This is a genomic window from Rhizobium sp. 3T7, assembly GCF_020166565.1.
Taxonomy (GTDB): Bacteria; Pseudomonadota; Alphaproteobacteria; order Rhizobiales; family Rhizobiaceae; genus Rhizobium.
On sequence record NZ_JAIQXS010000027.1, the window covers coordinates 1 to 57,199 of the forward strand.

Sequence of the window (57,199 nt, forward strand, 5' to 3'; positions counted from 1 at the left end):
CGATGGCCCTTCAAGTCGCTTCAATGAAAGCTCCTCCGCATAAGCGTCGAGGAGCTTTTTGCGTTTAGCTCCGTGTCCAACTCGCCGTAACCGGCCGATTGCTACCGCGGAGATTTTGCCTTGACTCGAGCGATGAGCTCTTCGTCGTCGACAAAGCTGTCGAGGAATTCGTTCCAGGCTTCGGGCGAACGGCGCGCAGCTGAGAGCATCTGGTTAAGCTCATCGATGCGATCGTCGGTCAGTGCGGTAATTGCCTCATCGTCACCGGTTACGACGCTGACGATATTTCCATAGGTCAGATTGTCGGAGTTTCTGACGATCACCTGAAGGAGTTCCAGGTCTTCGCCAAGCATTTCGGCGACATGGTTGATTGTGAAGACGTAGGTGATCGTTGCCATCAGGCAGCCTCGGCGCAGACGGTGACGACCGGTGTCCAGTTCCAGGGAAGCAGTTCATCGAGCCGATTGATCTTGTGATCGTGGATGCGGTCGAGGAGATCGGCCAGATAGGCCTGCGGATCTAGGCCATTCATCTTGGCCGTTTCGATGATCGTCATGGCACGCGCCAGGGTCTCTGCTCCCGTGTCAGCTCCTGCGAAGAGCCAATTGCGTCTTCCAACTCCTATCGGACGCAGGGCTCGCTCAGCGGCATTGTTGTCGATGGCGACACGACCGTCGTCCAAGAATAGGCAGAACGAGGACCACCTGCTCAGGCCATATCGGAAAGCTTGAGCCAAATCGCTCTTGCCCGGAATACGGGACAATTGCGCCTCGGCCCAGACACGCAATGCTTCGACCTTTGGCTTGCTAAGCTTCTGACGCGCGGCAAGGCGGACATCGGCCGGCTGACCGGCAATGTCGTGTTCGATGTCGTAAAGCGCGCCGATACGGTCGAGAGCCTCGCGCGTGATCTCGGATTTGTTCGAGGTCCAGATATCATGAAGGTCACGTCGCCAATGCGCCCAGCAGGCCGCCTCACGGAAGCGCCGTTTTCCGTCCGTATTGGGTTCGTATAGTTTTCCGTAGCCTTTGTAGCCGTCTGCCTGAAGGATGCCACTTGCCTGCTTGAGGTGACGGTGGACGTGCTCTTCCTTCCAGTCGGGAGCAAAATAGTAGACCGCACCAGGCGGGGCTGCGCCCGCCCATGGACGCTGATCTCGAACATACGTCCAGATCCTGCCCTTCTTCACGCCTTTGCCTAACCCCTTGTCTCGTAGCGAGCGATCCAGCACCCGGACCGGGGTATCGTCGGCATGGAGGAGATCACTACCCATGATCGCGGCCTCAATCCGCTCGATCAGCGGCTGAAGCACTTGCATGGCACGACCACACCAATCGACCAGTGTGCTATCGGGGATATCGGCGCCCATGCGGGCGAAGATCTCGTTCAGACGATACAATGGTAGATGGTCGTCGAACTTCGAGACCAGGATGTAAGCCAAAAGGCCAGCACCTGCCATGCTGCCCGGTATCGGGCGGCTGGGTGCCGGCAACTGCACCATCTTCTCGCAGCAACGGCAGGACAAATCGAGCGACCTCGATGACCTTCATCTGCGCGGCGATCATGTCGAGGATTTCGCTTACGTCTTCGCCAACGAGGCGCAGTTCACCACCGCAATCGGGGCAGCAGGTGCCAGGATCGAGTTCTCTACGCTCGCGATCCGCCGTTTCCGATACCCGCGGACGACGGCACATAACTCCTTTCGGGCGTGCTTGCCACAGGTGCGGCAGGCACGGCCTCATCTCCCTCAGCGAGCGGCTTGGTGCTGCTCTCGGCCGCGGCGATTAAAAGATCTTCCAGCGCCAATTCCAGCTGCTGGATTTCCCGTTCGATCTTTTCCGAGGACTTGCCGAAGACCTGTTTCTTCAGCTTGGCGATGCGCAGTCGCAATGACTGGATCAACTGGTCATGCACCTGCAACGTCGCCGACATCTTCGCATTTTCCGCCAGCAAGGCGGCGATCATTGCCTTCAGGAAGGCCGGATCATCGGGAAGATTTTGGGTCGCGCTCGACATGAACCTGACTACCATAGGTCAGGGCGAGTATCCATAAAAACAAGCAGATTCAGTGAGATAAATTCAACCGACACGCGCCGGCGGGGCGCCCCAGTTCGGACGTCGCCAATCGATCCCTTCCCAAAGCATGGCCATTTGCGCCGCTGTCAGCCGGGCTGTTCCATCTGCTGCTGAAGGCCATGGAAACCGCCCCTTCTGCAAGATTTTGTAGTACAGGCAGAAGCCCTGGCCATCAAAATAAAGAAGCTTCAAACGATCGCCACGTCTGCCTCGAAAGGCGAAGACCGCTCCGCCTGTCGGCTTCTGGCGCAAGACATCCTGCGCAAGCGCAGCCAGGCCCTCTATTCCTTTGCGCATGTCCGTGATCCCGCAGGCCAGGTACACCCGCACGCCGGTCCCTGGTCCGATCATGCCGCCTCCACCGCCCGGATAAGCCGCATCAGGGTGGCGCTGTCCACAGCACCGTCGAACCGAAGGCTGCGACCGCAGATCAATCGCAACTCGATCATCCCAGACGGGTCCTGGCGGTCTCCGCAGACCTCGGTCTGCACAGCGTTCATGTCCACCGGAACAAACACCGCATTCGCAGAAGACGGCAAGAGTCCCTGCTTCTTCAGCCCACTACGCCAGGTGTAAATCTGCTGCCGCGTCACATCGTGTCGCTGCGCAACCTCAGTAACCGTTGCCCCGTCGATCCCAACCGACATGACAATCTCGAGCTTCTGTTCGTCGCGCCACCGCCGCCGACGTTCCTGCCCAAGAATCTCGACACGCATCACATACCTCACCCAAGACACGTCGCTAACGACGTCGTTAAACACGTGTCTTAGGCCATTGCGGCCCTATCCGGCAGGCGGTGCCAATCGGGTGCTTACAACTCGCCGGCACGAAGCTTCTCAAGATAATCGTGACGCGCCAGGGCCTCGAATGGCGAAGGCAGTCTTATTGGTGCAGAACCGGCTGATGATAGAAGACTTTTCCGACCGGACACTTTCTGAGCGGCCAAGGATCGACATCAAGCGTTCCCCACACTCTTCAACCACTCCGCGCCTCAACTGCGCAGAAGCGGCAGCAACTGGTTTCCCTGTCGCCTGATTTCCGGCAGGTAAGGCGTGTCGGAAAGCACGAAATGCGTGATGCCCAGATCCTGATACTTGCGCAGGGAGCGGGCGACGTCTGTTGCCGTGCCGACCAGCCAGGTCGTGCCGGCGCCACCGCCACCGAATTTGCCGGGCGCGGTATAGAGGTTGTCGTCAAGGACATCGCCGGCCTGATGCAGATCGAGTAGTCTCTGCTGACCGACCGCGACTGCCCTGTGGTGATCGCTCCAGCCAGCGCCGCTGCTCTTGGCCATTTGCGCAACCTTGGCCTCGGCATCGGCCCAGGCCTGCTCGGTGGTATCGCGCACCAGCGTGGTGATCCGCAGGCCGAACTCCAGGGGAGGAAGGTCGCGGTCCAGTTCCCGGCTTAACACCTTCAGACGCTCGATCCGCTCGCGGACGCCGTCCAACGGCTCTCCCCAGAAAAGCTGAACATCGGCCTCGGTCGCCGACACTCTTTCGGCCGCTTACGAGGCGCCGCCGAAATACATCTTCGGATGACGGCGATCTCCGCGGATCTCGATGCGTGGCACAACGGTCGCCTCGCCAACGCGAAAGTGCTCGCCATCAAAGGTGACATTCTCTTCGGTCCACGGTGGCCCGCCCTGACGTCATTTGGTATGTACCAGAGAAATTCGCTGTCTTTGCTCATGTTCTGCCTGCACTTGTGAAAGTGAAACGAAAGGCCGTGGCCGTGATGCCGGCCGCTGATCGGCTTTCTATGGCGACGCAACTCGGCTGAGCGCATTGCGGGCGGCAATCGTTCTGATCATATGGGTTTGCGGCGCGTGCGAACGGGCGGTGATGGCGTCGCGATGATGGCGCTCGAGTTGAAAATCGCGATTCAGGCCGGGGTTTCCAGCGAGTTCCAGGGCGAGGCTGGTAATTGCCACGGCGTTGTCGATGGACAACATGGCGGACATTCATGCCATCAATGCCCACCGATTTGCCGGCATCGACGTCTTCACCGAGGGAGCGCAGTAACCTGGCATTGGTTGCAAGTCGGACTTCGATCTCTCCCAGGCCGTCTTGAATCCGAGGCACGGTCGCGATCGGTGAACCGAGGCTGGCCGGCGTATGGTGGGCGGCGAAGGCGAGGACGCGGTCGCGGGCAGAAAGCGCCACGCCGTGGTATACGGCGCCGATCAGCGAGAAGAAGAAGGCTGTCGCGTGCTCTTCGCGGCGCAGCGGCTCGGATGCGGGTTGCGATTCAATCATGTCGTCCAGCGGAACAACGGAACAACGACGTCATCGAGAACCACATCGTCGCTGGCCGTTGCATGCATACCTGCGGCATTCCACGTCTTTTCAACGCGCAGGCCTGGACTGTCCGCGGGGACGAGGAAGGAAGCCAGGCGTGGCTCCTTCTCATCGGTGAGTGCCAGTAGCGACACCCATTTGAGGACCGGTATGCCGGTGACGTAGCTCTTGTGGCCGGTAATGCGCCAGGTGTCACCGTCACGGCGCGCGATCGTCTCGGGCAGTGACCCGTGTGCGGGCGAGCCGATGCGCGACTCGGCCTGGGCGGCGTTGATCAGCGCCGGGCCAAGTTGGTTTGCGGTCAGCACTCGTTCGGCAAGATGGGGCGGCCATTTGCCGTAGCGGCGAAGGCTGTAGTGGTTGTTGTAATGCATCGCGAGAACTAGCGCGGTCGAGGGTTCGCCGCGCGCGATTTCGCTCACCACTGCCTGTGCCTCGGTAAGTCCGCCGCCGTAGCCGCCATGTTCGCGTGCGGTCACAAGTCCGAGCAAACCAGCCTCGAACAGACGCTTGAAATTTTCAAATGGAAATTCTCCTGTCGCGTCATGATGGGCGGCGCGCTCGGCAAAATCGACGGCAAGCCGTCGTGCCTTGTCGACAGGGTCGATCATTTCCTGAAGCATGATATCGAACCTCCTTTGGTTCACGCTACAGCGCGCCGGTCGAAGCCGTCGATGTGGCGGTGGTCGACCCAGTCTGCGATATCGAAGTCGGCGGCGAGAAAGCCGAAATCGCGCAGCAAGTCCTTGTAGTGGCCGATCGCATCCACCAGCTCGGGCTGAAGACCAAGGCCAAGGTGCTTGTGGATGTCGGGACCGTTGGCGGCGAGCACCTGCTCCTCGAGGCGGCAGCTATTGAGCCGGACGAGAAGAAGCGATGGGACACCTGGAGCAAATTCCAGCACTTCATCCACGACGAGGTCGCTTCCGTCAACCTGGTTGCTGTTGGCGCCCAGATCGTTGCCAACAAGCGGGTGAAGAACTTCGTCACGGGATCGCAGGGGCTCAATTGGAGCTTCGGCGACCTGTGGATCGATCCAAACGCTTGAGATCAAAGGGCAGGAACCATGACTGGACGGTCGATAGACAAGGCCACATTGTTCGATTGGCTCGGCGACGGGCTTGAACTGGCAGTTCTCGATATTCGGCCGGTCGATGAGGTTGGCTATGCTTCGCCGCTGTTTGCAACAAATCTGCCTGCAGAAAAACAGCTCGCCGCTTCGCGAGCGACCACAGCGAGAGCCTTTCGGCAAAGGACGCTCTGACGTTCATCGATCGGCAGACCGCCTGGAATGCCGATCCGATGCGCACGACCATCTCCTGGATGTCCGCACACCGGGGGAGTTCACGCGAGTGCATCTTCCGGGATCGATCGCCTCCGAGGGCGGACAACTGCTCGGCGTATCCTACCGGACCATCGCCGTGCGCGGTAACGGTTCAGTGTCCTTTCCACCAACGAGGTACAGGACGCTTCGATGGTGTCATCGGCGAAGCTCGTAAAGCTCTGTCTGCCCTGTTCGGCCTCTGACGCTGACGGTTCCGATGGGCATGAAAGTGAAGTTCTCTTCAACCGCGTCACGGATCGCGCTGCTGACGAGGATCGAGGTTCCATAGTCGCGGTTCAGGCCCTCCAGCCGCGAGCCGATGTTTACAGTATCGCCGATGGCGGTGTATTGCCGGCGGGTCTCGGCGCCGACGCTGCCGACGACGGCCGGTCCTGTATGCAGGCCGAAGCGAGTGACAAGTTCGGGGCGACCGGCGGCGCGATTGGAAGCGTTCATCGCGTCGATCGCGGCTTTCATTGACAGGGCACAGCGGCAGGCGTTTTCGACATGCTGCTCGTCACGAACGGGCGCGTTCCACATCGCGAAAATAGAGTCGCCGATATATTGCACGATAGTGCCGCCATGGCGCTCCACAATCATGTTGAGGGCTTCGAAATAAGTGGAGAGCAGCGCCACGACATCTTCGGGCGAATGCCGCTCGGAGATCGTCGTGAACTCGCGGATGTCGGTGAAGAGGACGGTGATCTCCTGCCGCGAGGCGGAGCCTATGGCCGATTGGCCGGCGATGACAATCCTGCGAACCAGTTCACGTGGCACGTAGAGCGAGAACGTTCGGATCGCATCGCGGGCGGCGCCGAGTGCTTTCCCGAGCGCGTTGACTTCGGATATCCAGGAATGCGAGACGCGGCTCTGTCTAAATTCCAGATTACCCAGTTGTCTCGCCTCATCGGCCAATGCGTAGAGCGATCGGCTGATCAATCGGGAGATGATGATCGCGGCGATCGCACCGGCGGCCAGGAAGGCGGCCGCGGCAGCGAGGTTGCGCCTCAGCGTTCGCTCGACAGGCCCAATTAGGTCGTCCAGCGGTGCGGCGATGACGACCGTGTAGTCCTTCAGCATACCGGCAACTTCCGCATGGAAGCTCTGGGCTAGGTACTCGCGGCCATTCACCAGAAAGCGGACAACATGACCATCCGGCAACCGGCGGCCTTGCGCCAGGTTGGTGACGGCCGGGATGGCAGGATCCGCTCTTGCGATGTCGGCAACAGACAGCAGCCGCCCACGACGAATATTATCGCGCAGTTTCGCCATGACTGCGGGGTCGGAATGCACGATCAGGCGCCCGGTGTTGTCGAATACATAGCCATGCGCCTCTTTCGAGATCGTGCCGACATTGACAACCTCCCCCAAGGTCACGAGCATCACATCGGCGCCGATAACGACTTGGCTCCCCCCGACAGCGGGTGTAGCAAATGTCAGAGTGAGGTAGTTGGTCGCGGCTGAAATGTAGGGGCCGACTGAAGTCGTCTGTCCCTCCAAGAGCGCGGCGTGGTACCAGGGGCGGGAACGCGGGTCGAAGATGTCGTCGCGGTCGGCGCGACGAGCGAGAGGACGAGTGTCCTTGTCGAAGAACATCCACGTCGTCCCTGGAATGCCGATGACCTTGGTGATCGTACGTACGGCGAATGCGGCGTCGGCCGGGGCGTTCAAGGTGTCGCGCCAGGTCGGATTGGTCGCAATGTTGGTGGCCTGTATGTACGTCCCGTCTGCATAACCGGCATAGACTCCGTCTATGCGGAAGGACGACTTCAGCCCGTGCAGCAGAAGGTTCTGCTTCGCCAATAGGTCTTGGGGAGGTGGCGTGAGCATTTGGGGCACGGCAGAGATCGTCTCGATCGCTGCATATCCGCCGGCGAACACATTGCGGTAATCCTCGATCGTACGCAAACCGAGCTGGCGCATCTGTGCTTCGCCGGCAGAGAGGGCGGTCACCTTGCCCTGCGTATATGCCATCCACACGAGTGGCAGCGCCGTGCAGGCCAGCAACCCGACAATGATGACGCTGAGATGCAATCGCAGCGGAAAAGCCCAGTCCGCTGCCTCGGTGGTTCCCGTCGCGGGTGATGGCTCGATGCGATGCTCCATACTTAACCCCCGAGAGCGATTGCAATGCTAGCGAGCACGAGACCGAGGCGAAATGTGTGATGAAATCGCCCTCAGAATCAACCCGGCGCGGCGCCCTCGACATTCTTGTCCCTGTCGTCGAGCGGAAAGGTCGCGGCCGCCGGCGCGGAGGGCCACGCCCAGGCTCGCAGCAGTTCGTAAAAGACGCTGAGGACGATGGGCCCAAAAAACAGGCCGAGCAACCCGTGCGAGAGGGTTCCGCCGATGACGCCAATGAGGATCACCGGCATCGGGGTCGATAGCCCTCGGGACATCAAGATCGGCTTCAACACATTGTCCGCGACGGTGATCGGGATCGCCACGACAGTAAAGGCAAATGCCATCGATGTCGGCCAGGAGAACCATGCCCAGACGATGACCGGGACAAGAACGAGGCCCGGGCCGAGTTGCATCAAACAAAGAACGAACACGAGAAAAGTCAGGGCCCCGCGGGCCGGAATATCGAAAAAGGCGAAACACAGGCCGGAAAGGAGCGTCTGAAGGAGGGCCACGCCGATGACACCGCGCGAGACGTTGCGAACCGTCGACCCGGCCAGCCGCGCAAAACCGACACCCCTCTCTCCGCCGATGCGGCCTGCCAATACCTGGATGGTTTCCGCAAGGCGAGGAGACATGGTGAGGAGGATGCCGGAGAGGATGATGGAAGCGACGAAGCTCAACACCCCACCTCCGATCGACGCAAGCTTGGTGATGATGACGCCCATGACTTCGCGAAGAGGCGCCTGGAATTTCATGATCGTTGCAGCGAGATTGCTTGCGACCTGGTTCCAGCCGGCATAGAGGCGCTCGCCGACCACGGGCCAACCGCGTATTGCCTCGGGCGCTGTGGGCAGCGTGAAGTTGTCGGACTTCAACTGCCCGACGAGTGCCTGGACTGCATCGGCGAAATTGACGGCGACAAGCGCCAACGGCGCGATAATGAGCACAAGGCATGCTATGACAATCACGGTAGCCGAAAGAGCTGGCCGACTTCCCAGCAGCCTGGACAGGGCATCGAACATCGGGAAGAGCGCCACCGCAAGGATCGCGGACCAGATGATGATCAGCGCGAATGGCGCAACCAGCTGCAGGCTCCAATAGGCGAACAGCCCAATGATGCCGATCCGCACCAAGTCGCTGACCCGTGCCTCCACAGAGATCTGCGCGGGACTGGTTTCCGCCGCGGTCCCGCTTTGTAGTTTCTCCATCGCGGTATTGCCTATCCCACGGGTTTCCATAGGGCGTGACTGAACGGATCAGGGCTCATCGAGTCGTCTCCGGCACCACGTTTCTGACGCTCTGATCCTCAATGTAATTCGATGGCCGCTTCTGCCGTTTGCCAAGGTCCGGGGCCGCGAACTTCACGCGCTCGTAAGGGATCGACTGCAGGATATGCGAGATGCAGTTTATCCGGGCGCGCTCCTTGTCGTCGGAAGGCACGATCCACCACGGTGCGTGGTTGCTGTCCGTCATCCGCAGCATCTCGTCATAGGCCCGTGTATAGTCCCACCAGCGCTGGTACGACTCGACGTCCATGGGGCTGAGTTTCCACTGCCGAACCGGATCATCGATACGGCGCTTGAAGCGGCGTTCCTGTTCTTCCTCGCTGACAGTCAGGAAATACTTGAGCAGAATGACGCCGCTTTCGACGATTGCCGCCTCGAAGCGGGGTGCCAGCTCGAGGAAACGCTGAGCCTTCTTTTCGCTGGCGAAGCCCATGACGCGGTCAACGCCCGCTCGGTTGTACCAGCTGCGGTCGAAGATCACGATCTCGCCCGCCGCCGGCAAATAGGCGATGTAGCGCTGCATGTAGATCTGGGTTTTCTCGCGATCGGTGGGCGCGGGCAAGGCGACGACGCGGAACACGCGTGGACTGACCTTCTCCGTTATTCTCTTGATCATGCCGCCCTTGCCGGCGGCGTCACGGCCTTCGAAGACGATGACAATCCGAGCGCCCGATTTCTTTACCCAGGCCTGCAGATGCGCCAATTCGATCTGCAGTCGCTTGATCTCCTTATTGTAGTCCCAGGATTTGGCCTTCTTCTGCTTGCCTTTGCGTTCCGTTGGAACCTCTCGTTTCGGATCGTATGCTTCGTCCATCGCTGCCTCCATTGTTTAATGTCGCGCCGCGCTGGGCGCATTCATTGTCCTGCGGAATTGCCTATGAGCGCGCGCAACGCCTCTTCCCGACCATTGAATAGATTGTGAGTGCCGATCTTGTTGATGACCCCGGCACGCTCCAGGATGCCGCGGCTTTCCTCGCTAAGGTCGGCGATGGCAAAGACGATGTCCCGCTTGGCCAAGGCATCCGCCACGGCGTCGAGTGCGACGGCGCCGGTGCTGTCCATGTGCGTGATGGCACTGGCGTCCAGAACAAGACAGTTGGTTCCGGGGGCGAGTTCCTTAGCGACCGCTGTCAGCCGCATGCGGACATAGTCGGCGTTGTAGAACAGAATATTGCCCTGGATCGCGAAGACGGCAGCGCCTTCGACAGGGCGAGCTTCCGGGAAGCGGGCGAGGTCGAAGAAACCGTGTCGTCCTTCGATATGGCCAAGCAGGCCATCGCGTGGAAACATCGTCTTGCGCAACAGGTACACGAACGTCGCGGCAACGGCGACGACTACGCCGTTCAGAACGCCGAAGCTGATTGCGCCCCACATGGCGATCAGCGCAAAGACGAACTCCATGCGGCTGATGTGCCAGATCTTCTTGAGTTCCTGAACGTCTATGAGACTGATGGCCGCTGTTGCGAGGATCGCAGCGAGCGCGGGGATCGGAAGGATCCGTAGGGCACTATGAAGGAACACAAGAGCGGCAATCAGCGTGGCGGCCGAAACCAGCCCTGCGGCCTGGGAGACGCCACCGGTCGACAGGTTTATGGCGGTTCTGGAATCCGAGACGCTGATCGGAAAGGAGCCGAAGAGCCCGGGTGCGATGTTGGCGGCGCCGATACCGATCAATTCCTGGTTGGCATCCACCTCTTCACCGGTACGGGAGCCGAAGCTGCGCGCGGCGACGATGCCGGCGCCGAAGCTGACGAGAAACACGGCGGCCGAGCCGAGTATGATCTTATCGAGCGGCATCTGATGGAGCGCCGGTAAGGATAGGCTCGGGAAACCACTCGGGATATCGCCGACAACAGCGATGCCGTGCCCCCGGAAGTCGAAGAGCGCCGAGAGAATAACCGAGACAACGACGACGAGAACAGGACCCGGAACCTTGACGTTGAATGCCCTGACGATCCAGAGCAACGCGAACATGGAGAGGCCGAAGAGAAGCGACGGCCAATGGATCAAGGAGCCCTTGCCGAGAATTTCCAAGACTGGTGCAAGCAGCCCATCGGACTCGATCTTCACGCCTGTGAAGCGGCTGATCTGCCCGACGAGGATGGAAAGCGACACGCCGGCAAAGAAACCGACAAGGATCGGACGCGACAGGAAGCTTGCGAGGACGCCGAGCCGCAGCAGTTTTGCAGCGATACAGAATATGCCAACGCCAAGGGCGAGCGCCGAGGCGATGGCAACCCGGTCGATATCGGCAGCGGCAGGCTCGGCCGCGATGATGGCGGCCATCGCAGCTGCGAGCACCGTCATTGTTGCGGCATCGGGACCGACGATCAGGAGACGTGACGGACCGAAGATTGCATAGGCGATCGGAGCGACGATGCTGGCATAGATGCCGGTTTCCGGAGGCAGGCCGGCAATCGCGGGATAGGCGATGGCGCTCGGCAAGCCCACTGCGGCGATCGACAATCCGGCCGGGATATCGCTACGAAGCCAGTCTTTGTTGAAACCGGCCAGACCCCGCAACATTGGTAGGCTGCCTATCACCTCGGGTTCCCCTGTTGTTCTTGTCTGATCTCCGAGCCTGCGCGGCCGCCGTATCCGAGCGGCGACAGGAAAAGTTGACGCGTTTTTAGTGTTCCAGGAAGACGTAGTTCATCCAGCTGCTCATGCGCAGCAGGACCTTCCGCAGGACCGCGACGTGGTGCCAGTGATGCGTGTAGACGGCGACCTCGGCCACCACACCACCGGGCAGTTGGTACTCGTCGGTGCTTTCCAGCAATTCGATGCGCGCCAGTGTCTGTCCCGGCGATGCCCGTTCCGGGGATTGCGGGTCAATCAGCGCGCCGCTTGGCTGCAGCTGGCCTTGCGCCATGACATCGATGACTTCCTGTACCCGCGCCTTGAAGATCTTGCCGGGTACGGCCTTGAAGGCTACCTCGGCTTCGTCGCCGACGCGCACCCGCTGAAGCGAATTCTGAATGAAGGCTGCACCCAGCATCCGGTCCTCGCCGTTGATGAAGACCATCACGGGCCGCAAGGGAAGGGGGTTCGCCATCATGCCGGGGCGGAGAAAGACCTGCGTCACGTAGCCGTCGCTCGGCGCACGGACCGTGGTCTGCTCCAGCTCGTACTCGGCGTTTTGCAATTCGGCCTGCAGCCGTGCCACTGTTGGATTCGTGCCATTGATCTCGGACTCATAGGCGAGCTTTGCCTGTGTTGCCTGAGCGCGGGCCGTGTCGACGGTGGCCTCGGCCGTCAGATAGATCCCGCGCCGGTTCTCGACTTCGAGTTCCGAGTACACGGCTCCTCTGCCGCTGGACTTTGAGTTCTCGTTCGATTGCTGAAACTTCTCGAAGGCCTGCAGTGAGCGATCCCTTGAAGCTTCCGCACCGGTCACGGCCGCGTTGGCGGCATCGACAGCAGCCTTCAGCTGCAGGACGGCTTGCTCGGCTTCGGCAAGAGACGCCCTCTTCTGATCGACGGTATATTGATAGGGGCGGGGATCAATCCGGAAGAGAACATCGCCCTTTTTCAGTGGAGCGTTCGGCGTGACGGGCACTTCCACGACCTGGCCGCCGACCGTCGGAATCACCGGAGCGGAGGTGAAATAAATACGTCCTTCGCTGGTATAGGGATGGTTGTAGCTCATGAGCAGCAGAAGGCTGGAGATGAGAAAGATTCCACCGAGAACGGCCGTTGCAAGTGTCCACTGGTTCACCGGAATGCGGAAGATCTTGAAGACCACCCAGCAGATTGCGGCGTAGGTGAGTATGAGGAGCAGATCCATCAGGCGTTCTCCTTCTCCGGCGACTGCGCCTCGAGTTCTGCTATCCGACCGTGAAGGCGGGCGATTTCGGCATTGGCTTCAGCCTCGGCCGACAGCTTGCCATCGGGCCGAATGCCCCAGCCGCGATCCTCGCGATAGAGCGTGGCCCAGATGAAGAGGAAGGGCCAAATGGCGTGCAGCGTGAACAGGCTCACCCATCCAGCAACGTGGATGGCGTCCTGGTGCGGATGGTTTCTGGCCTTGGCGATCAGATGGGGAATGTCATGGATCGCGATCACTGCGTAGAACAGAGTGACCACGACGAAGATCAACACTCCCAGTGCAAAATAGTCGAGAAACACGGTCACTCCTTTTCGGCCGCTCGCCGAACCGTCCGGTCGTAGAAGAAATAGTAGACCGGTGCGGTCTCGAACGCCCGTAGCATCACGTAATATCTATCGAGCGTCGCGCGGCTCGACAGGCAGTCCGGATTTTAGAGATTAAGGGTGGTCGTCCGCGACAGGGTGCGTTCCCTGCCTCAGGTGCCAACTGCCGGGGAAGTCATCGTCATCGCGATTGAAGAGTAGTTTGACCAGCTTGCCGGCGGCGGCTAGGTCCTCCCGGATACTGCGGCCTTCGGCACGCGCACAATGCGGAAACGCAGGGCCACCGCGGACGTAGGTCCAGTCCCTTCCGGGCCGTCACGCGTAAGTTCGCGTATGTTACGTCTCCATCCTAAGTAGCTGTAATACAATACTTCAATCTGCTTGACGCGAGTATGACAGCGGGGGGCGGCATGACGTCGGGAGAAAGCAATTCGACACACTTGTCCGCCCTGGAGATTGCCGAGGCGCAGTTTCCGGCCCAGGCCGCGAGGGTAAGGCAGCTTTTCCAAATGAACGAAACCTTCCGCAGCATGTGCGAAGATCTCGCTGCCGCCGCCGAGACTTTGGCGCATGTGGAGCGTCTTCCGGACAATGTCAGAGAAACCCGACGGCAGGAGTATGCGAGCCTCGTCGATGCGCTCGTCGCTGAAATCGGCGAGGCGCTGTCCCAATCGAAAGTCGTCATGCTCAGGCGGTCGGGCGAGGCAAGGCCCAAGCCGCGGTGAGTACTCATCCGTACCATTTTTTGCAAGGAGGTCGGCGCATGATGAAAGCAGGATCCCTCAGGTTGCTGGCGGGGCTCTCTGCCTTGGCAATCATTTCCATGCATCCGGGACCACCCGCATATTCACAGACCGCGACCCCCACCCCGAAGCCTGCGTCGGCAGAGACGACGGAGCCGACTGGGCCGGAAACGGATCTTCTCTCCGAGGATGAACTCGAAGTCCTTGTCGCCCGCATCGCGCTCTATCCGGATGAACTGGTGGCCGCGATCTCGGCAGCGTCCTTGTTTCCCCTGCAAATCGTCGAGGCAGCGCGCTTTCTGGAGGCCAAGAAAAAAGATGCCAATCTCAAGCCGAAGGACGACTGGGATGGAAGCGTTATATCGCTTCTGAATTATCCTGACATCGTCAAGATGATGAGTGAGGATCTCGATTGGACGCAGTCGCTGGGTGACGCGCTAACCAACCAGCAAAAGGACGTGCTGATCGCCATCCAGCAGCTTCGCGACGAAGCCGTGGCGAAGAACATCATCAAGACGGACGACAAGGTCACTGTTGTCACGGAAAATGAGAACGTCGTCATCCGACCGACCGATCCGGAGAAGGTGTATATTCCGCAGTACCCTCCTGAGATGCTGTACGAACCGGGCTATGCGGTCGAGCCGATCTCCTACTATCCCGACTATTACGACAACTACTATTATCCAGGGGCCGGGTTCTTCGCGGCGGCGGTGACGGGCGTCGCGTGGGCTGCCATCGTCAATTGGGACGATTGGGGCGTTTGGGGCGGCAACTGGGACGGCGACCTCGATATCGATTGCAACAACTGCTTCAACGACCGGAACTTTAACGGCAAGGTCAAGTGGAACGACATCGACTGGACCAAGGTGGACCGGAGCAAGCTGAGCATCGGAAAGGATCAGCTTGCCAATATCGACCGCTCGGCGATCAAGTCCAGCCTGCAGTCCGACAATCGCAACCAACTCAAGAACAAGGTCAGCGATCGGCAGGCAAGCCGTGGACAGGGAACCAGAAACGTCAGCGCCCGCGCCGACGACATCCGCAAGGGCACGGTGGAGGGCCTGAAGGCAAATCCGAGATCGAGGGCAGGAGATGCTGCCGCTAACCGGCCGGGTGCGTCGCGTCCGGACGCCCGCCCGGGCAACGTGGCCAATCGCGCGGATGCCCGTCCAGGGAATGCAGCCAACCGACCGGGTAGTGCTGCCGACCGTCCATCAAAGCCGGCAGCCAAGAAGAAGCCAACTGCACCGAAGATGGCGGCGCGTGCCGATAACCGTCCGCGCCAGCCCAGCGCCCTCGGCAATGTGCAGTCCGGGCGACGTGAGGCGGTGGCTTCCAAGCGAGGCGGACAGAGTATGGGAGGCGGGCAACGCGGTGGCCCACGTCCCTCCGTCCAACGCTCGCGCCCAATGCCGCAGGGAGGCGGTGGCCGCGGTGGTGGTCGCGGTGGCGGCGGTCGTGGTGGCGGTCGGCGATAGGGTGTCCAGCTATTCAGATTTCCGGAGATAAACCATGAGACCACAGTTGAAATTGATCCCGCTGTTGCTCGGAACGGCTCTCTCCCTGGCGTGGGCAGCCCCATCGATGTCGCAGACCCAAACGGATCTCCAGGAATTCCAGGCTGGTACGCCGCCGTCATTCGATGACCCTTCGGCGGCGCTTGAACGGCTCAAGACCGTGCTGAGCGCCAATGATGTTGATGGCTTGGCAAGCCTACTCGGTCTGAACGCTGTCAAGCTGCGGTCCAGCAGCGAGGCGATGATAAGCTACGGACTGATCCGCGAGGGTGCCGGGCGGCAATTGCAATTGCAGGACCTCGACGATCGCAAGGTGATCCTGGTGGGAGATGTCCTGTGGCCGCTGCCTTTCCCCCTGTCCAAAAACAAGGACGGAAAATGGGCATTCGACACGGAAGTCGGGCTGCAGGAGATCGTCAACCGCAGGGTCGGTCAAAACGAGCTTGCAACGATCCAGACCATGCATGACTACGTGAATGCCCAGTACCAGTATGCTCAAATCGACGAGGACGAGGATGGTGTCTACGAGTTCGCTCAGCGGCTGATCAGCAGTCCCGGCAAGCGGGATGGCTTGTATTGGGAGCCCGGTTTGTTCGATGAGGAGAGCCCGGCCGGGCATCTGATAGAGACTGCGGCTTTCGGCAAGGCCAAGCGCGGTGAAGGATACTACGGATATCGCTACCGCATCTTGACCGCCCAGGGGTCCAACGTCATTGGCGGCAAGCAGAGCTACATCGTCAATGGCAACATGACGGGCGGATTTGCCTTGATCGCGTGGCCGGTGACGTATCGCGTGACGGGGGTTCAGACGTTCATCGTCAACGGCGCGAATATTGTTTATCAGCGGGATCTGGGACCCGAAACAGAGCAGCGGGTGTCAACAATCAAGGAATTTAATCCGGACGATAACTGGACGATCGTGCGCGACTAGCGCTCAACAACCCGCACAACAACGGATGTGCCGCGTGTCAACGCGCGGCCTTTAATAAGCCTGGAGCATCGCTGTGCGCCGGTGATTTTCCTGCCAGCTCGGCGAGGGTAAGGATACTCGCCGTCCCTCGAACCGTTCATGACAAACCTCCCGGGCATGCCGGGTGTCCATCCGCTATCAGGTACCTTTCCGACCCTTATTCGACGGGTGGCTCCCAGGTCAGGAAGAAGCCGACGTCGCCGGGAATACCGCCGGGGAAATTGATGATCATCGCTTTCAGGCCGTAGCCCTGGGGTTTGGCGAGCGTTTCGAAGAGATCGTAGAGTTCCTTCGCCTTGCCCTGCAGGGTATTCTGCCAGCCGGGCAGGTTGTTGTTGATGGCTCGACCGCTGTCCGAGCAGAGGCTGGACGGGAAGCTGTAGACCATTGCCTCGTATTTTCCGTCCGCTGCGGCCTTCATCACGAGGCGCTTGATGACCGCGCGTTCTGTCTCGCCAATGTGCTTCTGAAAAAAATCCTCGATGAACTCAGAGTGTTTCGTCGCCTCGCGGGCCTTTATCTTTTCGTCGCGTTCCATTTCCGCGAGCTGGAGTTCAAGTGCACGCTTGCGCAGATCTTCGGCGCTGGTCATCGACTGAGGGGTTTCGCTTGCAGTCATCGCCATTTCCTCCAAAGTTTTCCAAAGGATAGGGTGAGTACGGCCGTTAAGGCAGTAAAATACGCGTCGGATGGGGTAGCATACGGTATGCTACGTCGCGACCTATTGGCTGCCGATCATGCCATCGGCAGGAGGGATCGCGATGCCGGAGGCGCGCAGGCCGTCTAGGAAGCGCTCCTGGTCGATCGCGCGGCGGAGACGCAATGCTACTTCCTTGCGGATGTTCTCCATAAGCACCGGGGCGTTCGTCTGGAGCCAGTCCTGCTCGCTACGCGCTTCATCAAGCTTGCCTAATGAGCCCAGGATGGCCAGTAGAACGAGATGGTGCATGGGATTGTATTTCAAGTCGGCCATGCGGGCCCAAAGCTCAGCTGCTTGATTGTCTCCCCTCATATAGGCACATAGCGCCATACCGACCTCGTAGTATCCTCTCGGGCCGGGATTTCTGCTGATGGCGCCGGAGATCAATTCGCAGCCTGTGTCCCACTTTCCGGACATTGCGAGACGGAAACCATATTCGCCCGCAACCTCCGTATCATTGGGGTTGATCGCATAGGCGGCAGCTCCTGCTCTCAGCGCAGCGTCCACGTCGTTGCTGAAGAAGCTGGCGAGCATCAGCGCCTGCAATGCCCGCGCGTTCTGGGGGTCAAGATCCACCGCCCGTTTGGCTGCGTCTGCCGCGAGCTCCAGCGGTCGTGACGAAGACTGGGCTCTGAGCTGGTATTGGAACCTCACCTCATCGAGATAGATCAGCGATAGCAAAGCCCAATAGGTAGAATTGGTTGGAAGCCGTCTGATTGCTTCCTTCAGACAATCTCTTACCGCCGTATGCATCTGCGGATCGAGTTCGGCTCGATATGCGTAGTATGACAGCGTACATGTATAAGCTTCCCAATCGCCGCTGTCCGGCTTGGCGATTTTGCTGACATTAGGCTGAAAGGCGATACCGTATGGTTGGGCAATGGTCGTGGCAATGCGCTGCGCAACGTCGGTCTCCACCTCAAGCAGGTTGCGCTCGCCGAGGTCCGCATCATAGTCGTCCGCCCAGATGACGGCACCGTCCGCGTGGCGGATCAGCCGCGCGATCAGCCGCATTTTATCCGCTTCGAGCCGGACGCTTCCCTGCAGTGCAAACCATGGTCCTTCCGCCGCCTGAAGTTCCTGCTGTGTTCGGGGGGCGATCACGACGATCTCCTTGAACTTCGTGAGTTGCCCAACAATTTCGTCTGTCAGGCCTTGTGCGATGTCTACCGAGGCAGCCTTGCCAGGAACGTTCTGGAATGGCTCGACCATGATCCTGGGCTGAGTGCCGTTGCTTGAAACAGCAGATGAGGACAGGGGCCGCGGAGAGGTAACGGAAAGCCGCGGCGCATCAAGGAAACCAAAGATCCCAATAATTGCCGCAGACACTGCTATGCCATACCAGATCCAGCGTCGGTAGCGTGTAGGAGGGGACCGCGTAGGGGCCGGTGCTGGTTTTGTCGGATCCCGTTCAGGAGGCAGGCTCGGGGTCGATACCGCATGAACAGCAGCCCCGCAGGCGCCTTCGGCGTAGTCGAAGGATGGTACATATCCGCCTTTGGGTATCGTAACGACGATGTTGTCCGCGTGACCGGCGACCAGATAGTAGCGTTCGAGCGCCCTGCGGATCCGGCCTGCCTCGATCCTGACGACCGGATCATTCTGAGCGTCGAAGGATGTGTCTCGCGCGAAGACCTCTTGTGCAATTGTGTATGCCTTCAGGTAGTCTGCACGACCCGAAAGGGTCTCCTCGACAATGAATTCGAGAAATCGCCGACCCCGGTCGGGGGCGTGAAACTCGCCACTGGAAAGGATGCGCTCGATTTGATCACGTATTTCATTGATCGTGGGATTGGCAGCCCCATCCCTGCTTGCTCGGGAACTTTGCATTGCAGGCGCCCTCAGACTGTTCCGTTGCTCAGTCTTGTATGCGTATCCAATTATATATTAAATCTCCTAACTCAAGTGGTTGCAATATAAATCGTTGGTCTACTCTAAGAGGCCGGCTTTTTGATTTGCGGCGCAAAGGTTTCCATGAGTAAACCTAGGTGGGGCCACGGGTCACCGAGGAAGCGCAGCACTAGCCGCCGGTGCGTCGCGGGTGGCATCCGCTGGCGGCGTAAAGATTCAACTGCCCAAGGATAGCCACTGGCGGTTATGGGTATTCTTGTGCAGGGTTTCAGTCGATATCCGATGTCTTGGTAATGAATCCCCGCGGTTGGCGAGGCGGGAAATGTTGTTTGGCGTGCTTGGAACATTTAGCACGGTCGCAGGTTGCTTCCCTAAATAGGAGCGAAGCGATGCTGATTCTTGAAGAAATTCTCCTCGTTTCTGCCGATCGGGTCGCGTGCTGTCGCGGTCAGCTCGAATTGGATCTCGGGCAAATGATCGATGAGCTCGAGCGTTCGGGATTCTCGCGCAAAGAAATATTGGTCGCTCTCAGCGAAATGATCAGCGAAGAATTCTCGGCCCTTCCAGACATGCCGAGATTCCACTGATCGCAGCTGCCCCGCCCGTACGATATGGTCGGAAGTCGCTCATTGCGCTATGACATCGTAATGAGCGAGACGTTCCTGATCACCGGCCCGGACAATCCATCAGCCACCATCATGCTTGCCCACGGTGCCGGCGCGCCGATGGACTCGAAATCCATGACAGCTGCCGCAGACGCACTTGCCGCGGCCGGGTTCCGTGTTGCGCGTTTTGAGTTCGCTTACATGGCTGCACGCCGCACGTCCGATGCGCGAAAGCCACCACCGAAGGCCGAGGCTCTAATCCCCGAATATAGGGAGGCGGTAAAGGCACTCGCGAGTTCGGGTCCGTTCATTATCGGTGGCAAATCCATGGGTGGACGAGTGGCAAGCATGGTGGCGGACGAGCTCCACGAACAGGGGACGATCCGTGGATTGTTGTGCCTTGGCTACCCCTTTCATCCACCCGGCAAGCCGCAACAGTTGCGCACGGCGCATCTGGCGAACCTGCGCACGCCGACGCTTATCTGCCAGGGAACGCGCGACGAATTCGGCACGCGTGAAGAGGTGACGACCTATCCGCTTTCTTCCGCAATATCAGTCTTTTGGCTCGAGGATGGCGACCACGATCTTGCGCCGCGGAAGAAGATTTCCGGTTTCGCTGTCGCTGATCATCTCGCCACAATGGCTGCGCGCGCCAAGGCTTGGGCAGACGAGAACTGCCTCCGGTAGGCGCAGCCGGGAACGTCAACTCGACTTGACGGATGTGAAAGCTTTATGCATCTTCGCGTGCAAAGTGTGACGTGCATATCTACGATCCTATATCGCATGTTTGGGGGACAGGCATGGCGAAGCGCGTAGCATATTCAGGGCTCTTTTCATCCGTCTTCGCCGCAACGCTTGCGATGAGCAGCGCTGCCTTTTCCGCCGACCTCGTGATCGCGATGCCGAACTGGCCTTCCGGACAGGCGACGGCGAATATCCTCAAGGTCGGCATCGCCAAGGAGTTCGGGCTCAATGCCGATGTGCAGGAGCTTGGAACGCTGCTTGCTTTCAACGGCCTGGAGAAAGGCACAGTCGACATCCATCCGGAGGTCTGGCAGCCCAACCTCGAAGATGTCATCAAGCGGTTCGTTACGGAAAAGGGCGTCGTCGTTCTCGCCAAGCATGGAGTGCCGGCTTGGCAGGGCATCTGCACGACGCCGGCTGCCGCGGAGAAGGGCCTGAAGACGATCGCGGATCTCAGCGATCCGGAAAAGACGAAGGTTCTCGATACCGATGGTGACGGCAAAGGCGAGATGTGGCTCGGCGCGCCCACATGGTCTTCGACAGGGATCGAGCGGGTCCGGGCGAATACCTACGGCTATGCGAAAAACCTGACGCTGGTCGAGTCGGAAGAGGAAGTCGCGATGGCCGGGCTGGACATTGCCATTGCGACGAACCAGCCGCTGGTCTTTGCCTGCTACGCGCCACATTTCATCTTCGACCTGCACAAGATCGTCCGCCTAGCCGAGCCTCCGCATGATGCCAGCAAGTGGAGGCTTGTCGGTCCCAACGATCCGCTCTGGATCACCAAGTCCTCAGCATCGACGGCCTGGGACGCGGCCAATTTCCGCATTGGATATGCGGCGGCTTTCGAGAAGAAGCACCCGGAAATCGCCGCGTTCCTGGAAAAGGTCGATCTGTCGCCAGAGGAAGCGACGGCGATGAGCTATGCGCTCGAAGTCGAGCGTATACCGCCACTCGACTACGCGACAAAATGGGTCGCCGACAACGCAAAGCGCGTAGATGGGTGGGCTAGCAAATGACGGCAAGCAATAGACTTCCGGCGAAGGTGAGAGAGGTCGGACGTGTACGTAAGGTGACCTTGGCCTTGATCGCGGTCGCCGTGTGTGTCGGCCCGCTTGCTGCCTGGGCGCAGACCCAGATCTACGATTCGAAGACGCACACCTGGGTCGACTACGACAAGAAGAAGGCGCGCCAGTACTACGCGCGCAACAATCAACCGCCGGAAGCATTCCGGAGACAGCCCGTTCCCTTCCGCACGGCCGAGCCGCCGGGAACAATCATCATCGATGGCAACCAGCATTTCCTCTATCTCGTCCAGCCTGGCGGCCAGGCTATCCGCTACGGCATCGGCGTCGGACGCGAAGGCTTCGGATGGGCCGGGATCGTGCGCGTCGGCCGGACCGCGGAGTGGCCGACCTGGACGCCGCCGGCCGAGATGGTGGCGCGCGACCCGAACGCGGCAAAGTGGAAGGACGGAATGCCGGGCGGGCCGGAAAATCCGCTGGGTGCCAGGGCGCTCTATCTCTACGAAGGCGACCAGGACACGATCTATCGTATCCACGGGACCGCAGAACCTTGGACCATCGGTCTCGACGTCTCTTCCGGCTGCATCCGCATGAACAATGACGACATCGTGGATCTCGAGTCGCGGATCAAGATCGGCGCCAAGGTGATCGTGCTGATGCAGGGTGCGGCGCTCTACAAGGGTGTCTGACAATGGGCCCGGCACATCGCCGGAGATGGTGTAAATTATGCTAGTCGGGGGACAGGATTTTGGGGCAGAACATCGTGAGGGGAATTTCAATCGGCCGCGCAATAACGGCAATAACAAGCGCGGCGCTCCTTGGCGCCTGCACGCCGCCGACGCCGCCAGCGCCTGAAAGCATGGCACGCACCACGCTGCAGACCGCCCCGGCGGATCTGCAGCTGCTTTGCGCCAATTCGGCGGCTGGAGTTGCCGGTCCGAACGCCAAGGTATTGCCGACCGCTTCCCGCCAGTTGCCTGACGGCACCTTTGGCGTCGACCTCGATGCCGGTGGCAAGAAGTTCTCGTGCATCGTCGACAACAACGGCACGGTGCGATCGGTGCAACCGGCATAGTCCAGATACACGGCACGCCCTGCCAGAAGGATTGGGCGTGCCTGCAATATGCTCAAACGGCCGTCAGTTCGACCTTGATGTCCGGGAAGCGGCGGCTGCTTACCTGCACGCTGATTGCGCCCGTCAGTCCGATCGCTTGCAACCAGAAACCGGCCGTGCCGCCCTGCAGCGGAACCGATACTGGACCGACAATCTTTGCCGGCCCGTCGACGTGCAGGGTGACATTGTCATTTATGAAGGGCAGGCGCTGGCCCTGTTGATCAAGCGCGCGGATGATGACGCGGGTCGCGTCGCGCTCGCGCGCCTTCAGCGTCGTGCTGTCGGCAACGACCTGCAGCGTCGTCGGCAGCGGGTCGGCGACAAGCGTCAATCTGGCGACAGCTTCGCCGTCAATGTAGCCGGTGAATTCGCCGTCGATCCATTCAAGACCCCAAGTGCCAAGCTCGTCCGGCGTGAAATGACGGTGGTCGAGAACGACGGGCGGGTGCGGCAGGTGCGGGTAGTTCTCGCGGTCGGGACCGATCCGCTTGGTCACTGAGCCGTAGCGCAGCTCGACCTCGTCGCAGTTGGTCAGGACGATCAGTGGCAGCACGCCGCCGATGTTGCGCTCACCGCGGGCCCAGAACGTGACCGGCTTCATAACGATCTCTTCGGAAGGATCGCATTGGCTCGCGTAGACATAGGCCGCAAACTTCGGCTCGCGGAACATGTCCATGACGCCGTGGTAGCAGATCCGGTCGCCGGAGCCGAAGTCCTTGTGGGTGTTGTAGTCGAACATGCACCAGCCGATCGCACCCGCGATGTCAGGATCGCCGTAGGCGGCGTTCAGCACCTCGAGATGCCGGCGGACATGCTCGGCCTGCCGGGCTTCCTGGTCGTAGATCTTGGTGGGATACATGTGGCCACCAAACTCGGTGATCATGTACGGCACCTTGTACGACAGGCCGGTGGATTCCTGCTGTGGGCGAAGCGCGGTGCGCGGACGGTTGTTGCCGGGCAGTTCCTCGTTGCCGAGGATGAAGTCGTTCATCGTGTAGACGTCTTCGAGCAGCTCGCTGTCTGTTATGTAGCGGACGCCGCCTGTCGGGCGCGTCGGATCGAGTTCACGGGCAAGCCGGTTGGTCTCGACATAGAAGTCATGACTGTCCTGCGACTCGTTGATGCGAACGCCCCAGATGATGATCGAGGGGTGGTTCCAGTCGCGTTCGATCATCCGCCGGACGTTGCGGATCGATTCCTGCTGCCACTCCTCGTTGCCGATATGCTGCCAGCCTGGAATTTCCTCGAAAACCAAGAGGCCGATGCGATCGCACCGGTCGAGGAACCACTTCGATTGCGGATAATGCGACGTGCGGACGATATTGCACTTCAGCACCGACTTCATGATGTCGGCATCGCGCTCCTGGGCCGATCTCCCTGCGGCATAGCCGACATAGGGGAATGCCTGGTGACGATTGAGGCCGCGCAGCTTCAACGATCGGCCGTTGAGCATAAAGCCTTCGGGCGTGAATTCCGCGGTGCGGAAGCCGAAATGCGACGAGACGCGGTCGGAGCCATGGCTTGTCTTCAATTCGACGGTCAATTCGTAAAGCGCAGGATTGGCGGTATCCCAGAGGGAAATTCCGGTGAGGCTACCGAAGGAGAGGGTCAGGTCTTCACCGGTCGTCTCCGCGGAAGCCGTGGCAAGCAGGCGTCCGTCGGCATCCTTCAGCGACGCGGATACCGAGCCCAGGAACGCAAGCTGCTGCGGATTGGCAAGATCGACGCGCACACTTGCCGACTTTTCCTCTGCCAGCACGTTGTGGGTTTCGATCTTCAGGTTGCCAACCGAGATCGGGTCCGTGACCTTCAGCCAGACGTCACGGTAGATGCCGGCATAGGTCAGGTAGTCGATGCGGCCGCCGAAGGGCGGAATCGCTGGATTCTCGCGACCGTCGATTTTTACGGTGATCAGATTGTCGCCCACGGCCAACCGGTCGGTGAGGCGTGCTTCGAACGGCGTGTAGCCATCCTTGTGAGCGATGACCTCTTCGCCGTTCAGGTAGACGACGGCATCTGCCATGGCTGCGTCGAAGACGAGTGAGACCTCGCGGCCCTCAAACTCCGGCATCCAGCGCAGGATCTTCTGATACGTGAATGCCCGCTGATAGCTTTTCTCATCGAAGTAGTTGAACGGCAGTTCAACGGCCGTATGAGGCAGGCTGACGGTCGCCGTGCCATCGAAGTCCTCGAGCAGACGCCGGCCGAAACCCTCGTGAAAACTCCAGCTTTCGTTGAAAGAGACGACGGAACGCATCTCAAGCTCCCATGAAAAAGGCGTTGCGGATGGATTGGCGCCGGTTGCGGGCGCGTGAAAACTCGAACATCGGTGGTTCTTTCTGGATGGAATGCCCAGCCCCAGGTAGCGCTGCGGCGGCCTATGGGTACTGGGCGCCGTTGGTCGTGGTGTAGATCGAATACAGGGATTGCGTGGCGGTGATGAAGAGCCGGTTCTTTTTCACGCCGCCAAAGGCGATGTTGGAGACCGTCTGCGGCACCTTGATCTTGCCGAGCAGCGTGCCGTCGGGCGCTAAGCAGTGAACGCCGTCGGCTGCGCTGGTCCAGAGATTGCCGCTGACATCGAAACGGAAACCATCCGGCACGCCGCTGTCGATCGAGCAGAAATACCGGCTGTTCGTCAGCTTTCTGCCGTCGACCACGTCGAAAACGCGAATGTGACGCGGCACCTCATGATTGGAGGAACCGGAGTCGGCGATGTAGAGCTGCTTTTCATCGGGCGAGAAGGCAAGGCCGTTCGGTTGGATGAAATCGATAGCGACTGCTTCGATCTCGCCGGTCGGAGCGTCGATGCGGTAGACGTTACGGGTTTCCTGCTCCGGTTCCGCCTTGTGGCCTTCGTAGTCGGACATGATTCCGTAGCTCGGATCGGTGAACCAGATCGAGCCGTCCGATTTGACGACGACGTCGTTCGGAGAGTTCAGGCGCTTGCCCTTGTAGCTGTCGGCCAGCACCGTGATGCGGCCGTCAAACTCGGTGCGGGTGACGCGCCGGCCGCCGTGCTCGCAGGAAATCAACCGACCCTGGCGGTCGCGCGTGTTGCCGTTGACGTAGTGCGAGGGAGAGCGGAAAACCGAGACACTGCCGTCGGGCACCCAGCGCATCATCCGCTCGTTGGGAATGTCGCTCCAGAGCAGGCAATTCAGGTCGGAGAACCAGACCGGACCTTCGGCCCAGCGGCAGCCGCTGTAGAGTTCCTCCAGCCGGGCGCTGCCGGCGATCAGGCCGCGGAAACGGTCGTCACGGATGTCATAGAGCGCATCTTCCGACACAGGTCAGCTCCTCCCAAAGCGATATGAAGCTCTTCGTAAACGTAAACGGTGATGTGTTCCAGAGCCCGGCGCCGGCAAAAGCGTCGGGCTCTGCATTTTTTCAGAGGGCTGTGTCCGGATGCGGAGAGCCGTCATAAGCGCCCCAGATCGACTGGTCGAAGCAGATCATGGACCCGGTCATGAGGCCGGATTCCGCCGAGGAGAGATAGGCGCAGGCGCGTGCCACTTCCTCGGGATCCACGAGGCGGCCGAACGGCTGGCCGGCGGCTGCCTTTTCCAGCCAATCAGCAGGCGCGCCGTGAAATTCCCGCTGAATGCGATCCTCGCCCTCGGATGCCATCCAGCCGATGTTGAGGCCGTTGACGCGGATGCGGTTGCGCAGCAGTGCGTAGGCCGTGTTCTTCGTCAGGGTTTCCAGGGCACCCTTCGAGGCGCAATAGGCGGCAATGAAGGGCTGCCCTGCCTTGGCCGACATGGAGCCGATATTGACGATCGTGCCTTCGATCTTCTCGCGACGCATCACCTTCACCGTTTCCTGTATCAGGAAGAAGGGAGCGCGGACGTTGACGGCGAACATGGTGTCAAAGAGTTCCGGGCTGGTATCGAGGATGGTTCCGCGGTCGGTGATGGCGGCCGCATTCACGAGAGCATCGACGCGGCCGAACGTCTGGTCGCAGACATGAACGACGTGTCTGGCACCGTCGACCTGACCGAGATCCGCTTTGACGTAGACGACCTTGGCGCCGGTGGCGGCAGCGATCTCATCGGCTTTCGCCTTGCCCTTCTGCTCATTCCGGCCGCAGATGACGAGGCCCTTGGCGCCGCGCTCGGCAAAAAGGCGGGCGATCGTTGCCCCAAGGCCCTGCGTACCGCCGGTCACGATTGCGATTTTGCCGTCGAGGCGGCTGTGGTCTGTGGTCATGCACTCCCCCAAATGAAAGAACTCAAGGGGCAAAACGCCTTGAACTGGCGGCTTTTCCTTGGGTTAGGTTTCGTTTTGATCGGCATTGACGCCGATCGGTTATATGCCAAAAGCTCCCGGCACCAAGGCGCCGGGAGCGAAATTCGTCAAGGCGGATGCGTCAGCTCAGTCGCCGCTCGCTCTGTTGCGCCAGGGCCGACGAGAACCTCGCATCGTCCCAATTCTCCTGCAGCGCCTCGTGCATCAGTTGCGCCTGCGTCTTCGGGGCAAGGCCACCGATCGGCGGGTCGCGGTCGAGATTGGTCGGGAACGAGTAGCCCTCGGCGCAGGCAGCAACCGCGTTGCCGATCTCGGCTTCGGACAGTTTCCCCCTCAGCGACTTCAATGCCGGGAACAGCTTGGCGCTCATGTGCTCGCGATTGACCGTCTCCATGGCGCGGCCGAAAGCGGAGGAGACCTGCAGCAGATTGGCAACGCGCTTGATGTCGGTCGAGCGGTTTGTACCGGCTGCGTGGAACAGGGCCGGATTGAAGAACACGACGTCGCCCTTCTCGAGCGGCAGCTGGACATGATTGGTCTCGAAATAGTCCTTGAACTCGTGGCGCTTGAGGGCGAGGTAACCCGGCGCATAGGTCTGGCTGTGCGGCAGGAAGAGGGTAGGCCCGCTCTCAAGCGGCATGTCGCAATGAGCGACCGCGCCCTGCAGCGTGAGTACCGGCGAGAGCCTGTGCACATGCGCCGGGAACTGCTCGATCACCTTGGAAGACTGAAAACCGAGATGGTAGTCGCGGTGCGCGGACTGCGCCGCGCCGCCCGGATTGACCCGGTTGACCTGCGCGGTCATTTGATAGCTTGGGCCGAGCCAGGCTTCGCTCGCAATCGCGATGATGGGGTTTGCGTAGTATTCGGCGAAGTTTTCGGGGTCGGCGAGGCAGTGCTTTTCCAGCGAATTCCAGATGCGGTCATTGGCGCCCGGCTTGGCAAAGTGATCGCCGCCTCCGGTTGCGGTGCGGTGTTGCTCCTCGATGATCCCGTCGAATACCGCGCCGGCGCGGTCGATGACACTTGTATTCCCGTAGGCGCGCTTGAAGACGACGACGCCCGGACCTTCGCCGAACGCTTCGCATATCTCGGCGAGGACGGCGCGGCGGCCTTCAGGACTGGCGATCGCTGCTAAGACCTTGGCACTGTCGTAAATCAGAATGTTCTTTTCCACCGCCTCTGCCGTCGGATAGTCGGTCAGAGCCGTTGTCTTCTCGACAAGCTTACGGAAATCCCCGAGATCGCAGGCATCCTCGGTCAGCCAGACGCGATCGGCGCGCAGTTTCTGTCGATTGTCGGTTTTCATCAGGTGCTCCTCCCTTTCCGATGAGGGCACTATACGCCGCCGGCCGGTGTGTTATAGATCAGTAATCCATCAAAAAACCATCAGATTGGATTGCATGGCGCATCGGTTTCTCGTCAAGGACATCGCCTTCCAGGCCGGGTTGAGCACGGCAACCGTCGATCGCGTTCTTAACGGTCGAAGTGGGGTTCGACACCAGACGGTTCAGCGGGTTCAAGCGGCGATCGCCGAGCTCGAGAAACAGCAGACCGGCGCGGAGGTGAGCGGACGAAAACTCGCGATCGATGTCGTCATGGAAACGCCGGAGCGCTTCAGTACCGCGGTTCGCGATGCGTTCGAAGCGGAGGTCGCTACGTTCCTGCCAACGATTTTTCGGTGCCGCTTCCATTTCGCCGAGGTGATGAAGCAGGTTGAGCTGGTGCAATTGCTCGACCGAATCCGGCTGCGCGGCACCAAGGGCATCGTCCTGAAGGCGCCCGATGTTCCAGAGGTGATTGTCGCCGTGGCCCGCGCAATCGAAGCTGGGATTCCTGTTGTGACGCTGGTGACGGACCTGCCCAATTCGTCACGCAGCGCTTACGCAGGTGCGGACAATCGCGCGGCCGGCGAGACGGCCGCCTACCTCATCGGCGAGCATTTCGGCGACGCGCCGGGGCGCGTCCTTGTGACACTTTCCAGCGGTCGCTTTCGCGGAGAGGAAGAGCGCGAGATCGGCTTTCGCCGCGTGCTGCGCGAACGCTATCCGCTGATCGGCGTGACCGAGATCAGCGAAGGGCACGGCACGGACGTGGCGACGGGAATGCTGGCGATGCAGGCGATTGGAGCGGATCCGGCAATCAACGCGGTCTACTCCATCGGCGGCGGAAACCGGGCGGTGCTCGCCGCCTTCGAGGCAGCGCAACGGCTGGTCCGCGTGTTCGTCGCGCATGATCTCGATGCGGACAATCGCGCGCTGCTCACTGCCCGCAAGATCAGCTTCGTGCTTCATCATGATCTGCGCACGGACGCCCGATCGGCCTTTCGCGCCATTATGGCTCACCCGGTCAGAGGCGGAATTGCGCCTTCGGCATTGTCGTCGGTGGAAATTGTCACACCTTACAACATGCCTTCTGCGGATTGAGGTTCGCCTTTCCCTTGTCGGCAAAATGGCGATACAGCTTTCGTACCAGCGAGGGAAACGGCATGGAATACAGCGATATAGGGACAGTTGCGGCATGGCTGACGGAGCAGGGGCTGAAGGGCGCCTCCGAGGCCGAATTGCTGACCGGGTTCTGCAACACCTGCCGCGAGCGCGGCCTGCCGCTCGATCGCGGCATGGCGCTGATGGACACGCTCCATCCCGTCCACGAGGGACGGGCATTCCGCTGGGATAGCCGGGAAGAGGTCGAAACCGAATTCGAATATGGTCCCTCCAGTGAAGGTACTGCGCTGGAAAGTTGGCAGCGCTCCGCCTTCTACTATCTTTGGGCCGGAGAAGAGAACGAGGTTAGACGGCGTATCGGCTTCGGCGATCCGATCGACTTCGTCATGCTCGACACGATGCTCGAGCAGGGCCATACCGATTTCGTGGCGATGGTCCACCGCTTCGCCAAGGCGGGCACGATCGGCGAGATGGATTGCTTCTTCTCTCACTTTGCGACGCGCCATCCTGAGGGTTTTTCCGATCACGACCTCATCATCCTGCGAAAGTTGGTGCCGGTACTGGCACTTGCGATCAAGTGCATTGCACTGGCGCGTATCGCCAGGACAATTGCTGAAGTCTACCTTGGCGGCGATGCCGCCCGGCAGGTGCTCAAGGGCAAGATCACGCGTGGTAAGTCGGAGCGGATCTCGGCGGCTCTTTGGTTTTCGGATCTTCTGAATTACACCAAGATATCCGACAGCGCGCCGCCGGAAGAAATCCTGCCGATGCTGAACGCCTACAGCGATGTTGTCATTTCGGCGATCCACGAAGCCGGCGGCGACGTGTTGAAACTGATCGGCGACGGGGTCCTGGCGATCTTCAAGGCAGACGAGCCCGCCGATGCCTGTTGCGCGGCGCTTCGGGCCGAGAGATCCCTGCGGCAGAAGCTCAAGACACTGAACGACGAGCGTGCGCTTGAGGACCGCCCGACAACCGAGGTGTACATCGGCTTGCACATCGGCGATGTCTTCTATGGCAATATCGGCAGCCGCGAGCGGCTGGACTTCACCGTCATCGGGCCTGCCGTGAATGAGGTCAGTCGGATTGCATCGATGTGCCGTTCGGTTGATCTCAACGTGCTGATGTCATCGGAATTTGCTGCAACGATTCCGGAAGAGGAGCGCGGCGCTCTGGCCTGTATCGGTCGCTATGCACTTCGTGGCGTCAAGCGCGTGCAGGAACTCTATACGCTGGAAACGGCGCGAATGGGGATCTGATCGTCTTCAGGGTGCCCGCCTCGAAGAAATTTCACGGTGTTGTCGCCTTCTGCCGATAGAGGATTATATCGCGTTTAAGAGGCGATGCCTCTTTCAGCTTCCTCTAATCCAAATAGGAGAACGGCATGCAGATCAATCGTACAGGTTCAGCGCAGTGGTCCGGCGGACTGAAGGACGGCAAGGGGCAGATTTCCACGCAGAGTGGCGCGCTCAAACACTATCCCTACGGTTTTTCGAGCCGCTTCGAAGGTATCCCAGGTACAAATCCGGAGGAGTTGATCGGGGCGGCACATGCCGGCTGCTTCACGATGGCCCTCTCGCTTATCCTGGAAGAGGCGGGCCTCAGGGCAACCGATATGGAAACGACGGCAAAGGTGACACTTGAGAGCGTGGAGAGTGGCTTCGCCATCACGGCGATCCATCTTACGCTGACCGGCACGGTTCCGAACACCGATGAAAGGACATTCATCGAACTCGCCAACAAGGCTAAGGCTGGATGCCCGGTGTCGAAGGCGCTCTCGGCTGTTCCGATCTCGTTGGACGTCAAGCTCGCCTGAGCGATCAGGTAAGACCGAGTGCCGGGCATTGATGCCGGCACCTGTCGTCTGCCTGGTCTTTTAAGTTCCATTTTATGCGGTGCTATGCCCTGCAGCTTAGGCTGGCGGAGCGATGTCTTGCGCCTTGACGCTTCCCACATCATCCCGAATTCCGACCCTATTTACTGGACCGCAGCAGTTTAGGCAGCTTCGGGATCGCGTGGCACAAGCGAGAAAATGTTGACAGATTACGATTGATATTTTACGACTGACGAAATTCAAAAATCGTCAGTCGTAAGCGAGGTGTCCGAATTGATCAGCGATGCTGCGGAAAACACGATCGAACTAGCCCGTCAGGAGAATGTGACGCGCATTCTCGACGCTGCCGAGCGGCTTTTCCGTCACTACGGATATTCAAAGACAACGGTCGCCGACATCGCCCGCGATCTCGGTATGTCGCCGGCCAACGTCTATCGCTTTTTTGCATCGAAGGTGGAGATCCATCAGGCGATCTGCGGCCGGATGATGAATGTTAGCTACCAGATGGCCTACGACGCCTGCCATTTGCCGATCAGCGCTTCGGATCGACTGCGCCGGTTCGTCGAGGGCCAGTACCAGATGACGGTCGAGACCATGCTCGACCAGGAAAAAGTGCATGAGATGGTTATCGTTGCCATTGAGCGCGATTGGCACGTGATCGAAAAACACGTCGACAGCATTCATGAATTGATCGCCGATGTGATCCGCGAAGGGATCGCAGCCGGCGAGTTTGCCAAGCAGGATCCGGATGTCGCGTCCCGCTGTTTCGGGGCTGCAACCATCAGTCTCTGTCATCCGCAGATGGTGGCGCAGTGCCTTGCTAAGACCAACCGCGCCACCGTCGATGAACTGGTCGAATTCTCGATCAGGGCGCTGAAAAAATAACAGGCGGCCAAAGCCGCAGATCAACCAACAAGCTATTTCAGGAGTGCGAAAGATGATTTCGCTGAAGACAGTGCAGTTGCCGTCCTTTGCCAGCCTCGCGCTTCTTGGCGCCGTCGCGCTCGCCGTATCCGGCTGCAGCGAGGAGAAGAAAGCAGAAACGAAGGAGATCATCCGGCCGGTCAAGGTGGTCGAGATCGCTGAGGCTGGCGAGACGCGCTCGCTCGATTATTCCGGTGCGGTGAAGGCCCGCGTCGAGATGAACCTTGGCTTCCGTGTTGCCGGGAAGATCAACGACCGGCGCGTCAACATCGGCGATCGCGTCAAGCCGGGTGACTTGCTCGCGGAAATCGATCCGACCGACTATGAATTGGCGGTCAAGACCGCCGAGGCAAACCTTGCCGCTGCCGAAAAGGGTGTGGGAACCGCCGACCTTGCCAACAAGCGCGCCCAGCAGCTCTTCGACAAGAGCGTCACGGCAAAATCGCAGATGGAGCAGGCTGCCCTCAGCTACGATCAAGCCGTTTCGACACGGGATGCCGCAGCTTCGTCGCTCGATCAGGCAAAGAACCAGGTCGCCTACACCGAACTGAAGGCGGACCGGAACGGCATCGTGACGTCGATCAGCGCCGACACCGGCGCCGTTGTTGCTGCGGGGACGCCTGTCGTTACCGTCGCGCTCGATGGCGAGAAGGAAGTGCAGATCGCCGTTCCGGAAAACGATATCGCGCAGTTCAAGCCGGGCAAGACGGTCAAGGCCAGCTTCTGGTCCGACAGTAAGCTGGTGCTCGACGGCAAGGTGCGGGAGGTTTCCGGCAGCGCCGATGCACAGTCACGGACCTTCTCGGTTCGCGTCAGCCTTCCGATCGACGATCGCGTGCTGCTCGGCATGACGGCGACGATCGAGGCAGCCATTGGCAATGCCGAGACCAACGTTGCCATTCCGCTCAGTGCACTTGCCGAGAGGGACGGTAAGGAGATCGTATGGGTCGTCGACCGCAATGCGTCGACCGTCCATGCCCGCGAGGTCACGGTTGCGGACTTCACCGGCGGCGGCGTCCATGTCGCTGACGGCCTGAAAACTGGCGATCTCGTCGTCGCGGCCGGCACGCAGTTCATGACCGAGAACCTCAAGATCAAGCTGCCGGAACAGCAGTCGGCGCAAGCCGAAACCGGCGATATCATTCGCTAGAGTCCGGCCAGGAGAAGATACGATCATGGACAACTCGACCACCGAGAAGCGTCCCTTCAACCTGTCGCGCTGGGCGATTGGCCACCCAAGCATCGCGCGCTTCCTATTCGGCTTGATCCTTATCACCGGTGTGCTCGGCTTGATGCGCATGGGCCAGAAGGAAGATCCGGATTTCACCTTCCGCGTTATGGTCGTACAGGCCATCTGGCCGGGCGCCTCCATCCAGGAAATGGAAGACCAGGTCGTCAACAAAATCGAGCGTAAGCTGCAGGAAACCCCCCACATTGATTGGGTCAAATCCTATACGCGGGCGGGCAGCGCCATCATTACTCTGCAGGTCAAAGGCGATACCAACAGTGAACAGGTGGCCGACGCGTTCTATCAGGTCCGCAAAAAGGTCGGCGACATCTCCAATGAGCTGCCGGAAGGGCTGCTCGGTCCCTATTTCAACGACGAGTTCGGCGATACCTACATCACGCTGCACTCGATCAGCGGCGATGGTTACAGCTATCCCGAGTTGAAGAAGTTCGCCATCCAGGCACGCGACATGTTGCTGACGACGCCTGGCGTCGAAAAGGCGGTCATCATCGGCGACCAGCCTGAGAAGATCTACATTGACGTTTCCTCGAAGGCACTGGCTGAACGCGGCCTGACCGTGCTCGACCTGCAAAATGCAATCAAGGGGCAGAACAGCGTCGATCCGGCCGGATCGGTCGATACCGGCACGCGTTCGGTGCGCATCTCCGTCGAAGGTGACGTGACAAAGGCCGAGGATATCCGCGAACTGCGCATAAAGGCCGGCAATCAGGTGACGCGTCTCGGGGATATCGCCACGGTCTATTCCGGCCTCGAAGATCCCTATCAGCGCAAATATCGCTTCAATGGTCACGAGAGCGTCCAGGTCGGCGTTGTCATGGCCAAGGGCTTCAAGGTGACCGATGTCGGCAAGGATGTCGAAGCCACCTATCAGCGCTTCGAAGAATCGCTGCCCTACGGTGTAGCCGTTGACCAGATTTCCAACCAGCCCGACGTTGTCACCGACGCGATCAGCGAGTTCATGCATGCGCTTGGTGAGGCACTGATAATCGTGCTCATCGTCTCCTTCCTATCCATCGGCTGGCGCTCGGGTCTCGTGATCGCGATCGCTATCCCACTCGTGCTGGCTGCGACCTTCGCCATCATGTACGAGCTCGGGATCGACCTGCAGCGCATCTCGCTCGGCGCTCTGATCATCGCGCTCGGCCTGCTCGTGGATGACGCAATGATCGTCGTCGAATTGATGGAGCGAAAACTCGAGGAGGGGCTTGTCAAGATCGAGGCGGCGAGCTTCGCCTATTCCTCGACCGCCTTCCCGATGCTGACGGGTACGCTGATCACCACCGCCGGGTTCATCCCGGTTGGCTTTGCGGCCTCGACCGCCGGTGAATATGTGCGCACGCTGTTCTATGTCGTTGGCATCGCGCTCGTCGTCTCGTGGTTCGTGGCGGTCTATTTCACGCCATGGCTCGGCTACATGATCCTGAAGCAGCGCCACCATGCGGGCCAGCATCACGATGCCTTCGATACGAACTTCTACCGACGCCTTCGGGCAACTGTCGGCTGGGCCGTGCGTCATCGCATCATCGTGGTGGCGATGACATTGGTCACCTTCGCGACCAGCCTCTGGGCGTTCCAGTTCATTCCACAGAACTTCTTCCCGCAGTCGTCGCGCCCGGAAATCCTCGTCGACCTCTGGCTGCCCGAAGGCACCAGCATCAAGGACGTCGAGGCGCAGACGAAGGCGCTCGAAGCCAAGATCATGGACGATACGGACAAGAAATTCGTCGCCACCTATATCGGCGAAGGCGCCCCGCGCTTCTTTCTGCCGCTCGATCAGCAGCTTCGCAATCCGAACTTCTCGCAACTCCTTGTCATGGCAAACGACGAGCCGGCGCGTGAACGGCTGATCGTGAAGCTGCGGACCATTCTTGCGGAAGACTTCCCTGATATCCGCGGCAAGGTGGATCGTCTGTTCCTCGGCCCCCCGACGGGCTGGCCGGTGCAGATGCGCATCATGGGGCCGGATCGCCAGGAAGTCCGCAAGATCGCCGACGAGGTGAAGGCAAGGTTCCAGGCCAATCCGCTGCTCGGCGCGATCCATGACGACTGGCTGGAGCCGGTACCGGCGATGAAGCTGGTGATCGATCAGGACCGTGCCCGTGCGCTCGGCGTCACCTCGCAACGCGTTCGTCAGATGCTGCAGACAGCCGTATCCGGCGCGCCGCTTGACGACTTCCGCGATGGCGAGGAGACGGTATCGATCGTTGCCCGCGAGCCGGAGGACAACCGCTCGCTGCTGTCGGCGGTCAATTCGGTCTACGTGCCGACGGATTTCGGCGGCTTTGTTCCGGTTTCGCAGGTTGCCAAGGTGATGCCGGTTCTGGAGCAGGGGATCGAATGGCGGCGCGACCGTCTGCCGACGATCACGGTCCGCGCAACGCTACCGGATGGCGTGCAGTCCAATGACGTGGTCATGAAGATGTATGCCGACATGCAGTCGCTGCGCGACAGCCTGCCGGCCGGCTACAAAGTCGAGATCCAAGGTGGCGCGGAAGATTCCGCGGAAAGCCAGGCCTCGATTGCAGCCAAGGCGCCGATCATGCTCGTTGTTATTGTCATCCTGCTGATGGCGCAGCTGCAGCATTTCGGCAAGGCGATGCTCGTGCTGGCAACCGGTCCGCTCGGGATCATCGGCGCGGCCGCTGCCCTGCTGATATCGGGTGCACCGTTCGGCTTCGTCGCTATCCTCGGCGTCATCGCACTGCTCGGCATTATCATCCGCAACTCGATCATCCTCGTCGACCAGATCGATCAGGACATCAAGGCGGGGATGCATCGGCAGGAAGCGATCGTCGGTGCCGCGGTCCGACGTTTCCGCCCGATCATGCTGACGGCGCTGACGGCTGTCCTGGCGCTGATCCCGATCTCGCGTGGCGTCTTCTGGGGTCCGTTGGCCTACGCCATGATGGGCGGCATTCTGGTCGCGACGGTACTGACGATCCTGGTGCTGCCGGCTGCGTACGCGCTGTTCTTCGGCAAGGAGCCGAAGGCGGCCGGCGCCGAAAGCGACCGGTCGAACGCCAATGACGACGCGGTGGATGATCGCCATCCCCCGGCTGTCGCTGCCGAGTGAAGTCAAAAGGCGCGGTGAAAGCCGCGCCTTTCTCCCGTTAGAGAGATCAGCCTTCTGCTTTCGCACGCTTTGGCAGCACGAGATCATCCACCGTGTAGGCGTGGAATTCACTTGTCGAGACGCTGTCGAGCATGCGGAATTTCTCAAGAAAAACCGGATCGGCGAAAAATTCGCCGACATTGCCTTCATCCTGGATCGCTTCGATGTTGACGACGGTCTTGCCGTCCGTGCTTTTCGAAAGGTTGCTCCAAAGGAAGCCTTCCTTGCGCTCCGCGACATAGTGAACGACGTCCTGGATGATCCGGAAAGCCTCTTCCTGTTTTCCCGGATGGGCGTGAATGACGTTGACGATGAAGGTCGTGGGCGCCGGCGCGATATTGAAGCCGGCGGCGTATTCTTTGGACATGCTAGTCTCCGTGGTTGCAAGGCCGAGTTCTTGGCCGACGGGAGCGTGATAGCCTTGTAGCGATTTCGGAAAAATGGGACGACATTCCGATAAGATCGGACTGTTTTGTCCGCAATGGGAGGAATGCTTGGATAACTTTGGTGCGCTCGGAATATTCATACAGGCCGCCGAACTCCGCAGCTTCGCCAGAACAGGACAGCAATTCGGTATCTCGTCCTCAGCTGTCGGCAAGGCGATTGCGCGGCTTGAGGATCGGCTGGGAGTGCGGCTCTTTCATCGCAGCACGCGCAGCATCACCCTGACGCCCGAGGGGGCGATGTTCCTCGAGCGCTGCCGACGGATCGCCTGCGAGATCGAAGCTGCAGAGCTTGAGCTGGCGAGGACTAAGGCGGTGCCGCGTGGAAAGCTGCGTGTCAGTCTACCGCTGGCAGGCATGTTGTTCATGCCGACGATTACCGCGTTCATGCGGTCCTATCCCGAGATCGAGCTGGACCTGGATTTTACCGATCGCCTTGTCGATGTGATCGATGAGGGGTTCGATGCCGTAGTTAGAACCGGCGAGATCAGCGATTCGCGTCTGATGACGCGCACGCTCGGCAAGTTCTCTCACCGCATCGTGGGCTCGAGCGAATACCTCGCCCGCATGAGTGTGCCGACGACATTGCAGGACTTGCGGCGTCACTTTTGCCTCCATCACAAATACCCCTCGAACGGCAAGCTGGAGCGGTGGCCATTCCGGAGCGATGATGCGGTGGATCTGCCCGTATCCTCCATCGCGAGCACCCTGGAGCCCTTGATCTATATGGCCGAGAGCGGGATCGGGCTTGCCTGCCTGCCACTCTTTGCTGTGCGCGACCAACTCCGTTCGGGCCGGCTTATCTCCGTGATGGAAGAAGAGCTGGCAGACGTCGGCGCTTTTCGCATCCTATGGCCTGCCAATCGCTACCCGACCCCGAAGATACAGGTCTTCGTCGACTACATGGCGCGGCATCTTTTCAGCTAGCCGCGAGAGCGGCCTCCGCTTTCAAGCCGAGCAGCGCAGCGCCGATCAGGCCGGGCTCGACGCGGCATTCGCTGCGGACCACCAGCGGGCGATCGAATTTGCGCAGGGTGCGCTGCCGGACGGCCTTGTCCAGCTCCGCAAGCAGCGGTTCGACGTTGGAAAGCCCGCCGCCGACGGGAACGATGGTCGCGCCCGTGATGTTGATGGTCAGCGCAAGCGGTGAGGCGACGAGATCGACGAAGACGTCGATGGTGCGCGCTGCCTTGGCCTCGTCTTTCAACCAGTCATCGATAATTTCCTGGCTGGAGAGATCGACGTCATGCAGCGTCTTGTACAATCGCTCGAGACCACGCGCGCCGCCGACCGTATCGACACACCTCTTCTGGCCGCAGCCGCAGGGATAGGCCGGGATCGCGACCGGCGGATTGCCGGCGTGAGACGCAAGCGCCGGTCCATGACCCCATTCGCCGGCAAAGCCGCCGGCGGCATTGATCAGGCGACCGTCCGCGACGACGCCGCCGCCGACGCCTGTCCCGAGAATGGCACCGAGGACGATGCGGTGACCGCGTCCGGCGCCGAGATCGGCTTCCGCCATGGCGAAGCAGTCGGCATCATTTGCAATCAGTACCGGCAGGCCAAGTTCGACTTCGAGGTCGACGGCGAGATTGCGGCCGTGGATACAGGGAATATTGGCACAGGTGAGCCGCTGCGTATCCGGATCGACCACGCCGGCGATCGAGAAGGCAAGGCGCGTCGGCTGCTCGCCGGTTTCCGCGACGATGGCACGCAGCGTACCGACAAAGGCAGAGAAGTCGTCCTTGGGGGTAGGGCGACGGCCGAGCGGCGTGATGTTGGTTTCGGAGTGCGCCACACCGCCCTTGATGGCGGAGCCGCCGATGTCGAAAGAGATGATCATTCGGGTTCTGCTGCTTTGGATGGCCTCTGCGTCTGCTCGCACCCTTCCGCGGGTTTTGCAAGCCAAATCCGGGCTAGGCCGGAAGCGTCATTTTCGCCTCGAAGCCGGTTTTCGCGCCGGTCGCCGGCGACAACAATTCCAGCGTCCCGCCCATTTGGGACACGATGCGGTCGGCAATCGCTAGTCCGAGCCCGGAACCGGACGCTGTCGTTTTGCCGCGGCTGAAACGCTTTTTCAGGCCGGCCATCTCGGTCTCGCGAACCGGCGGTCCGCCGTTGACGACGCGGATGACGCCGCCACTTTCGAGGCTGACATTGACCGGCAGGTCCGGATCGCCGTGCAGCAACGCATTCTCGATCAGGTTCCGGGTGACAATGCCGAAGGCGTCCATGTCGGCGTTGCGGATGAGCTTTGCGTCCGGCGCAGCGGAATATCGAAGCCTACCATTCGTGCGGCTGTCGCGTTGAAAGTCGGTAACGACCATGTCCAGGACCGGACGCAGGTCGACCGCATTTGAGCTCCCGCCGATGCCGGCTTCCGCGCGTGACAACTGCAAGAGCTTTTCTGCCAAACGGCCGAGATTGACCAGCGAAGCCTCGACCTGTTGGACGCGATCTCGCGTTGCACTAGGCGGCAATTCCTCGGCAAGGCGCTGAGTCTGTGCAAGCGCGCCGGCGATCGGCGTTCGCAGTTCGTGCGCGCTGTTGGCGGTGAATTCGCGCTCCGCCTCGAGAGCCGCACGCAGGCGCCCGAGGAGCAGGTTGACCGATCGCGCAATCGGCCGCAGTTCGACCGGCAGGTTCCGATCGTCGACCTCGGCCATGTTGCCACCGTCCTTCGTCCCGATATCTCGCCGAAGCGTCTCGATCGGTCGCAGCGCGCGCCCGACGATGAACCAGATTGCGAAAATGCTGGCCGGAATGAGCGCCGCCAAAGGGATCAGCAGTGTCACGGTGCTTTCGCGCACCGCCTCGCGCCTGTTCTTGAACCGGTCAGCCACCTGCAGGAATAGAGAGCCGTCGGCTGTCATCTCGGTATAAATTCGAGCTGTCGGCGTGTCGTAAAAGCCGGTGCGAAGCGGTGCATCGAAGGGCTCGACCGGTGCGTCATTCGAGCGCAACGCTACTTTGCCGCTGGCGTCGCGCACCTGATAGGTCAGATACTCGCGTCTGGCCGCAGCGTCGAACATCGCCATGCTGTGCGGATCGATCTTCGTACTCTGGTTCAGATCGTCGAGGATCAGAGCCAGCAGGCGCTCGGTCGTCTCCTGCTGGGCGCCGTCGAAAATCTCGTCGAATTCATGCTGCATCACGCGAAAGCTGAGGCCGATTGCAGCGAGCCAGAAGACGACCATGACGGTCGTCAGGGCAAGAATGAGTGGGCCGGTGATGCTGCGTTCGCGTTTCATCTTCATCCGAGTGTGTAGCCGATGCCGCGCGCCGTGCGGATCCTGTCCTTGCCGATCTTCTTGCGCAAACGGCTCACATAGACCTCGACGGTGTTGCTTTCGATCTCCGAGCCGAACGCATAGAGCGCTTCCTCGATTCGGTCCTTCGGAACGATCGCGCCTGGGCGGGCGGTCAAGAGGTCGAGCACCGCCCATTCGCGGCTCGTCAGGATGATCGTTTCGCCGGCCACGGAGAGTTGATGAAGGGGCCGGTTGATCTCGATATCGGAAATGCGGAGCACGGGATGCGGATTGGCGTCATAGCGGCGCGCGACCGCCATGATACGCGCTTCCAACTCGTCCAGATTGAACGGCTTCACGAGATAGTCGTCGGCGCCGGCATTCAGTCCATCGATGCGATCCGAAACCTGGTCGCGCGCGGTCAAGATGATAACGGGCGTCTTCAGGCCTCGTTCACGAAAGCGGCGAAGAAACTCAACACCACTGCCATCTGGGAGCTGAAGGTCGAGAAGGATCAGCCCGTAGTCGACAGGTCGAGCCGCGGCGTCAGCGTCGGCGAGATTTTGTACCCAGTCGACAGCATGATTGGCCGCGACGACGTGATCCCGCACTGCTCCACCAATCATTCTGTCATCTTCAACCAGCAGAATTCGCACAGTTTTTTCCTCGCTGCCAGTTAGCTCGCAGTTCAACCCTTGGTCAAGCAAGGCTTGATCGACAAAGATGACAAGCAGATGGCATCCGGCCCCCGCGCGGTAAGTCAAAATAGGCTGTGCGATTTCTCAATGCACTCGACATTTGCCCGAATTCTGGTTTGATCTGCCGCAATGTGTATCTTCGCGTCGGCTACGGCCGGTCCTTGCAGCATGGTAGAGACTTGATGGTAAGAAAATCCGAGACTTCGGGACGGCTGGATGACGCGGCGCGTGCAGGATGGCTCTACTACGTGGCGGGGCGGACGCAGGATGAGATTGCCTCTTCCATGGGGATTTCGCGGCAATCGGCACAGCGTCTGGTGTCACTGGCCGTTGCCGAACGGCTCATCAAGGTGCGGCTCGACCATCCGATCGCCGCCTGCCTCGAACTTGCCAATGCCGTGCGCAAGAAGTTCAACCTGAAGCATGTCGAGGTCGTGCCGAGCGACCCGGGCTCCAGCTCGACGACCGTCGGCATCGCGGAAGCCGCAGCGGCTGAAATCGAACGCTGGCTGAAGCGGACGGATCCGATCGTGCTGGCGGTCGGCACCGGGCGAACGTTGAAGGCCGCGGTCGATCAGCTGCCCGCCATCGAATGTCCCAACCATCGCATCGTGTCGCTGACCGGCAACATCGCGCCTGATGGTTCGGCCGCTTACTACAACGTCATCTTTAGCATGGCCGACGCGGTGAAAGCGCGGCACTTCCCGATGCCGCTGCCGGTCCTGGTGACGTCGGCGGAGGAGAGGGAAACCTTGCACGGTCAGCAGCTCGTCCGCTCGACGCTGGAGATCAGCGCGCAGGCGGACGTGACATTCGTCGGCATCGGCGAGCTTGGCATCGACGGGCCGCTTTGCGTCGACGGCTTTCTCGAGAAGGACGAGATGATGGAGCTGATGCGCAACGGCGCCGTAGGCGAGATCTGCGGCTGGGTGTTCGATGGCGAAGGCAAGCTCCTCGACAACCCGATCAACGAGCGGGTGGCCTCTGCGTCGATCCCCTCGCGCGAGTCGTCGACCGTCATTGGAATCGGCAAGGGCAAGCGCAAATTCAAGGCGATCAAGGCGGCTGTAACAGGCCATCAGATCAATGCGCTTATCACCGATGAGGACACTGCCGAGTATCTGCTCAGGTCTTGAGCAAATATTTATTCCTTTAAATTCAGGTAGATAACCCACGCCTTCGCTGCTGCAGCAACGAATGGTGATTGACATTTTTCTCCTAAGGGCGAGTAATTGCTCATGAGCAAAGCGAATGCTCGCACCCATCTTCTGGGAGGAAGATATGACATTGAGAACTCTCCTGCTGGGCGCCTGCTCAGCACTGGCGTTTGCCGGCATGGCTTCGGCCGAAACGCTGACAATCGCGACCGTCAACAACGGCGACATGATCCGGATGCAGAAGCTGACGGATGACTTCAAGAAAAAGAACCCCGACATCGATCTCGAGTGGGTCACCCTCGAAGAAAACGTCCTGCGCCAGAAGGTCACCACCGACATCGCGACCAAGGGCGGTCAGTATGACGTTCTGACGATCGGTACCTATGAAGTTCCGATTTGGGCAAAGCAGGGCTGGCTGTTGCCGCTCGACAATCTGGGCGCCGACTACGACGCTGACGACCTGCTTCCGGCAATCCGTAGCGGCCTGACCGCAGACGGAAAGCTCTATGCAGCGCCGTTCTACGGCGAAAGCTCGATGGTCATGTACCGCAAGGACCTGTTCGAAGCCGCCGGCCTGAAGATGCCGGACGCGCCGACCTGGGACTTCATCGCGGAAGCCGCGAAGAAGATCACTAACAAGGACAAGGAAATCTACGGCATCTGCCTGCGCGGCAAGGCCGGCTGGGGTGAAAACATGGCCTTTCTGACGGCTATGTCGAATTCCTTCGGTGCCCGCTGGTTCGATGAGCAATGGAAGCCGCAGTTCGATCAACCGGAGTGGAAGGACACGCTGAACTTCTACGTCAACCTGATGAAGGAAGCCGGACCTCCGGGCGCTTCGTCGAACGGCTTCAACGAAAACCTGGCGCTCTTCCAGACCGGCAAGTGCGGCATGTGGATCGACGCGACCGTTGCTGCATCCTTCGTCAGCAACCCGAAGGAATCCACCGTCGCCGACAAGGTCGGCTTCGCTCTGGCTCCGGACAAGGGTCTCGGCAAGCGTGGCAACTGGCTCTGGGCCTGGAACCTCGCCATCCCGGCAGGCTCGCAGAAGGTCGAGGCAGCCCAGAAGTTCGTCGCCTGGGCAACGAGCAAGGATTACACCAACCTCGTCGCCGAGAAGGAAGGCTGGCTGAACGCACCTCCCGGTACCCGCACGTCGCTCTATGCAAATGCCGACTACCAGAAGGCAGCGCCTTTCGCGAAGATGACGCTCGACAGCATCAACGCGGCCGATCCGACCAAGCCGACCGTCAAGCCGGTCCCTTATGTCGGTGTCCAGTTCGTCGCCATCCCTGAGTTCCAGGGCATAGGCACGGCGGTCGGCCAGCAGTTCTCCGCGGCTCTCGCCGGCCAGGTATCGGTCGACCAGGCGCTGCAGAGCGCACAGCAGTTGACGACCCGCGAAATGACCAAGGCTGGTTACATCAAATAAATAACCTCCTGAGAAGGCGGGGCCTTTGACCTCCCCGCCCGTCTGGGTCGCCGAATTGCCCAAACTGCATCGGCGGCCCTTTTTTGCTCAGCTGTCCCGCAGCCGTCTGCCTCTTTGAACAGGATCGGTCATCGCCATGGCAACGTTACACACCCGCTCCGCAGCGCGAATGATGATCGCACCATCCGTTGTGCTTCTCTTCCTGTGGATGATCGTCCCGCTCGTGATGACGATCTATTTCTCGACGCTGAACTACAATTTGCTCAGCCCGGGGATGGAAACCTTCGTCGGTTTCCTGAACTACAAATATTTCCTGACCGATCCCGCCTTTTTCTCCGCATTGATCAATACGTTGCTTCTGGTGCTTGGCGTGCTGTTGATCACTGTCATCGGTGGCATCTTGTTTGCGCTGCTACTCGACCAGGATATTTACGGGCAGGGGATCGTGCGCATTCTGGTAATCGCGCCCTTCTTCGTCATGCCGACGGTTGCGGCGCTGGTGTGGAAGAACATGTTCATGAACCCGGTCAACGGGCTCTTCGCGCATCTTGCCAAGGCACTCGGCCTGCAGCCTTACGACTGGCTGGCGAATGCGCCGTTGTTTTCGATCATCCTGATTGTTGCCTGGCAATGGTTACCCTTCGCGACCCTTATCATGCTGACAGCACTGCAATCGCTCGATGAAGAGCAGAAGGAAGCCGCCGAGATGGACGGCGCCGGTGCACTTTCGAAGTTCTTCTACGTCATCCTGCCGCACATGGCGCGCGCCATCACAGTGGTTATCCTGATCCAGACGATCTTCCTGCTTTCGGTCTTTGCCGAAATTCTGGTGACCACCAACGGCGGCCCTGGCACGCAGAGCACGAACCTTACCTTCCTCGTTTACGCGCAGGCACTCTTGCAATTCGATATCGGCGGCGCCTCGGCAGGTGGTATCGTCGCTGTTATCCTCGCCAACATCGTTGCGATCTTCCTCGTGCGCCTCGTCGGCAAGAATCTGGAGGCTTGAGATGGCTAGAAAGGTCTCAACTCGACGCAAAGTGGTCATGACCGCAGTCGCCTGGGCGCTCGGCATTCTGATCTTCTTCCCGATCCTCTGGACGTTCTTGACGAGCTTCAAGACAGAAGCGGATGCCATCGCCTCACCGCCGCAGTTCCTGTTCTTCCATTGGACGACCGAGAGTTACGCGGAAGTCCAAAGCCGCTCGAACTATCTTGGTCACTTCATGAACTCGGTGATCATTTCCTTTGGCTCGACGCTAATCGGTCTGATCATCGCTATCCCCGCCGCCTGGGCCATGGCGTTCTCGCCGACCAAGCGGACGAAGGATCTTCTGATGTGGATGCTGTCCACGAAGATGATGCCTCCGGTCGGCGCACTCATCCCGATCTACCTGCTGTTTCGCAACTCGGGCCTGCTCGACAGCCGTTTCGGACTGGTGATCGTGCTGACGCTGATCAACCTGCCGATCATCGTGTGGATGCTCTACACCTACTTCAAGGAAATCCCCGGCGAAATCCTAGAAGCCGCACGGATGGACGGCGCCTCGCTTCTTAAGGAGATCATCTATGTGCTGACGCCGATGGCGGTGCCGGGCATTGCTTCGACACTGCTCCTCAACATCATCCTGGCTTGGAACGAAGCCTTCTGGACGCTGAACCTGAGCGCCTCGAAAGCAGCGCCGCTGACGGCCTTCATCGCATCCTATTCCAGCCCCGAAGGCCTGTTCTACGCCAAGCTTTCGGCGGCCTCCACCATGGCGATCGCCCCGATCCTGATCCTCGGCTGGTTCTCGCAGAAACAACTCGTCCGCGGCCTGACCTTCGGCGCGGTGAAATAAGACATCAGGGAGAGAAACATGGGAAGCATTACCCTTCAGAAAGTTTCGAAGGTCTTCGGTGAAGCCAAGGTCATCCCTTCGATCGACCTCGAGATCAAGGACGGCGAGTTCGTCGTCTTCGTCGGCCCGTCCGGCTGCGGCAAGTCCACCCTGCTCCGATTGATTGCCGGTCTTGAGGATGTCAGCGGCGGCAACATCGTCATTGACGGCAGGGATGCGACGGAAAAGGCTCCGTCGGAACGCGGGCTCGCGATGGTCTTCCAGTCCTATGCGCTCTATCCGCACATGAGCGTGCGCAACAACATCGCCTTCCCGCTCAAGATGGCCGGCGTCGACAAGGCGGAGATCGACAGGAAGGTCGCCGACGCCGCACGCGTTTTGAACCTGACGGACTATCTCGAGCGCAAGCCGCGCCAGCTTTCGGGTGGTCAGCGCCAGCGCGTCGCGATCGGCCGCGCCATCGTGCGCCAGCCGTCGGCCTTCCTGTTCGACGAGCCACTCTCGAACCTTGATGCCGCGCTTCGCGTCAACATGCGCCTCGAGATCAGCGAGCTGCACCAGCAGCTGAAGACGACGATGATTTACGTCACCCACGACCAGGTCGAAGCCATGACCATGGCCGACAAGATCGTCGTGCTGAACCGCGGCAATATCGAGCAGGTCGGTTCGCCGCTGGAGCTCTATCACAAACCGCGCAACCTCTTCGTCGCGGGCTTCATCGGCTCGCCGAAGATGAACTTCGTCAAGGGCCAGTATGCCGCCCAGTTCGGCGCGCCCACGATCGGCGTACGACCGGAGCATGTGTTGTTGTCGACCGAAAGCGGCGACTGGAAGGGCAAGGTGATGGTCGCCGAACATCTAGGTGCGGATACCTTCCTGCATGTCGATGTCGAAGGCATCGGCCATGTCACGGCGCGCGGCGGTGGCGACTTCCCGGCAAAGGCCGGCGATGCTGTTTATCTGACGCCTGACAAAACACGGATCCACAAATTCAACGAAGGCGGCCTCGCCATCTGAGCGCATTGTTGCCGGGTTGGGGACGAAAGAGCAACGCCGGACAAGGTGCCCGGCGTGCCGATACCGGGGTCATAGCCGATCCCGAAGACCTTCAAGAGGACTGAAACATGACGTGCAAATTATCGCTGGCAACGCTTTCCGAGGCGGCAAAGACAGCCGCCGTACCGACATATGAGCGGGCGTCGCTGAAGGCGGGCATCGTGCACTTCGGGGTGGGCAATTTCCACCGTGCCCACCAGGCGATCTATCTGGACGACCTTTTCAATCAGGGCCAGGATCATGATTGGGCGATCGTCGGGGCCGGTATTCTCCCCTCCGATGCGGCCATGCGCGCAAAGCTTGCTGCGCAGGACTTCCTGACCACGGTCGTCGAACAGGACAACAAGAAGACGTCCGCGCGCATTACCGCGCCGATGATCGATGTTCTGCCTGTCGGCGACGCCAAGGCGATCATTGCCAAGCTTGCCGATCCCGCAATCCGCATCGTTTCGATGACGATCACCGAAGGTGGCTATTTCATCGATGCATCCGGCAAGTTTAATCCGGGCCACCCGGCAATCGCCGCCGATGGCCATAACCCCGCCGACCCGAAAACCGTCTTCGGCCTTATTGTTGCCGGGCTCAAGGCGCGCCAAGAGAAGGGCATCGTGCCTTTCACCGTCATGTCCTGCGACAACATTCCGCATAACGGCGTCGTCACCTCGAACGCCGTTGTCGGCACAGCAGTGCTTTCAGATCCCGCCTTCGCCGACTGGATCAAGGCGAACGTCGCCTTCCCGAACGCCATGGTGGACCGCATTACGCCGGCAACGGGGCAGCGGGAAATCGATCTTTTAAAGGATGCCTTCGGCATCGAGGACAACTGGCCCGTCTATTGCGAAGAGTTCAAGCAGTGGGTGCTGGAAGACAAGTTCACCGCAGGGCGTCCAGCGCTGGAGAAGGTGGGTGTGACGTTCGTGCCGGATGTGACGCCCTACGAGCACATGAAGATCCGGATTCTGAACGGTGGACACGCCGCGATTGCCTATCCGGCAGCGCTGATGGACATCCATTTCGTGCACGATTCGATGGAAGATCCACTGATCCGGGCCTTCCTCGCCAAGCTGGAAAAAGAAGAGATCATTCCGATCGTTCCGCCGGTCCCCAATACTTCGCTGACGGACTACTTCGCGCTGATCGAGCACCGACTGCTCAATCCGAAAATTGCCGATACGATCCCGCGTCTGGCGCAGGACGGATCGAACCGGCAGCCGAAGTTCATTCTGCCGTCGACGCTCGACAATCTGAACCAGGGCAGGGATGTCGTCGGCCTGGCGCTGGTTTCGGCACTGTGGTGCCGCTACTTCGCGGGAAAGACGGACAGCGGCAAGGACATCGCCTTCAACGACGCGAGCGCCGACCGGCTGCATGCTGCAGCTTTGAAGGCCAAGAATGACGCGACGGCGTTCCTCGCCTTCGACGACATCTTCGGCGAGGTGTCGAAATCCGAGCTGTTCTGCAAGCGCTTTGCCCACGCATTGAAAACCCTGTGGGAAAAGGGCACGCGTGAAACCCTGCAGCTTTATCTCGACAACAAACTTGCTGTGTAAGGATCTGTGGCGGCATTCCTGCCGCCGCCTCCGCCCGTCCGGTGGATGGAAATTTCCTGCACCAACTGCGATTGGGTCTGCCATGGCTGAGGCTGAAACACGGCTGGTCATTTTCGATTGCGACGGCGTTCTTGTCGACAGCGAGCCGATCTCGGTGGGTGTCCTCGTCAAGGCGATGAACGATCTTAACGTCCCGATCACCGAGGAAGAGGTCTACGGTCGTTTTCTTGGACGAAGTCTCGCAACGGTGATCGAGACGATGAAGACTGAATACAACGTCCATCCGGGCCAGGAATTTCTCGAGCAGATTCGCACCGATCTCTACGCGCGGTTTCGCAAGGAGTTGAAGCCGATGGATGGGGTTGCCGAAACGATCGATCGGCTCGGCGTTCCCTGTTGCGTCGCCTCTTCCAGCCAGGTCGAGCGCATCCGCCTGTCGCTGACGGTCACCGGTTTGATCGACCGTCTTCCTGATATCTTCAGCGCAACGATGGTCAAGCACGGCAAGCCGGCGCCCGACCTCTTCCTGCATGCGGCGCGGGAAATGAACGTCGATCCTGCGAATTGCGTCGTCGTCGAAGACAGCCCCGCTGGCATCGAAGCGGCGAAGGCGGCAGGCATGAGGGTGTTTGCCTTTACGGGCGGATCGCACGCCAATTTTTCTGGCTATCGCGCTGAACTTGACCGGCTTTCTCCCGAAGCCGTGTTTGACGCGATGCCGGATTTGATCCACCTTGTCCGCAAACATAAGCAGGACGGGATGCACCTTTAATGCCTCAGCATGTGGTTGCGGTCGATATCGGCACGGGCAGTGCGCGCGCCGGCGTCTTCGACGCTCGCGGCGCGTTGCTGGGCAAGGCCGAACACCCGATCATCATGAACAGGCCGCGTGAGAACCACGCCGAACACGATTCCGAAGACATCTGGTCGGCGGTCTGCATTGCGGTGCGCAAGGCGATGGAGCAATCGGGTGCGGCACCTGCATCGGTGGGCGCGATCGGCTTCGACGCCACCTGTTCGCTCGTCGTGCGCGATGTCGACGGTGGTCAGATCAGCGTTTCGACAGGTGGCGAACGACGCTTCGACACGATCGTCTGGCTCGACCACCGGGCGCTGAAGGAAGCCGATTTCTGCACGGCGACGGGGCATCCGGTGCTGGAGCATTCCGGGCATTTCATGTCGCCGGAAATGGAAATGCCGAAGCTGATGTGGTTGAAGAAGAAGCTGCCTGGCACCTGGATGAACACCGGCTATCTGTTCGACCTCGCCGATTTCATGACCTGGAAGGCGACCGGCGCACTTATGCGGTCACGCTGCACGCTGACGGCCAAGTGGAACTATCTCGCACATCTGGACAAGGGATGGCAGAAGGACTTCCTCGAGCAGATCGGGCTTGGTGACCTATTGGAACGCGGGCGGCTGCCGGAGGAAACAGTGCCGGTCGGCAAGAGCGTCGGAACGTTGACGCAGGAAGCCGCCTCGGCGCTTGGATTGACGACGGCGTGCCATGTCTCCGCAGGCATGATCGATGCCTATGCCGGGGCGCTGGGCACGCTTGGCGGCGAAGCGCAGGATGTCCACCGGCTGGAACGCCAACTGGCGCTCATTGCCGGCACGTCGAGCTGCATTGTGTCCTTCTCGCGCGAGCGCAAGCCGAGTCACGGCATGTGGGGCCCGTACTACGAAGTTGTCTTTCCGGAATCCTGGCTGGTCGAGGCGGGGCAATCGGCAACGGGCGCGTTGCTCGATCATATCGTGCGGATGCACGCGGCCGGCGGCGAACCGACTGCGGCGCTGCACCAGAAGATCGTCCTCCGCATTGCGCAGCTTCGCGCCGAGGAAGGGGACGAATTCGGCGCCCGCATCTTCGTCCTGCCCGATTTTCACGGCAACCGCTCGCCGCTTGCCGACCCGCATGCCGTCGGCGGTATCAGCGGCCTGACGCTCGACACCTCGTTCGACGGGCTCTGCGCGCTCTATTGGCGCACCGCCGTGGCGATCGCGCTGGGGATCCGCCACATCCTCGAGCGGATGAAGGAGTATGGCTATGTGCCAGACACCTTGCATGTCGCGGGCGGCCATGTGAAGAACCCCGTGCTGATGGAGCTCTATTCGGATGCAACCGGCTGCAAGGTCGTGGTGCCGAAGATGAATGAGGCGGTGCTGCTGGGCACGGCGATGGCCGCTTCCGTCGCGTGCGGTCTCTATGGCGATCTTGCGGAAGCAGGGTCGGCCATGTATCCGGGCGGCGAAGAGCAGCTGCCGGATGCGGCCAAACAGGCCCTTTACGACCGCGACTATCGCAGATTGCTCGCCATGTACCGCCACCGCGCCGAACTGGAGGCGATGGAGTAGGCGCCTGAAGCCTTTCAGGTCAAATTGACGCGTTTCGTTGGCTCAAACGAAGTCGGCCGGTCGATCAGGCGGCCTTCGCCGATCGCCGCTGCCCTGACGTAAACCTGCTCCGGCAAAACGCTTCAATTTAACCCCTGAAAGGTTCTAGCGGTTTCCGCTCTCTCCGAGCACGCTGCCGAATTCGGCCATGCGGCGGGTGCGGGCGCTCGCTTCTTCGCCGGCTGCGGCAATGACGGCTTCCGACAGACAGTCGAGCAGGCCCATCAGCGGCGGCAGGTTGTCGTCGTCCTCAGATCGGGCAGGCGGGAGAGCGAGCACGAGATTGGCCTGATCCGGAATCCAGTTGGCGCCCTGTGCGGTAATCAAGATGACCTTGTATCCGTAGCGCCGTGCCGTCCGGGCCAGCAACCGGGCTTTACCGAAGCGGCGGCTGTCGATCACGATCAGCAAGGCGTCCTTGCCGTCCAGCCGTGCGAAAAGCTCGGCGAAACGGCTGCCCGTTCCGTCAAGCGCACGAACGCCATCTCGGGCGTGCGTCAATCGCTGGGCAAAGTGGGACGCAAAGCCGGATAATCGCGCATGCGTGGCGACGAAGATCTCCCGCGCGGCAGCGATCGTGGACACGGCCTCGCTCCACTGCGGCTGGCCCGTCAAGTGGTAGATATGGTGCAGCGCCTGAATTTGCTCGGAAACGAGGACGGCCAGCGGCTTGCCGGCGGAGGCGTCGGTCTGCAGTTGTGTGAACGATGCCTGCAACTGCGTGGGCGAAATGGTGCTGGTCTCGCGGATATGGATTTTGACGCTATCCAGTCCCTGATAGCCGAGCGCGCGAAGAAAACGGCCCACCGTCATGGGACTCAAGTCCAGCCGGTCGGCAACGGAAGCGGCGGTTTCAAAGGGGAGGTCGTTCAGATGTTCAGAAAAATATTTCGCGATTCGTCGTTCGGCCGGGGTGCCGGACTTGGCATATTGGCGGAGTTTCTGGACAAAATCTTCCACGTCAGCCGTCCTGATCTTCCCGGAAGCATTTCTCGGATATGCAGGGCAACCCTTGTCGTTTGCAACTATTCCGGAAGCTGCGTCTCAGGATTAAACAATCTTAGTTGATAAATTACTATATATTAACATAGGTTTCCCGACAAGTTTTGGGTCGATTGGTCGGGTTTATTTCAGCCTTGCCGTTCAAAGTTCAGATTCCTACATGGTTATTGCAACCGGAGACCTCAGAATGATCTTTCAGGCCGCTCGCCTATCCGTCATCAATCTTCTTGCGGCGGAGACACGCTCAGTCTTCTGGAAGGTGCTAGGGCTCACTCTTCTGGTGCTTGCCGGGCTCTGGCTGGCGCTGCGCAGTGCTTTTATATCGTTTGTCTTCCCGTGGATTGCCAACTTTTTTCCTGCCGTGCCGGATTGGGCGGGGTGGCTCGGCTTCGTGGTTGCGATCGCTGCCGGCATCGGACTTGCGCTTGGGTTGGCGCTGTTGCTGTCACCGGTGACGGCGCTGATTGCCGGTCTGTTTCTCGACGATGTGGCGGAGGTGGTAGAAAAGCGGGACTATCCCTCGGATCCGCCCGGCACAGCGATGCCGCTCGGTCCGGCGCTCGCAAGCTCTGTCAAGTTTGTCGGTGTCGTCATCCTTGGTAATGTCGTCGCGCTCTTCCTGCTCTTCGTGCCGGGCATCAACCTGATCGCCTTCTTCCTGGTCAACGGCTACCTGCTCGGCCGCGAATTCTTCGAGTTTGCCGCGATGCGGTTCCGTTCGCCGCAGCAGGCAAGAGCGTTCCGCGCCAAGCATGCGGCGACAGTCTTCCTCGCGGGGCTTGTCATTGCCGCCTTCCTTGCCATCCCGATCGTCAATCTGCTGACGCCGCTCTTCGCCGCAGGATTGATGGTGCATCTACACAAGCTGATTTCCCGTGAGGATCCGGGACTTCGCAGCTAAGGGGCAGGCGGAGCATGCCGAAGTCTGCGCCTCCAGGCTTACTCGATGGCCTCTCCAATCACTTGGCGCGGTAGTTCGACCAGTGGCGCCGGCACGTCGCAGGTCTTCTCGGGCGACTTGCAGATGTCGGCAATGACGCAGCGCTCGCATTCCGGCTTGCGCGCCTTGCAGGTGTAGCGACCATGCAGGATCAGCCAATGGTGGGCATGATAGAGGTAGTGCCTTGGCACCACCTTCATCAGCCGTTCCTCGACGTCGTCGGGCGTTTTGCCCGGGGCCAGCTTGATGCGGTTGGCGATACGGAAAATATGCGTATCCACCGCCATCGTCGCCTGGCCGAAGGCCATGGATAGCACCACGTTGGCGGTCTTGCGGCCGACACCGGGCAGCGTCACCAGCTCGTCGCGTGTCTGCGGCACGACGCCACCGAACTTATCGACCAGCATTCGCGAGAGAGCGATGACGTTCCTTGCCTTGTTTCGATAGAGGCCGATCGTCTTGATGTAGTCGCGTACCCGCTCTTCACCAAGCGCCAGCATTTTCTCGGGCGTGTCGGCGATCTTGAAGAGTGCCCGCGTAGCCTTGTTGACGCCTGTGTCCGTCGCCTGGGCGGAGAGGGCGACGGCGACGACAAGCGTGAACGGGTTCGTGTGCTCTAGTTCGCCCTTTGGCTCCGGGCGTTGGATGGAGAAGCGGCGGAACATCTCCTCGCGTTCGGCTTCGGAATAGACAGAGCGGGCTGTTGCCGGCTTCTTGCGGCGAACGATCACTTTTGAGTTGTGCGGCGATGTGGCGGCGGATTTGAGTTTCGGAGTTGACATGGAAAATCTATACTTGGCAGCCATGATGGAAAGCAACGCCGATCAAGCCAACGAAGAACCTGTTTTTGCCGCCGAGCTTTTTCCGTACCGGTCGCTCGGCCGCAAGGGTTTCAAGGTGTTGCTGCTTCTGAGCGGCGCGGTGTGCTCGATGTACGGCATGTTCTTCGTGGCAACAGGCGCCTGGCCGATCGGCTTCTTCTTCGGGCTGGATTTTCTGCTGCTCTACGGCGCCTTCTGGCTGAACTACCGTTCCGGCCGGGTGCGGGAGGAAGTGACGGTGTCGCGTAGTGATATTTCGGTGCGCAAGTTCGCGCCCTCCGGTCGGATGGTCGAGCACCACTTCAATCCATTCTGGACCCGCTTCTTCGTCCGCCGGCATCAGGAAATCGGCATCCTTTCCATGTATATCTCAGGCGAGGGAAGGGGCACGGATATCGGTTCCTTCCTCAATCCGGATGACCGTGAGAGCTTCGCCCTGGCCTTCAAACGGGCGCTTGCCACCGTCAAACAGCGGATCTGACCGGCCCGCAAGAATCGGGTGGCTTGTGATCGCTCCCTTGACTATCTCCTTGGTACAAGGAGAAAGATCATGAACATGGTAGCCAAGCTGAACAACGACATCACGCCCGATGGCTCTGATTACGAAACCGTGCGCCAGGTGATCGAACTCATCACCGAGGACTATCGCGATCAGCCGTCTCTCGAAACGATCGCGGCACGGCTCGGCCAATCGCCGACGCAACTGCAGAAGACATTCACGCGGTGGGCGGGTCTGTCTCCGAAGGCATTCCTGCAGGCCGTCACGCTCGATCACGCAAAGCGGCTTCTCCGCGAGGAAGCGATGCCATTGCTGGAGACCTCGATCGAGGTCGGGCTCTCCGGCCCCAGCCGCTTGCACGATCTTTTCGTGACGCATGAGGCGATGTCGCCGGGCGAATGGAAGGCCAAGGGCGGCGGGCTGACAATCCGCTACGGCTTCCATCCTTCGCCATTCGGCGTTGCACTTGTGATGGCTACCGACCGCGGCCTCGCGGGGCTTGCCTTCAGCAATCACGGCGACGAGGCGGCTTGTCTTGACGATATGACATGCCGCTGGCCGAATGCGAGCTATGTCCAGGATACCGAAGCGACAGCGCCCTATGCCGAGCGGATATTCGAGCCAGGCCGCTGGACGTCGGACCAACCGCTGCGCGTCGTGCTGATCGGCACTGATTTCCAGGTGCAGGTATGGGAAAGCTTGTTGAAGATCCCCTTCGGCAAGGCCGTGACCTACAGTGACATCGCCAACGATATCGGGCGGCCAAAAGCGATGCGCGCCGTCGGCGCGGCGGTCGGTGCGAATCCGATTTCGTTCGTTGTCCCCTGCCATCGGGCGGTCGGCAAGGGTGGCGCCCTGACCGGTTATCACTGGGGTCTTACCCGCAAGCGTGCGATCCTCGGCTGGGAAGCGGCGCACGCGTAAACAGGGCGACGCCTCTATCCAATCTGTGGATACACTTCCTCCCTCGAGAGTCCTGCCATCAAAAACTCAGGAATCGTCGGTTTGATTTCGTGGCTGGGACTCGAGGAGGCGGAAATGAACCCTGGAGAAAAGCCGTGCAAGGTCGTCGGCATTGCCGTTGGCCTGCTCGCGATGTCGTTGGTCCCGGCCTGGGCCAGCTGCAAATCGGCGATGAGTAGCCCGCAATGGCCGGATGTCGCGCGAGCGATATCGACCGCCCAGTTGTGCGAGCAACTTCCCGTAGGGCCCAATCGAACCAGCAGTTTCAAGGTTGTGTCCGCAGATGTCTGTTCGACGGGAGACAGTCTCGCATCCATTAAGGCAACAGCGCTTTTGACCTGCGAGACCGGCGATGACGCGCTCTTTCAGATGGAGCCGGTGGAGGGCAAGGTTGTGGCCACTGTCTCCCTCGATGTGAGGGCGTGCAGGATCATGGACACCCACATTGAAATCGATGGTGAGATCGGAAGCCTGTTATCAGGATTGCCGGATACCCAGGATTTCGGGCGTAACTGGGCACAATCGCAATTGACGCGCCTGTGCCAGCTGCGGTGACGATAACCGGGTGTCGGCAAGCCGTTAGGCGGTCTCCGCCAGTTCGAGCAGAGCCTTGGCGGCGCTTTCGTCGGTGATCAGTGTGTTGCAGCCGATCCGCTTGATGGTGGCCCGGATTGCCACGGCCCGATGCGCGCCGCCCGATGACAGCACGATATGTTTGGCCTTCTTCAAGGTATCAAGGTCCACTGACATGACGCGACTGTTGATCGAGTGATCGACCGTGTTACCGTCCTTGTCGAGGAAGTTGAACATGGTGTCGCAGACGCAGCCGGCGTCGATTAGCTGTTCCAGTTCGGCTTTCGAGATCCATCCCTCCGACAGAGAGGTTGAGTGCGGGCCGATATCGCCGCAGCTGACGATCGCAAGATCCAGTGTTTCCGCCAGCCGATAGATCGTGTCCAGCCCGCATTTCTCGACAAGGTTTTGCTTCGTCTCGGTCGAATCCACCAGCAGCGGAGCGAGGAACATGTAGCACTCCGCGCCGAGCTGGCTCGCGAGCCGCCAGGTGTAGTCGATGGGGTTCGTCTGGTGGACGGCGACGACGCCGCCGAGCAGAGAGACGACCTTGCAATTGTCGCGTCGAGGCGGCCGGAAACTGGAGAGCGAGGCGGTCATGGTGCGGCCCCAGCCGACGCCGATGGTATAATCGTCGGGAATGGCTTCGGAGAGAAACTGTCCAAGCGCAAGCCCGACGCTTTTGGCAAGCGAGTTGGCGTCGGGGTGGGCCGGAGCCGGCACGACGATCGCCTCGTCGAGGCCGTAAGCGCGCTCGAGCTTGACCGACAGTTCGACACAGTCACCGATCGAGTCGTTGATCCAGATCTGCACTTCGCTCCGCTTCATCGCCTCGTCGAGCAGGCGAATAACAGTCGTGCGGCTGATGCCGAGCTGTTCTGCGACATCCTTCTGCGTCAGGCCCTGGTTGTAATAGAGCCAGGCGGCACGCAGCCTGAGAGAGGATGCCTCAGAATAAGCCGTGTGCGTGCCGCGTTTGAGCTTGACCACATCTCCTCCGGAGCGAATTGCGCCCTAGATCTACCATCAAGCCAGGACAGGTTCGTTGTTCCGCCCGATAATGACGGGTGTGACACTTATGTCAATTGAAATGCACAAATGTCCTTGACATATCTAGTCAGGAATAGCGATAGTCACCGCAAAGAAGGTGCCCCGGGCGTGCGAGGAGGTGCGATCGACCGTCCCTCAGGTTTGCAGGTCGTTTGAGAAAGACGATCGCCTGTTCGTAGATGATTTCGCCGGTTGAATACGTGCCGGCTCATAGCTCAAGTCAAAAGGACCAGTGACCATGACATCCAAGCTTGACCAACTCCGCGAGATTACCACGGTCGTTGCCGATACCGGTGACATCGAGGCTGTTGCCCGTCTGAAGCCGGTCGATTGCACCACGAACCCAAGCATCGTGCTGAAGGCACTCGGCACGCCGATGTTCGCAGACACGGTCAAGGAAGCCGTAGCCTGGGGCAAGAAGCAGGGCGGCAATCCAGAGGCCGTTTCGGCGGCCGTTGCCGATCGTCTGGCGATTTCTGTCGGTGCCGCCCTTGTGAAGCTCGTTCCGGGCCGTGTGTCGACCGAAGTCGATGCGGACCTCTCTTTCGATACCGGAGCGTCGCTTGCCAAGGCACGTTCCATCATCGCTGCCTACAAGCAACGCGGCATCGAGCGCGACCGCATCCTCATCAAGCTGGCTTCCACCTGGGAAGGTATCCGTGCGGCAGAAATCCTGCAGAAGGAAGGCATCGACTGCAACCTGACGCTTCTCTTCTCGAAGGCCCAGGCGGTTGCTTGCGCCGACGCCAAAGTGTTTCTGATCTCGCCCTTCGTCGGCCGCATTCTCGACTGGTACAAGAAGTCGACGGGCAAGGAATTCACGCCTGAGGAAGATCCGGGTGTCCTCTCCGTCCGCGACATCTACAACTATTACAAGGCCAACGACATCAAGACGATCGTCATGGGCGCGTCGTTCCGCAGCGCTGGTGAAATCGAGGCGCTGGCCGGTTGCGATCGCCTGACGATCGCGCCGAACCTGCTCGACGAGCTCTCCAACGACCAAGGCAAACTCGAGCGCAAGCTGTCCCCCGATGTGACGAAGCCTGCCCCGAAGATCACGATCGATGAAAAGACCTTCCGCTGGATGATGAACGAAGACGCGATGGCGACCGAAAAGCTCGCCGAAGGCATCCGCGCTTTCGCCAAGGACCTCGGCACGCTGCGCGGTATGGTCCAGA

50 protein-coding genes and 5 pseudogenes (1 of these 55 cut by a window edge) are annotated in these 57,199 nt (G+C 60.2%); 29 read left to right on the plus strand and 26 right to left on the minus strand.

Annotation, left to right across the window (positions count from 1 at the left end):
* Positions 1 to 101: 101 nt before the first annotated feature.
* From K9B32_RS25705 to K9B32_RS25735, 7 genes and pseudogenes are all read right to left on the minus strand, one after another.
* Positions 102 to 398, minus strand: coding sequence for a hypothetical protein (locus tag K9B32_RS25705; RefSeq protein WP_224567565.1), 297 nt, complete (start codon positions 396 to 398; stop codon positions 102 to 104).
* Positions 398 to 2,016 (minus strand): annotated as a pseudogene (tnpC, locus tag K9B32_RS25710) (IS66 family transposase). The gene K9B32_RS25705 and the pseudogene tnpC overlap by 1 nt, the downstream one beginning before the upstream one ends.
* 63 nt (positions 2,017 to 2,079) lie before the next feature.
* Positions 2,080 to 2,427 (minus strand): IS66 family insertion sequence element accessory protein TnpB, encoded by a 348-nt coding sequence (tnpB, locus tag K9B32_RS25715; RefSeq protein WP_224567567.1) that lies wholly within the window; start codon positions 2,425 to 2,427, stop codon positions 2,080 to 2,082.
* Positions 2,424 to 2,792: an IS66-like element accessory protein TnpA gene (gene tnpA / locus K9B32_RS25720; protein ID WP_224567570.1), complete on the minus strand. Its 369-nt coding sequence runs from the start codon at positions 2,790 to 2,792 to the stop codon at positions 2,424 to 2,426. Before tnpA ends, tnpB begins: the two co-directional genes overlap by 4 nt.
* A 275-nt stretch (positions 2,793 to 3,067) precedes the next feature.
* A pseudogene (locus K9B32_RS25725) lies at positions 3,068 to 3,709 on the minus strand (LLM class flavin-dependent oxidoreductase); the annotation flags it as partial.
* Between the two features lie 126 nt (positions 3,710 to 3,835).
* Positions 3,836 to 4,999 (minus strand): annotated as a pseudogene (locus tag K9B32_RS25730) (acyl-CoA dehydrogenase family protein).
* A gap of 20 nt (positions 5,000 to 5,019) precedes the next feature.
* Positions 5,020 to 5,217 (minus strand): annotated as a pseudogene (locus K9B32_RS25735) (ABC transporter substrate-binding protein); the annotation flags it as partial.
* Here K9B32_RS25735 and K9B32_RS25740 point away from each other — a divergent pair.
* A pseudogene (locus K9B32_RS25740) lies at positions 5,212 to 5,424 on the plus strand (ABC transporter substrate-binding protein); the annotation flags it as partial. The pseudogenes K9B32_RS25735 and K9B32_RS25740 overlap by 6 nt on opposite strands.
* 432 nt (positions 5,425 to 5,856) lie before the next feature.
* On the opposite strand, the gene K9B32_RS25745 reads toward K9B32_RS25740, so the two are convergent.
* From K9B32_RS25745 to K9B32_RS25770, 6 genes are all read right to left on the minus strand, one after another.
* Complete coding sequence (locus K9B32_RS25745) at positions 5,857 to 7,806, minus strand: adenylate/guanylate cyclase domain-containing protein (RefSeq protein WP_224567571.1); 1,950 nt, start codon at positions 7,804 to 7,806, stop codon at positions 5,857 to 5,859.
* A gap of 77 nt (positions 7,807 to 7,883) precedes the next feature.
* The gene (locus K9B32_RS25750; protein WP_224567582.1) at positions 7,884 to 9,032 is read right to left on the minus strand and encodes an AI-2E family transporter; all 1,149 of its coding nucleotides are present in this window, start codon (positions 9,030 to 9,032) and stop codon (positions 7,884 to 7,886) included.
* A 55-nt stretch (positions 9,033 to 9,087) separates the two neighbouring features.
* Positions 9,088 to 9,924: a polyphosphate kinase 2 gene (ppk2, locus tag K9B32_RS25755; protein WP_224567583.1), complete on the minus strand. Its 837-nt coding sequence runs from the start codon at positions 9,922 to 9,924 to the stop codon at positions 9,088 to 9,090.
* Between the two features lie 41 nt (positions 9,925 to 9,965).
* The gene (locus K9B32_RS25760; protein ID WP_224567585.1) at positions 9,966 to 11,636 is read right to left on the minus strand and encodes a SulP family inorganic anion transporter; all 1,671 of its coding nucleotides are present in this window, start codon (positions 11,634 to 11,636) and stop codon (positions 9,966 to 9,968) included.
* Positions 11,637 to 11,739: 103 nt separating this feature from the next.
* Positions 11,740 to 12,897 carry an HlyD family secretion protein gene (locus tag K9B32_RS25765; protein ID WP_224567587.1) on the minus strand — a complete coding sequence of 386 codons (1,158 nt, stop codon included), beginning with the start codon at positions 12,895 to 12,897 and terminating at the stop codon, positions 11,740 to 11,742.
* Positions 12,897 to 13,238, minus strand: a complete 342-nt coding sequence (locus K9B32_RS25770) for a DUF3302 domain-containing protein (protein ID WP_224567589.1) — start codon at positions 13,236 to 13,238, stop codon at positions 12,897 to 12,899. The genes K9B32_RS25765 and K9B32_RS25770 overlap by 1 nt, the downstream gene beginning before the upstream one ends.
* Positions 13,239 to 13,672: 434 nt before the next feature.
* Between K9B32_RS25770 and K9B32_RS25775 the strand changes: the two genes are divergently transcribed.
* From K9B32_RS25775 to K9B32_RS25785, 3 genes are read left to right on the plus strand one after another with little or no spacing between them, the layout of a single operon-like run.
* The gene (locus tag K9B32_RS25775; RefSeq protein WP_224567591.1) at positions 13,673 to 13,987 is read left to right on the plus strand and encodes a hypothetical protein; all 315 of its coding nucleotides are present in this window, start codon (positions 13,673 to 13,675) and stop codon (positions 13,985 to 13,987) included.
* Positions 13,988 to 14,028: 41 nt separating this feature from the next.
* Positions 14,029 to 15,483 (plus strand): DUF3300 domain-containing protein, encoded by a 1,455-nt coding sequence (locus K9B32_RS25780; protein ID WP_224567684.1) that lies wholly within the window; start codon positions 14,029 to 14,031, stop codon positions 15,481 to 15,483.
* Between the two features lie 34 nt (positions 15,484 to 15,517).
* The gene (locus K9B32_RS25785) at positions 15,518 to 16,453 is read left to right on the plus strand and encodes a DUF2950 domain-containing protein (RefSeq protein WP_224567604.1); all 936 of its coding nucleotides are present in this window, start codon (positions 15,518 to 15,520) and stop codon (positions 16,451 to 16,453) included.
* Positions 16,454 to 16,649: 196 nt separating this feature from the next.
* Here the strand turns inward: K9B32_RS25785 and K9B32_RS25790 are convergent, their stop codons facing one another.
* Both K9B32_RS25790 and K9B32_RS25795 read right to left on the minus strand, forming a co-directional pair.
* The gene (locus K9B32_RS25790; protein ID WP_224567615.1) at positions 16,650 to 17,111 is read right to left on the minus strand and encodes a hypothetical protein; all 462 of its coding nucleotides are present in this window, start codon (positions 17,109 to 17,111) and stop codon (positions 16,650 to 16,652) included.
* 102 nt (positions 17,112 to 17,213) lie between these two features.
* Positions 17,214 to 19,022, minus strand: a complete 1,809-nt coding sequence (locus K9B32_RS25795) for a hypothetical protein (protein WP_224567617.1) — start codon at positions 19,020 to 19,022, stop codon at positions 17,214 to 17,216.
* A 410-nt stretch (positions 19,023 to 19,432) separates the two neighbouring features.
* On the opposite strand from K9B32_RS25795, the gene K9B32_RS25800 reads away from it, so the two are divergent.
* The 5 genes from K9B32_RS25800 to K9B32_RS25820 all read left to right on the plus strand — a co-directional run bounded on the left by K9B32_RS25800 (position 19,433) and on the right by K9B32_RS25820 (position 22,492).
* Positions 19,433 to 19,630, plus strand: coding sequence for a hypothetical protein (locus K9B32_RS25800; protein WP_007794020.1), 198 nt, complete (start codon positions 19,433 to 19,435; stop codon positions 19,628 to 19,630).
* Positions 19,631 to 19,690: 60 nt separating this feature from the next.
* Positions 19,691 to 20,335 carry an alpha/beta family hydrolase gene (locus tag K9B32_RS25805; RefSeq protein ID WP_224567619.1) on the plus strand — a complete coding sequence of 215 codons (645 nt, stop codon included), beginning with the start codon at positions 19,691 to 19,693 and terminating at the stop codon, positions 20,333 to 20,335.
* Positions 20,336 to 20,508: 173 nt separating this feature from the next.
* A complete protein-coding gene (locus tag K9B32_RS25810; protein WP_411969752.1) occupies positions 20,509 to 21,411 on the plus strand; it encodes a glycine betaine ABC transporter substrate-binding protein in 903 nt (300 codons plus the stop codon).
* Complete coding sequence (locus tag K9B32_RS25815) at positions 21,408 to 22,106, plus strand: L,D-transpeptidase (RefSeq protein WP_224567623.1); 699 nt, start codon at positions 21,408 to 21,410, stop codon at positions 22,104 to 22,106. The genes K9B32_RS25810 and K9B32_RS25815 overlap by 4 nt, the downstream gene beginning before the upstream one ends.
* A gap of 74 nt (positions 22,107 to 22,180) precedes the next feature.
* Positions 22,181 to 22,492, plus strand: coding sequence for a hypothetical protein (locus tag K9B32_RS25820; protein ID WP_224567625.1), 312 nt, complete (start codon positions 22,181 to 22,183; stop codon positions 22,490 to 22,492).
* A 52-nt stretch (positions 22,493 to 22,544) separates the two neighbouring features.
* On the opposite strand, the gene K9B32_RS25825 is transcribed toward K9B32_RS25820, so the two are convergent.
* The 4 genes from K9B32_RS25825 to K9B32_RS25840 form a co-directional block, all read right to left on the minus strand.
* Entirely contained in the window at positions 22,545 to 24,950 is a 2,406-nt protein-coding gene (locus tag K9B32_RS25825; RefSeq protein WP_318013370.1) for a glycoside hydrolase family 2 protein, read from the minus strand.
* A complete protein-coding gene (locus tag K9B32_RS25830) occupies positions 24,910 to 25,821 on the minus strand; it encodes an SMP-30/gluconolactonase/LRE family protein (RefSeq protein WP_224567629.1) in 912 nt (303 codons plus the stop codon). The genes K9B32_RS25825 and K9B32_RS25830 overlap by 41 nt, the downstream gene beginning before the upstream one ends.
* A gap of 100 nt (positions 25,822 to 25,921) precedes the next feature.
* Positions 25,922 to 26,743, minus strand: a complete 822-nt coding sequence (locus K9B32_RS25835; protein ID WP_224567630.1) for an SDR family oxidoreductase — start codon at positions 26,741 to 26,743, stop codon at positions 25,922 to 25,924.
* 160 nt (positions 26,744 to 26,903) lie between these two features.
* On the minus strand, positions 26,904 to 28,091 hold the full coding sequence (locus K9B32_RS25840) for a phytanoyl-CoA dioxygenase family protein (protein ID WP_224567631.1): 1,188 nt from the start codon (positions 28,089 to 28,091) through the stop codon (positions 26,904 to 26,906).
* 94 nt (positions 28,092 to 28,185) lie between these two features.
* Between K9B32_RS25840 and K9B32_RS25845 the strand changes: the two genes are divergently transcribed.
* The 6 genes from K9B32_RS25845 to K9B32_RS25870 all read left to right on the plus strand — a co-directional run bounded on the left by K9B32_RS25845 (position 28,186) and on the right by K9B32_RS25870 (position 36,309).
* Positions 28,186 to 29,208: a LacI family DNA-binding transcriptional regulator gene (locus K9B32_RS25845; protein WP_224567632.1), complete on the plus strand. Its 1,023-nt coding sequence runs from the start codon at positions 28,186 to 28,188 to the stop codon at positions 29,206 to 29,208.
* Positions 29,209 to 29,270: 62 nt separating this feature from the next.
* A complete protein-coding gene (locus tag K9B32_RS25850; RefSeq protein WP_224567633.1) occupies positions 29,271 to 30,488 on the plus strand; it encodes an adenylate/guanylate cyclase domain-containing protein in 1,218 nt (405 codons plus the stop codon).
* 125 nt (positions 30,489 to 30,613) lie between these two features.
* Positions 30,614 to 31,045: an OsmC family protein gene (locus K9B32_RS25855; protein ID WP_007793984.1), complete on the plus strand. Its 432-nt coding sequence runs from the start codon at positions 30,614 to 30,616 to the stop codon at positions 31,043 to 31,045.
* Between the two features lie 294 nt (positions 31,046 to 31,339).
* Positions 31,340 to 31,948 (plus strand): TetR family transcriptional regulator, encoded by a 609-nt coding sequence (locus K9B32_RS25860; protein WP_224567686.1) that lies wholly within the window; start codon positions 31,340 to 31,342, stop codon positions 31,946 to 31,948.
* 52 nt (positions 31,949 to 32,000) lie between these two features.
* Positions 32,001 to 33,137 carry an efflux RND transporter periplasmic adaptor subunit gene (locus K9B32_RS25865; protein ID WP_224567634.1) on the plus strand — a complete coding sequence of 379 codons (1,137 nt, stop codon included), beginning with the start codon at positions 32,001 to 32,003 and terminating at the stop codon, positions 33,135 to 33,137.
* Between the two features lie 25 nt (positions 33,138 to 33,162).
* On the plus strand, positions 33,163 to 36,309 hold the full coding sequence (locus K9B32_RS25870; protein WP_224567635.1) for an efflux RND transporter permease subunit: 3,147 nt from the start codon (positions 33,163 to 33,165) through the stop codon (positions 36,307 to 36,309).
* 46 nt (positions 36,310 to 36,355) lie between these two features.
* Here the strand turns inward: K9B32_RS25870 and K9B32_RS25875 are convergent, their stop codons facing one another.
* Positions 36,356 to 36,715 (minus strand): antibiotic biosynthesis monooxygenase, encoded by a 360-nt coding sequence (locus K9B32_RS25875; RefSeq protein WP_224567636.1) that lies wholly within the window; start codon positions 36,713 to 36,715, stop codon positions 36,356 to 36,358.
* 127 nt (positions 36,716 to 36,842) lie between these two features.
* Between K9B32_RS25875 and K9B32_RS25880 the strand changes: the two genes are divergently transcribed.
* A complete protein-coding gene (locus K9B32_RS25880) occupies positions 36,843 to 37,718 on the plus strand; it encodes a LysR family transcriptional regulator (RefSeq protein ID WP_224567638.1) in 876 nt (291 codons plus the stop codon).
* Here the strand turns inward: K9B32_RS25880 and K9B32_RS25885 are convergent.
* The 3 genes from K9B32_RS25885 to K9B32_RS25895 all read right to left on the minus strand — a co-directional run bounded on the left by K9B32_RS25885 (position 37,711) and on the right by K9B32_RS25895 (position 40,698).
* Positions 37,711 to 38,634 carry an ROK family protein gene (locus tag K9B32_RS25885; RefSeq protein ID WP_224567641.1) on the minus strand — a complete coding sequence of 308 codons (924 nt, stop codon included), beginning with the start codon at positions 38,632 to 38,634 and terminating at the stop codon, positions 37,711 to 37,713. The two genes, K9B32_RS25880 and K9B32_RS25885, sit on opposite strands and share 8 nt — an antisense overlap.
* A 73-nt stretch (positions 38,635 to 38,707) precedes the next feature.
* On the minus strand, positions 38,708 to 40,042 hold the full coding sequence (locus tag K9B32_RS25890) for an ATP-binding protein (protein ID WP_224567643.1): 1,335 nt from the start codon (positions 40,040 to 40,042) through the stop codon (positions 38,708 to 38,710).
* Between the two features lie 2 nt (positions 40,043 to 40,044).
* Entirely contained in the window at positions 40,045 to 40,698 is a 654-nt protein-coding gene (locus K9B32_RS25895) for a response regulator (protein ID WP_224567645.1), read from the minus strand.
* A gap of 224 nt (positions 40,699 to 40,922) precedes the next feature.
* Between K9B32_RS25895 and K9B32_RS25900 the strand changes: the two genes are divergently transcribed.
* The 8 genes from K9B32_RS25900 (at position 40,923) to K9B32_RS25935 (ending at position 50,134) form a co-directional block, all read left to right on the plus strand.
* Positions 40,923 to 41,876: a sugar-binding transcriptional regulator gene (locus K9B32_RS25900; RefSeq protein WP_224567648.1), complete on the plus strand. Its 954-nt coding sequence runs from the start codon at positions 40,923 to 40,925 to the stop codon at positions 41,874 to 41,876.
* Positions 41,877 to 42,021: 145 nt separating this feature from the next.
* Positions 42,022 to 43,332 (plus strand): ABC transporter substrate-binding protein, encoded by a 1,311-nt coding sequence (locus tag K9B32_RS25905; protein WP_224567650.1) that lies wholly within the window; start codon positions 42,022 to 42,024, stop codon positions 43,330 to 43,332.
* 136 nt (positions 43,333 to 43,468) lie between these two features.
* Positions 43,469 to 44,341, plus strand: coding sequence for a carbohydrate ABC transporter permease (locus tag K9B32_RS25910; protein ID WP_224567652.1), 873 nt, complete (start codon positions 43,469 to 43,471; stop codon positions 44,339 to 44,341).
* 1 nt (position 44,342) lies between these two features.
* Complete coding sequence (locus tag K9B32_RS25915) at positions 44,343 to 45,173, plus strand: carbohydrate ABC transporter permease (RefSeq protein ID WP_007793948.1); 831 nt, start codon at positions 44,343 to 44,345, stop codon at positions 45,171 to 45,173.
* Positions 45,174 to 45,191: 18 nt separating this feature from the next.
* A complete protein-coding gene (locus K9B32_RS25920) occupies positions 45,192 to 46,190 on the plus strand; it encodes an ABC transporter ATP-binding protein (RefSeq protein WP_224567654.1) in 999 nt (332 codons plus the stop codon).
* Between the two features lie 107 nt (positions 46,191 to 46,297).
* Complete coding sequence (locus tag K9B32_RS25925) at positions 46,298 to 47,779, plus strand: mannitol dehydrogenase family protein (RefSeq protein WP_224567656.1); 1,482 nt, start codon at positions 46,298 to 46,300, stop codon at positions 47,777 to 47,779.
* An 82-nt stretch (positions 47,780 to 47,861) separates the two neighbouring features.
* Positions 47,862 to 48,551, plus strand: coding sequence for an HAD family hydrolase (locus K9B32_RS25930; protein ID WP_224567658.1), 690 nt, complete (start codon positions 47,862 to 47,864; stop codon positions 48,549 to 48,551).
* Positions 48,551 to 50,134 (plus strand): FGGY-family carbohydrate kinase, encoded by a 1,584-nt coding sequence (locus tag K9B32_RS25935; protein WP_224567660.1) that lies wholly within the window; start codon positions 48,551 to 48,553, stop codon positions 50,132 to 50,134. Before K9B32_RS25930 ends, K9B32_RS25935 begins: the two co-directional genes overlap by 1 nt.
* Before the next feature lie 144 nt (positions 50,135 to 50,278).
* Here the strand turns inward: K9B32_RS25935 and K9B32_RS25940 are convergent, their stop codons facing one another.
* Complete coding sequence (locus K9B32_RS25940; RefSeq protein ID WP_224567662.1) at positions 50,279 to 51,133, minus strand: MurR/RpiR family transcriptional regulator; 855 nt, start codon at positions 51,131 to 51,133, stop codon at positions 50,279 to 50,281.
* Between the two features lie 229 nt (positions 51,134 to 51,362).
* Between K9B32_RS25940 and K9B32_RS25945 the strand changes: the two genes are divergently transcribed.
* Positions 51,363 to 52,076: a sulfate transporter family protein gene (locus K9B32_RS25945; RefSeq protein ID WP_224567664.1), complete on the plus strand. Its 714-nt coding sequence runs from the start codon at positions 51,363 to 51,365 to the stop codon at positions 52,074 to 52,076.
* A gap of 38 nt (positions 52,077 to 52,114) precedes the next feature.
* On the opposite strand, the gene nth is transcribed toward K9B32_RS25945, so the two are convergent.
* Entirely contained in the window at positions 52,115 to 52,897 is a 783-nt protein-coding gene (gene nth / locus K9B32_RS25950; RefSeq protein ID WP_224567666.1) for an endonuclease III, read from the minus strand.
* Between the two features lie 22 nt (positions 52,898 to 52,919).
* Here nth and K9B32_RS25955 point away from each other — a divergent pair, with 22 nt between their 5' ends.
* From K9B32_RS25955 to K9B32_RS25965, 3 genes are all read left to right on the plus strand, one after another.
* Positions 52,920 to 53,417, plus strand: coding sequence for a DUF2244 domain-containing protein (locus K9B32_RS25955; protein ID WP_224567688.1), 498 nt, complete (start codon positions 52,920 to 52,922; stop codon positions 53,415 to 53,417).
* A 69-nt stretch (positions 53,418 to 53,486) separates the two neighbouring features.
* Positions 53,487 to 54,359 (plus strand): methylated-DNA--[protein]-cysteine S-methyltransferase, encoded by an 873-nt coding sequence (locus K9B32_RS25960; RefSeq protein ID WP_224567667.1) that lies wholly within the window; start codon positions 53,487 to 53,489, stop codon positions 54,357 to 54,359.
* A gap of 114 nt (positions 54,360 to 54,473) precedes the next feature.
* Entirely contained in the window at positions 54,474 to 54,953 is a 480-nt protein-coding gene (locus tag K9B32_RS25965; RefSeq protein WP_224567669.1) for a hypothetical protein, read from the plus strand.
* Positions 54,954 to 54,977: 24 nt separating this feature from the next.
* On the opposite strand, the gene K9B32_RS25970 is transcribed toward K9B32_RS25965, so the two are convergent.
* Complete coding sequence (locus tag K9B32_RS25970) at positions 54,978 to 55,961, minus strand: sugar-binding transcriptional regulator (protein WP_224567671.1); 984 nt, start codon at positions 55,959 to 55,961, stop codon at positions 54,978 to 54,980.
* Between the two features lie 298 nt (positions 55,962 to 56,259).
* On the opposite strand from K9B32_RS25970, the gene tal reads away from it, so the two are divergent.
* Positions 56,260 to 57,199: the 5' portion of a transaldolase gene (tal, locus tag K9B32_RS25975; protein ID WP_224567673.1), read on the plus strand. Its footprint extends 26 nt past the window's final position; the window shows 940 of its 966 coding nt (coding positions 1-940); its start codon is at positions 56,260 to 56,262; its stop codon lies off the right edge, out of view.

Excerpts from the sequence above, each read along its gene's own strand:
- K9B32_RS25705 (WP_224567565.1), bottom strand. The coding sequence starts at position 398 with ATGGCAACGATCACCTACGTCTTCACAATCAACCATGTCGCCGAAATG.
- tnpB (WP_224567567.1), bottom strand. The coding sequence starts at position 2,427 with ATGATCGGACCAGGGACCGGCGTGCGGGTGTACCTGGCCTGCGGGATC.
- tnpA (WP_224567570.1), bottom strand. The coding sequence starts at position 2,792 with ATGCGTGTCGAGATTCTTGGGCAGGAACGTCGGCGGCGGTGGCGCGAC.
- K9B32_RS25745 (WP_224567571.1), bottom strand. The coding sequence starts at position 7,806 with ATGGAGCATCGCATCGAGCCATCACCCGCGACGGGAACCACCGAGGCA.
- K9B32_RS25750 (WP_224567582.1), bottom strand. The coding sequence starts at position 9,032 with ATGGAGAAACTACAAAGCGGGACCGCGGCGGAAACCAGTCCCGCGCAG.
- ppk2 (WP_224567583.1), bottom strand. The coding sequence starts at position 9,924 with ATGGACGAAGCATACGATCCGAAACGAGAGGTTCCAACGGAACGCAAA.
- K9B32_RS25760 (WP_224567585.1), bottom strand. The coding sequence starts at position 11,636 with ATGTTGCGGGGTCTGGCCGGTTTCAACAAAGACTGGCTTCGTAGCGAT.
- K9B32_RS25765 (WP_224567587.1), bottom strand. The coding sequence starts at position 12,897 with ATGGATCTGCTCCTCATACTCACCTACGCCGCAATCTGCTGGGTGGTC.
- K9B32_RS25775 (WP_224567591.1), top strand. The coding sequence starts at position 13,673 with ATGACGTCGGGAGAAAGCAATTCGACACACTTGTCCGCCCTGGAGATT.
- K9B32_RS25780 (WP_224567684.1), top strand. The coding sequence starts at position 14,029 with ATGAAAGCAGGATCCCTCAGGTTGCTGGCGGGGCTCTCTGCCTTGGCA.
- K9B32_RS25785 (WP_224567604.1), top strand. The coding sequence starts at position 15,518 with ATGAGACCACAGTTGAAATTGATCCCGCTGTTGCTCGGAACGGCTCTC.
- K9B32_RS25790 (WP_224567615.1), bottom strand. The coding sequence starts at position 17,111 with ATGACTGCAAGCGAAACCCCTCAGTCGATGACCAGCGCCGAAGATCTG.
- K9B32_RS25795 (WP_224567617.1), bottom strand. The coding sequence starts at position 19,022 with ATGCAAAGTTCCCGAGCAAGCAGGGATGGGGCTGCCAATCCCACGATC.
- K9B32_RS25800 (WP_007794020.1), top strand. The coding sequence starts at position 19,433 with ATGCTGATTCTTGAAGAAATTCTCCTCGTTTCTGCCGATCGGGTCGCG.
- K9B32_RS25805 (WP_224567619.1), top strand. The coding sequence starts at position 19,691 with ATGAGCGAGACGTTCCTGATCACCGGCCCGGACAATCCATCAGCCACC.
- K9B32_RS25810 (WP_411969752.1), top strand. The coding sequence starts at position 20,509 with ATGAGCAGCGCTGCCTTTTCCGCCGACCTCGTGATCGCGATGCCGAAC.
- K9B32_RS25815 (WP_224567623.1), top strand. The coding sequence starts at position 21,408 with ATGACGGCAAGCAATAGACTTCCGGCGAAGGTGAGAGAGGTCGGACGT.
- K9B32_RS25835 (WP_224567630.1), bottom strand. The coding sequence starts at position 26,743 with ATGACCACAGACCACAGCCGCCTCGACGGCAAAATCGCAATCGTGACC.
- K9B32_RS25840 (WP_224567631.1), bottom strand. The coding sequence starts at position 28,091 with ATGAAAACCGACAATCGACAGAAACTGCGCGCCGATCGCGTCTGGCTG.
- K9B32_RS25845 (WP_224567632.1), top strand. The coding sequence starts at position 28,186 with ATGGCGCATCGGTTTCTCGTCAAGGACATCGCCTTCCAGGCCGGGTTG.
- K9B32_RS25850 (WP_224567633.1), top strand. The coding sequence starts at position 29,271 with ATGGAATACAGCGATATAGGGACAGTTGCGGCATGGCTGACGGAGCAG.
- K9B32_RS25855 (WP_007793984.1), top strand. The coding sequence starts at position 30,614 with ATGCAGATCAATCGTACAGGTTCAGCGCAGTGGTCCGGCGGACTGAAG.
- K9B32_RS25865 (WP_224567634.1), top strand. The coding sequence starts at position 32,001 with ATGATTTCGCTGAAGACAGTGCAGTTGCCGTCCTTTGCCAGCCTCGCG.
- K9B32_RS25870 (WP_224567635.1), top strand. The coding sequence starts at position 33,163 with ATGGACAACTCGACCACCGAGAAGCGTCCCTTCAACCTGTCGCGCTGG.
- K9B32_RS25875 (WP_224567636.1), bottom strand. The coding sequence starts at position 36,715 with ATGTCCAAAGAATACGCCGCCGGCTTCAATATCGCGCCGGCGCCCACG.
- K9B32_RS25885 (WP_224567641.1), bottom strand. The coding sequence starts at position 38,634 with ATGATCATCTCTTTCGACATCGGCGGCTCCGCCATCAAGGGCGGTGTG.
- K9B32_RS25890 (WP_224567643.1), bottom strand. The coding sequence starts at position 40,042 with ATGAAACGCGAACGCAGCATCACCGGCCCACTCATTCTTGCCCTGACG.
- K9B32_RS25900 (WP_224567648.1), top strand. The coding sequence starts at position 40,923 with ATGGTAAGAAAATCCGAGACTTCGGGACGGCTGGATGACGCGGCGCGT.
- K9B32_RS25905 (WP_224567650.1), top strand. The coding sequence starts at position 42,022 with ATGACATTGAGAACTCTCCTGCTGGGCGCCTGCTCAGCACTGGCGTTT.
- K9B32_RS25910 (WP_224567652.1), top strand. The coding sequence starts at position 43,469 with ATGGCAACGTTACACACCCGCTCCGCAGCGCGAATGATGATCGCACCA.
- K9B32_RS25915 (WP_007793948.1), top strand. The coding sequence starts at position 44,343 with ATGGCTAGAAAGGTCTCAACTCGACGCAAAGTGGTCATGACCGCAGTC.
- K9B32_RS25920 (WP_224567654.1), top strand. The coding sequence starts at position 45,192 with ATGGGAAGCATTACCCTTCAGAAAGTTTCGAAGGTCTTCGGTGAAGCC.
- K9B32_RS25925 (WP_224567656.1), top strand. The coding sequence starts at position 46,298 with ATGACGTGCAAATTATCGCTGGCAACGCTTTCCGAGGCGGCAAAGACA.
- K9B32_RS25930 (WP_224567658.1), top strand. The coding sequence starts at position 47,862 with ATGGCTGAGGCTGAAACACGGCTGGTCATTTTCGATTGCGACGGCGTT.
- K9B32_RS25935 (WP_224567660.1), top strand. The coding sequence starts at position 48,551 with ATGCCTCAGCATGTGGTTGCGGTCGATATCGGCACGGGCAGTGCGCGC.
- K9B32_RS25945 (WP_224567664.1), top strand. The coding sequence starts at position 51,363 with ATGATCTTTCAGGCCGCTCGCCTATCCGTCATCAATCTTCTTGCGGCG.
- nth (WP_224567666.1), bottom strand. The coding sequence starts at position 52,897 with ATGTCAACTCCGAAACTCAAATCCGCCGCCACATCGCCGCACAACTCA.
- K9B32_RS25955 (WP_224567688.1), top strand. The coding sequence starts at position 52,920 with ATGATGGAAAGCAACGCCGATCAAGCCAACGAAGAACCTGTTTTTGCC.
- K9B32_RS25960 (WP_224567667.1), top strand. The coding sequence starts at position 53,487 with ATGAACATGGTAGCCAAGCTGAACAACGACATCACGCCCGATGGCTCT.
- K9B32_RS25965 (WP_224567669.1), top strand. The coding sequence starts at position 54,474 with ATGAACCCTGGAGAAAAGCCGTGCAAGGTCGTCGGCATTGCCGTTGGC.